The 57,671-nt window shown below is 46.8% G+C and carries 49 protein-coding genes, 1 pseudogene and 1 other annotated feature (1 of these 51 running past the window's edge); of the genes and pseudogenes, 18 read left to right on the forward strand and 32 right to left on the reverse strand.

Going from position 1 to position 57,671, the window contains the following annotated elements:
• Positions 1–381: 381 nt before the first annotated feature.
• The 3 genes from clpB to rluD all read right to left on the reverse strand — a co-directional run bounded on the left by clpB (position 382) and on the right by rluD (position 4,769).
• Positions 382–2,955: an ATP-dependent chaperone ClpB gene (gene clpB / locus PQQ36_RS11570; protein ID WP_011078571.1), complete on the reverse strand. Its 2,574-nt coding sequence runs from the start codon at positions 2,953–2,955 to the stop codon at positions 382–384.
• A 116-nt stretch (positions 2,956–3,071) separates the two neighbouring features.
• The gene (gene pgeF / locus PQQ36_RS11575; RefSeq protein WP_011078572.1) at positions 3,072–3,788 is read right to left on the reverse strand and encodes a peptidoglycan editing factor PgeF; all 717 of its coding nucleotides are present in this window, start codon (positions 3,786–3,788) and stop codon (positions 3,072–3,074) included.
• Between the two features lie 3 nt (positions 3,789–3,791).
• Positions 3,792–4,769, reverse strand: coding sequence for a 23S rRNA pseudouridine(1911/1915/1917) synthase RluD (gene rluD / locus PQQ36_RS11580; RefSeq protein WP_011078573.1), 978 nt, complete (start codon positions 4,767–4,769; stop codon positions 3,792–3,794).
• Positions 4,770–4,905: 136 nt separating this feature from the next.
• On the opposite strand from rluD, the gene PQQ36_RS11585 reads away from it, so the two are divergent.
• From PQQ36_RS11585 to yjjX, 4 genes are all read left to right on the forward strand, one after another.
• Positions 4,906–5,631 carry an outer membrane protein assembly factor BamD gene (locus tag PQQ36_RS11585; RefSeq protein ID WP_011078574.1) on the forward strand — a complete coding sequence of 242 codons (726 nt, stop codon included), beginning with the start codon at positions 4,906–4,908 and terminating at the stop codon, positions 5,629–5,631.
• A 352-nt stretch (positions 5,632–5,983) separates the two neighbouring features.
• Positions 5,984–6,307: a ribosome hibernation-promoting factor, HPF/YfiA family gene (hpf, locus tag PQQ36_RS11590; protein ID WP_011078575.1), complete on the forward strand. Its 324-nt coding sequence runs from the start codon at positions 5,984–5,986 to the stop codon at positions 6,305–6,307.
• 108 nt (positions 6,308–6,415) lie between these two features.
• Positions 6,416–6,537: a sequence feature (Phe leader region), on the forward strand.
• Between the two features lie 13 nt (positions 6,538–6,550).
• A complete protein-coding gene (pheA, locus tag PQQ36_RS11595) occupies positions 6,551–7,729 on the forward strand; it encodes a prephenate dehydratase (RefSeq protein WP_011078576.1) in 1,179 nt (392 codons plus the stop codon).
• Between the two features lie 24 nt (positions 7,730–7,753).
• A complete protein-coding gene (gene yjjX, locus PQQ36_RS11600; protein ID WP_273661239.1) occupies positions 7,754–8,290 on the forward strand; it encodes an inosine/xanthosine triphosphatase in 537 nt (178 codons plus the stop codon).
• Positions 8,291–8,320: 30 nt separating this feature from the next.
• Here yjjX and trpR read toward each other — a convergent pair whose 3' ends face one another.
• Entirely contained in the window at positions 8,321–8,629 is a 309-nt protein-coding gene (gene trpR / locus PQQ36_RS11605; protein ID WP_011078578.1) for a trp operon repressor, read from the reverse strand.
• A gap of 15 nt (positions 8,630–8,644) precedes the next feature.
• Positions 8,645–10,600: a murein transglycosylase gene (gene sltY / locus PQQ36_RS11610; protein WP_273661240.1), complete on the reverse strand. Its 1,956-nt coding sequence runs from the start codon at positions 10,598–10,600 to the stop codon at positions 8,645–8,647.
• A 316-nt stretch (positions 10,601–10,916) separates the two neighbouring features.
• On the opposite strand from sltY, the gene ettA reads away from it, so the two are divergent.
• The 3 genes from ettA to PQQ36_RS11625 all read left to right on the forward strand — a co-directional run bounded on the left by ettA (position 10,917) and on the right by PQQ36_RS11625 (position 14,108).
• Positions 10,917–12,584 (forward strand): energy-dependent translational throttle protein EttA, encoded by a 1,668-nt coding sequence (gene ettA / locus PQQ36_RS11615; protein ID WP_011078580.1) that lies wholly within the window; start codon positions 10,917–10,919, stop codon positions 12,582–12,584.
• A gap of 116 nt (positions 12,585–12,700) precedes the next feature.
• Positions 12,701–13,075, forward strand: a complete 375-nt coding sequence (locus PQQ36_RS11620) for a PilZ domain-containing protein (protein WP_011078581.1) — start codon at positions 12,701–12,703, stop codon at positions 13,073–13,075.
• 28 nt (positions 13,076–13,103) lie between these two features.
• Positions 13,104–14,108: a M23 family metallopeptidase gene (locus PQQ36_RS11625; RefSeq protein WP_118893942.1), complete on the forward strand. Its 1,005-nt coding sequence runs from the start codon at positions 13,104–13,106 to the stop codon at positions 14,106–14,108.
• A gap of 72 nt (positions 14,109–14,180) precedes the next feature.
• On the opposite strand, the gene tyrA is transcribed toward PQQ36_RS11625, so the two are convergent.
• From tyrA to nagZ, 3 genes are all read right to left on the reverse strand, one after another.
• The gene (gene tyrA, locus PQQ36_RS11630; protein WP_065090705.1) at positions 14,181–15,308 is read right to left on the reverse strand and encodes a bifunctional chorismate mutase/prephenate dehydrogenase; all 1,128 of its coding nucleotides are present in this window, start codon (positions 15,306–15,308) and stop codon (positions 14,181–14,183) included.
• Positions 15,309–15,327: 19 nt separating this feature from the next.
• Positions 15,328–16,398, reverse strand: a complete 1,071-nt coding sequence (locus PQQ36_RS11635; RefSeq protein WP_118893943.1) for a 3-deoxy-7-phosphoheptulonate synthase — start codon at positions 16,396–16,398, stop codon at positions 15,328–15,330.
• Between the two features lie 193 nt (positions 16,399–16,591).
• On the reverse strand, positions 16,592–17,578 hold the full coding sequence (nagZ, locus tag PQQ36_RS11640; RefSeq protein WP_118893944.1) for a beta-N-acetylhexosaminidase: 987 nt from the start codon (positions 17,576–17,578) through the stop codon (positions 16,592–16,594).
• Between the two features lie 51 nt (positions 17,579–17,629).
• Here nagZ and PQQ36_RS11645 point away from each other — a divergent pair, with 51 nt between their 5' ends.
• Positions 17,630–18,793 (forward strand): anhydro-N-acetylmuramic acid kinase, encoded by a 1,164-nt coding sequence (locus PQQ36_RS11645; RefSeq protein WP_273661241.1) that lies wholly within the window; start codon positions 17,630–17,632, stop codon positions 18,791–18,793.
• A gap of 41 nt (positions 18,794–18,834) precedes the next feature.
• On the opposite strand, the pseudogene PQQ36_RS11650 reads toward PQQ36_RS11645, so the two are convergent.
• Together PQQ36_RS11650 and PQQ36_RS11655 are read right to left on the reverse strand one after the other, a co-directional pair.
• A pseudogene (locus PQQ36_RS11650) lies at positions 18,835–20,635 on the reverse strand (cation:proton antiporter).
• 26 nt (positions 20,636–20,661) lie between these two features.
• Positions 20,662–21,003: a DUF2799 domain-containing protein gene (locus PQQ36_RS11655; protein ID WP_011149558.1), complete on the reverse strand. Its 342-nt coding sequence runs from the start codon at positions 21,001–21,003 to the stop codon at positions 20,662–20,664.
• A gap of 236 nt (positions 21,004–21,239) precedes the next feature.
• Between PQQ36_RS11655 and PQQ36_RS11660 the strand changes: the two genes are divergently transcribed.
• The 3 genes from PQQ36_RS11660 (at position 21,240) to btsR (ending at position 25,323) form a co-directional block, all read left to right on the forward strand.
• Complete coding sequence (locus tag PQQ36_RS11660; RefSeq protein WP_263188747.1) at positions 21,240–22,724, forward strand: carbon starvation CstA family protein; 1,485 nt, start codon at positions 21,240–21,242, stop codon at positions 22,722–22,724.
• A 168-nt stretch (positions 22,725–22,892) separates the two neighbouring features.
• Positions 22,893–24,575 (forward strand): sensor histidine kinase, encoded by a 1,683-nt coding sequence (locus PQQ36_RS11665; protein WP_263188749.1) that lies wholly within the window; start codon positions 22,893–22,895, stop codon positions 24,573–24,575.
• Between the two features lie 19 nt (positions 24,576–24,594).
• Positions 24,595–25,323, forward strand: coding sequence for a two-component system response regulator BtsR (gene btsR, locus PQQ36_RS11670; protein ID WP_011078592.1), 729 nt, complete (start codon positions 24,595–24,597; stop codon positions 25,321–25,323).
• 68 nt (positions 25,324–25,391) lie between these two features.
• On the opposite strand, the gene ispH is transcribed toward btsR, so the two are convergent.
• From ispH to murJ, 6 genes are all read right to left on the reverse strand, one after another.
• Positions 25,392–26,354 (reverse strand): 4-hydroxy-3-methylbut-2-enyl diphosphate reductase, encoded by a 963-nt coding sequence (ispH, locus tag PQQ36_RS11675; RefSeq protein WP_011078593.1) that lies wholly within the window; start codon positions 26,352–26,354, stop codon positions 25,392–25,394.
• 20 nt (positions 26,355–26,374) lie between these two features.
• The gene (gene fkpB, locus PQQ36_RS11680) at positions 26,375–26,806 is read right to left on the reverse strand and encodes an FKBP-type peptidyl-prolyl cis-trans isomerase (RefSeq protein WP_060532465.1); all 432 of its coding nucleotides are present in this window, start codon (positions 26,804–26,806) and stop codon (positions 26,375–26,377) included.
• 241 nt (positions 26,807–27,047) lie between these two features.
• Complete coding sequence (gene lspA / locus PQQ36_RS11685) at positions 27,048–27,554, reverse strand: signal peptidase II (RefSeq protein ID WP_072610785.1); 507 nt, start codon at positions 27,552–27,554, stop codon at positions 27,048–27,050.
• Between the two features lie 78 nt (positions 27,555–27,632).
• On the reverse strand, positions 27,633–30,479 hold the full coding sequence (gene ileS, locus PQQ36_RS11690; protein WP_072610784.1) for an isoleucine--tRNA ligase: 2,847 nt from the start codon (positions 30,477–30,479) through the stop codon (positions 27,633–27,635).
• A 64-nt stretch (positions 30,480–30,543) separates the two neighbouring features.
• Positions 30,544–31,479, reverse strand: coding sequence for a bifunctional riboflavin kinase/FAD synthetase (ribF, locus tag PQQ36_RS11695; protein ID WP_273661243.1), 936 nt, complete (start codon positions 31,477–31,479; stop codon positions 30,544–30,546).
• A gap of 71 nt (positions 31,480–31,550) precedes the next feature.
• Positions 31,551–33,113 (reverse strand): murein biosynthesis integral membrane protein MurJ, encoded by a 1,563-nt coding sequence (gene murJ, locus PQQ36_RS11700; RefSeq protein WP_045596271.1) that lies wholly within the window; start codon positions 33,111–33,113, stop codon positions 31,551–31,553.
• 249 nt (positions 33,114–33,362) lie between these two features.
• On the opposite strand from murJ, the gene rpsT reads away from it, so the two are divergent.
• On the forward strand, positions 33,363–33,623 hold the full coding sequence (gene rpsT / locus PQQ36_RS11705) for a 30S ribosomal protein S20 (RefSeq protein ID WP_011078599.1): 261 nt from the start codon (positions 33,363–33,365) through the stop codon (positions 33,621–33,623).
• A gap of 122 nt (positions 33,624–33,745) precedes the next feature.
• Here the strand turns inward: rpsT and PQQ36_RS11710 are convergent, their stop codons facing one another.
• Both PQQ36_RS11710 and nhaR read right to left on the reverse strand, forming a co-directional pair.
• Positions 33,746–34,042: an ArsR/SmtB family transcription factor gene (locus PQQ36_RS11710; protein ID WP_011078600.1), complete on the reverse strand. Its 297-nt coding sequence runs from the start codon at positions 34,040–34,042 to the stop codon at positions 33,746–33,748.
• 128 nt (positions 34,043–34,170) lie between these two features.
• Positions 34,171–35,061 (reverse strand): transcriptional activator NhaR, encoded by an 891-nt coding sequence (gene nhaR, locus PQQ36_RS11715; protein WP_011078601.1) that lies wholly within the window; start codon positions 35,059–35,061, stop codon positions 34,171–34,173.
• Positions 35,062–35,442: 381 nt separating this feature from the next.
• Between nhaR and PQQ36_RS11720 the strand changes: the two genes are divergently transcribed.
• Both PQQ36_RS11720 and PQQ36_RS11725 read left to right on the forward strand, forming a co-directional pair.
• A complete protein-coding gene (locus tag PQQ36_RS11720) occupies positions 35,443–36,591 on the forward strand; it encodes a Na/Pi symporter (RefSeq protein ID WP_013572391.1) in 1,149 nt (382 codons plus the stop codon).
• A gap of 119 nt (positions 36,592–36,710) precedes the next feature.
• Positions 36,711–37,859, forward strand: coding sequence for a flavohemoglobin expression-modulating QEGLA motif protein (locus tag PQQ36_RS11725; RefSeq protein WP_043877071.1), 1,149 nt, complete (start codon positions 36,711–36,713; stop codon positions 37,857–37,859).
• A 58-nt stretch (positions 37,860–37,917) separates the two neighbouring features.
• Here PQQ36_RS11725 and PQQ36_RS11730 read toward each other — a convergent pair whose 3' ends face one another.
• The 5 genes from PQQ36_RS11730 to rppH are packed head-to-tail and all read right to left on the reverse strand — an operon-like array spanning position 37,918 to position 43,199.
• On the reverse strand, positions 37,918–38,769 hold the full coding sequence (locus tag PQQ36_RS11730; protein WP_273661252.1) for a thymidylate synthase: 852 nt from the start codon (positions 38,767–38,769) through the stop codon (positions 37,918–37,920).
• A 9-nt stretch (positions 38,770–38,778) separates the two neighbouring features.
• A complete protein-coding gene (gene lgt / locus PQQ36_RS11735; protein WP_011078605.1) occupies positions 38,779–39,594 on the reverse strand; it encodes a prolipoprotein diacylglyceryl transferase in 816 nt (271 codons plus the stop codon).
• Positions 39,595–39,633: 39 nt separating this feature from the next.
• Positions 39,634–40,425 (reverse strand): sulfite exporter TauE/SafE family protein, encoded by a 792-nt coding sequence (locus tag PQQ36_RS11740; protein WP_011078606.1) that lies wholly within the window; start codon positions 40,423–40,425, stop codon positions 39,634–39,636.
• Positions 40,426–40,431: 6 nt separating this feature from the next.
• Positions 40,432–42,678 carry a phosphoenolpyruvate--protein phosphotransferase gene (gene ptsP, locus PQQ36_RS11745; protein WP_011078607.1) on the reverse strand — a complete coding sequence of 749 codons (2,247 nt, stop codon included), beginning with the start codon at positions 42,676–42,678 and terminating at the stop codon, positions 40,432–40,434.
• A gap of 2 nt (positions 42,679–42,680) precedes the next feature.
• Positions 42,681–43,199 (reverse strand): RNA pyrophosphohydrolase, encoded by a 519-nt coding sequence (gene rppH / locus PQQ36_RS11750; protein WP_011078608.1) that lies wholly within the window; start codon positions 43,197–43,199, stop codon positions 42,681–42,683.
• A 618-nt stretch (positions 43,200–43,817) separates the two neighbouring features.
• On the opposite strand from rppH, the gene mutH reads away from it, so the two are divergent.
• Positions 43,818–44,501: a DNA mismatch repair endonuclease MutH gene (gene mutH, locus PQQ36_RS11755; protein WP_011078609.1), complete on the forward strand. Its 684-nt coding sequence runs from the start codon at positions 43,818–43,820 to the stop codon at positions 44,499–44,501.
• On the opposite strand, the gene PQQ36_RS11760 is transcribed toward mutH, so the two are convergent.
• A complete protein-coding gene (locus PQQ36_RS11760; protein WP_017419727.1) occupies positions 44,488–44,799 on the reverse strand; it encodes a DUF6482 family protein in 312 nt (103 codons plus the stop codon). The two genes, mutH and PQQ36_RS11760, sit on opposite strands and share 14 nt — an antisense overlap.
• A gap of 208 nt (positions 44,800–45,007) precedes the next feature.
• On the opposite strand from PQQ36_RS11760, the gene PQQ36_RS11765 reads away from it, so the two are divergent.
• On the forward strand, positions 45,008–46,042 hold the full coding sequence (locus PQQ36_RS11765; protein WP_013572399.1) for an NADP(H)-dependent aldo-keto reductase: 1,035 nt from the start codon (positions 45,008–45,010) through the stop codon (positions 46,040–46,042).
• A gap of 39 nt (positions 46,043–46,081) precedes the next feature.
• Here PQQ36_RS11765 and PQQ36_RS11770 read toward each other — a convergent pair whose 3' ends face one another.
• The 7 genes from PQQ36_RS11770 to xerD all read right to left on the reverse strand — a co-directional run bounded on the left by PQQ36_RS11770 (position 46,082) and on the right by xerD (position 54,705).
• On the reverse strand, positions 46,082–46,333 hold the full coding sequence (locus PQQ36_RS11770; protein ID WP_011078612.1) for a hypothetical protein: 252 nt from the start codon (positions 46,331–46,333) through the stop codon (positions 46,082–46,084).
• A gap of 511 nt (positions 46,334–46,844) precedes the next feature.
• Positions 46,845–48,179 (reverse strand): cyclic-di-GMP-binding transcriptional regulator VpsR, encoded by a 1,335-nt coding sequence (gene vpsR, locus PQQ36_RS11775; protein WP_011078613.1) that lies wholly within the window; start codon positions 48,177–48,179, stop codon positions 46,845–46,847.
• Between the two features lie 198 nt (positions 48,180–48,377).
• The gene (gene lysS / locus PQQ36_RS11780) at positions 48,378–49,910 is read right to left on the reverse strand and encodes a lysine--tRNA ligase (protein ID WP_011149542.1); all 1,533 of its coding nucleotides are present in this window, start codon (positions 49,908–49,910) and stop codon (positions 48,378–48,380) included.
• A gap of 32 nt (positions 49,911–49,942) precedes the next feature.
• Positions 49,943–51,041, reverse strand: a protein-coding gene (gene prfB / locus PQQ36_RS11785) for a peptide chain release factor 2 (protein WP_096325347.1) whose coding sequence is annotated in 2 segments (ribosomal slippage) — positions 49,943–50,965 and positions 50,967–51,041 — 1,098 coding nt in all. Because the reading frame shifts where the segments join, the coding sequence is not laid out codon by codon here.
• 143 nt (positions 51,042–51,184) lie between these two features.
• Positions 51,185–52,924 carry a single-stranded-DNA-specific exonuclease RecJ gene (gene recJ, locus PQQ36_RS11790; protein WP_011149541.1) on the reverse strand — a complete coding sequence of 580 codons (1,740 nt, stop codon included), beginning with the start codon at positions 52,922–52,924 and terminating at the stop codon, positions 51,185–51,187.
• Positions 52,925–52,975: 51 nt separating this feature from the next.
• On the reverse strand, positions 52,976–53,761 hold the full coding sequence (gene dsbC, locus PQQ36_RS11795) for a bifunctional protein-disulfide isomerase/oxidoreductase DsbC (RefSeq protein ID WP_013572401.1): 786 nt from the start codon (positions 53,759–53,761) through the stop codon (positions 52,976–52,978).
• Between the two features lie 26 nt (positions 53,762–53,787).
• Entirely contained in the window at positions 53,788–54,705 is a 918-nt protein-coding gene (gene xerD / locus PQQ36_RS11800) for a site-specific tyrosine recombinase XerD (protein WP_011078618.1), read from the reverse strand.
• A 159-nt stretch (positions 54,706–54,864) separates the two neighbouring features.
• On the opposite strand from xerD, the gene fldB reads away from it, so the two are divergent.
• The gene (fldB, locus tag PQQ36_RS11805) at positions 54,865–55,383 is read left to right on the forward strand and encodes a flavodoxin FldB (protein WP_011078619.1); all 519 of its coding nucleotides are present in this window, start codon (positions 54,865–54,867) and stop codon (positions 55,381–55,383) included.
• 111 nt (positions 55,384–55,494) lie between these two features.
• Here the strand turns inward: fldB and brnQ are convergent, their stop codons facing one another.
• Positions 55,495–56,808 (reverse strand): branched-chain amino acid transport system II carrier protein, encoded by a 1,314-nt coding sequence (gene brnQ, locus PQQ36_RS11810; RefSeq protein ID WP_011078620.1) that lies wholly within the window; start codon positions 56,806–56,808, stop codon positions 55,495–55,497.
• 308 nt (positions 56,809–57,116) lie between these two features.
• Here brnQ and PQQ36_RS11815 point away from each other — a divergent pair, with 308 nt between their 5' ends.
• On the forward strand, positions 57,117–57,671 hold the 5' portion of the coding sequence (locus tag PQQ36_RS11815) for a tRNA1(Val) (adenine(37)-N6)-methyltransferase (protein ID WP_273661264.1). 165 nt of this gene lie beyond the right edge of the window; only the first 555 of its 720 coding nucleotides appear in the window; the start codon lies at positions 57,117–57,119; its stop codon lies off the right edge, out of view.

Genomic DNA, 57,671 nt, shown 5'->3' on the forward strand with positions numbered 1-57,671 from the left:
ATCTTTTGGATTATCATCAACGAGTGCCCACACAGATTGATAGGTTTATATTGTTAAAGAGCTTGCTTTTCGAGAAGTTTTTCTCTCAAAGCGGAGGTGCATTCTAGCGAGTTAATTTGAAGAGTCAAACACTTTTTCAAATTTATTTCTCAGGAACTTACCTTAACTTTTCACTTGCTGAAGCCTTACGCTGTCTGCCGTGTCAGTGGATGCGCATTATAGGTAGTTTCTTCACATGCACAAGAGCAAAATTAGAAAAAAAAGAAAAAAGCAAATCATTTGCCTACTTTTTGCTCAAGTCGTATTTAAAAACATCAAAAGAGGCGTTTCGCCTCTTTTGATTTACTATTTTCTCCCTCAAAGAAGAGAAAACCACTCTATCTATTGGTGTGCCACAATTTGGTCGTTGTTGACGATAAGCTGTATTTTCTTATCCGGTAGCACTGAACCTGCCAAAATAGATTTCGCCAGCGGGTTTTCGATACTTTGCTGAATCGCTCGTTTCAATGGTCTTGCTCCGTAAACCGGGTCAAAACCAACTTGTGCGATCAATTCGAGCGCTTTATCAGACACTTCCAACGGATAGCCATGCTCTTCCATGCGATTCGCCAAGCGGTTAAGTTGAATCGCTGCGATCGACTTAATATGGTCTTGACCAAGTGGGTGGAAGACCACTGTCTCATCAACACGGTTCAAAAACTCCGGCCTGAAGTGCTTGGTCACCACTTCCATCACCTGTTCTTTGATGCCTTGGTAATCCAACATAGCGAAGTTTTCTTGGATGCGGCTGGAGCCTAGGTTTGATGTCATGATGACCACGGTATTGCGGAAATCCACTGTTCTACCTTGTCCATCCGTCAATCGACCATCATCCAAGACTTGCAGCAGGATGTTGAACACATCAGGATGCGCCTTTTCCACCTCGTCGAGCAAAATCACTGAATAAGGCTTACGTCGAACGGCTTCCGTTAAGTAACCACCTTCTTCATAACCCACATAGCCAGGAGGTGCACCGACTAAGCGTGCCACTGAGTGTTTCTCCATAAACTCGGACATGTCGATACGCACCATGGCATCTTCACTGTCGAACATGAAATTCGCCAACGTTTTGCACAGTTCCGTTTTCCCCACACCGGTTGGACCTAAGAATAAGAACGAACCAATCGGCTTATTGGGATCGGACAAACCCGCGCGGCTGCGACGTATTGCATTCGCAACAACTTCCACCGCCTCTTTCTGCCCAATAACGCGTTTATGCAGCACCTCTTCCATGCGAAGTAGTTTTTCTTTTTCTGCTTCAAGCATTTTGGAAACAGGGATACCCGTTTGCTTGGAAAGCACTTCCGCAATTTCATTATCGGTGACTTTGTTTTTCAACAAGGTCATTTCCTGCATTTCTGCTTGCGTTGCTAGGTCAAGTTGCTTCTCAAGCTCTGGAATACGGCCATATTGAAGCTCAGACATGCGGCTAAGATCCCCCGCTCGTCTTGCAAACTCCATATCCATGCGTGCTTGCTCTAACGCCGCTTTAATATGCTGAGTGCCAGACAGCGCGGCTTTTTCCGCATTCCAAATTTCCTCTAACTCAGCAAACTCACGCTCTTTCTCATTCAACTCTTCGTTAAGTGAGCGCAGACGTTTTTCACTCGCTTCATCGTGTTCATTACTCAGCGCCTGCTGCTCTATCTTAAGTTGGATGATTTTGCGCTCCAACTTATCCAAAGCTTCGGGTTTAGAATCGATCTGCATGCGAATACTGGATGCGGCTTCGTCGATGAGGTCGATCGCTTTGTCCGGTAATTGACGATCAGAAACATAGCGATGCGACAAACTGGCCGCAGCAACGATCGCTGGATCGGTAATTTCAACATGATGATGCAGCTCATAGCGTTCTTTTAAACCACGCAAAATTGCAATGGTGTCTTCCACTGTTGGTTCATCAACCAGCACTTTTTGGAAGCGGCGCTCAAGTGCCGGATCTTTCTCGATATACTGACGATACTCATCAAGTGTCGTTGCGCCCACACAATGTAACTCACCACGTGCCAATGCGGGTTTGAGCATATTGCCCGCATCCATCGACCCTTCACCTTTACCGGCGCCAACCATGGTATGAAGCTCATCAATAAAGAGGATGATATTGCCTTCTTCTTTAGACAACTCATTCAATACCGATTTAAGTCGCTCTTCAAATTCACCACGGTACTTCGCTCCAGCCACCAACGCGCCCATATCGAGTGACAATACTCGGCGACCACGCAGACCTTCGGGCACCTCGTTATTGATGATACGTTGTGCTAAACCTTCAACAATGGCGGTTTTACCAACACCTGGCTCACCAATGATCACGGGGTTGTTTTTGGTTCGACGCTGCAATACTTGGATGGTGCGACGAATTTCATCGTCACGTCCAATCACAGGGTCAAGTTTGCCCTGTTCTGCACGTTCCGTCAGATCAATGGTAAATTTCTCTAACGCTTGGCGAAGTTCTTCCGCATTTTGATCATTCACTTTTTGACCACCGCGAATTTGCTCGATAGCTTGACTCACTTTCTGTTCAGTTAAGCCAAGTTCTTTGAAGAGCTGGCCAAGTGGTCCTCTATCTTCGATTGCTGCGAGCAAAAAGATTTCAGATGAGATGTAAGCATCTTGGCGTTTTTGTGCAATCTTATCGCACAAGTTAAACATCGCGCCCATGGCTGAGGAGAGCTGTACATCACCACCAATACCGCTCACTTTGGGCAAACGATCCAGCATTTCGCTGAGTTTTGAACGTAGGTGAGTGACATCCACATTTAAGATGGTCAGCAGTGGACGAATAGGGCTGCCGTTTTGATCAAGCAGCGCCACCATTAAGTGAACAGGTTCAATGTATTGATGATCGCGCCCTAACGCCAATGATTGTGCATCAGAGATAGCGATTTGAAATTTGCTGGTAAATCGATCAAGACGCATAGCTACCTTCCTAACCTCAACTGAAGTAAATTCTTTAATCAGTATGAAAGATGGCTACGCAAAAATCGTTTTTCAAGGGGGAATTAAAAACTAACGCTCGGTAAATTAAACTGACGTTATTCAAACCAGATAAAGCTCGCTTGACGTCCAGTGACACCTTCGCGACGGTAAGAATAGAAGCGTGAATCTTGATAGGTACACAATTCAGAAGAGTAAATCGCCTCAACCCCTATTGAAGAGAGACGAATACGCGCCAGCTGATCCATATCAGCCAACCACTTATTTGGTGTGATATGAGTAGAAAACGCATTCACTGCTTGAGGGTGTTGTTGGCAAAAAGCCTCCACCACATCCTCTCCGACTTCAAAAGCCTGAGGACCGATCGCAGGGCCAAGCCAAATCAGCACATCTTGTGAAAAGTGACGAAGTGCTTCCTCAACGATCCCGCCCGCCAAACCACGCCAACCCGCATGCACGGCGGCAACTTGCGTCCCTGAGGTATTGGTGATTAAAACGGGTAAACAATCGGCAGTCATCGCACTGCAAACGACATCAGAGGAATGAGTAAAAACCCCATCAGCATCAAGGATTACTTCGGTTGGTCCTGTTGCTTCAATCACCGTCGTAGAATGAGTTTGATTGAGCCAAATCGGTGCACTCGGCATCTGAGCCTGTTCGGCTAACCATTGACGATTTCTCATTACTATTGAAAAATCATCCCCAACATGTGTGCCTAAGTTCAAACCAGTGTAAACACCCGTCGAATAGCCACCTTGGCGAGTCGACGATAATGCTTTGACATTCTTAGGCGCAGGCCAGTTGGGGATAAGCATCAATCAGTACTCGTCTGGTAAACCATGCTCTTGTGCATCACGACGTAAAGTTTCAGTCAACTCAACCATATCGTCTGGCACCGGCGCATGGAACTCCATCTCTTCACCTGTGATCGGATGCTCAAAGCGCAGCATCACTGCATGAAGCGCTTGGCGATCAAAGTTTCGGATCATTGCCGTAACGTCTTCAGAAGCGCCCGCTGGAATTCGAGCACGCCCACCGTAAGCCGCATCACCTAATAATGGATGTTGTAGGTAAGACATATGCACACGAATCTGGTGAGTACGGCCAGTTTCAAGACGCAAACGGATACGCGTGTGCTCTCGGAAATGCTCCGCCACTCGGAAATGCGTCACAGCAGGCTTACCCATGGGGCTCACCGCCATTAAGGTACGTTTTGTTGCATGGCGGCCAATCGGTTTATCGACTTTGCCCCCCGCCGTCATTCGGCCAATGGCAATGGCTTCGTATTCACGCGTAATATTGCGTTTTTGAAGAGCACGCACCAAACGTGTTTGTGCCGGTACGGTTTTCGCCACAACCATCAGACCCGTGGTGTCTTTGTCCAAACGGTGAACAATACCTGCACGCGGCACTTCCGCCACTTCAGGACAATGGAACAACAATGCGTTTAACACTGTACCGTCTGGCGTACCAGCCCCTGGGTGGACGACAAAATCACGAGGCTTATTGATCACTAAGATATCGTCATCTTCATAGACAATATCCAGTGGAATATCTTGCGCTTCCCAGCGCACTTCATCTTCCAGCTCGGCCAAAACAGTAATCACTTCCCCACCCATTACTTTCGTTCTAGGTTTGGTGACTACGTTACCGTCCACTGTGACTTTTCCGTCAAGCAACCATTCTTTCAGGCGCGAGCGAGAAAAGTCAGCGAACAACTCTGCGATAGCTTGATCTAGGCGTTGGCCTAATTGGCTATCTTTTACGGTATTTGTTAATTCAATCTGCTGAGCCATATCGAACTTTTTTAAAAACTGTGAGACTAATGCTCACTACTGTGGAAAAATAGTGTATTGCAACATTGTATCTGTTACTGACAAGAAAGTAACGGAAGCTTAAGAAATATTTAGAATCAAGGAATCGACTCCTGACATGAAACACCATACTTTAGCAGGCCTGCTCGCGGTATCAGTGTTGTTTGGCTGTTCAAGCAGTGAACAAATTGTGCCGGATGTGCCACCAGCAGAGCTGTATGCAGAAGCACAAACCTCTCTTCAAGGAGGAAACTGGCTCACAGCGATTGAGAAACTAGAAGCGCTAGATTCCCGCTACCCTTTTGGTGCTTACTCAGAACAAGTACAACTTGATTTGATTTACGCCTATTACAAGAACGATGATTTGGCTTTGGGTCTGGCGACCATTTCGCGTTTTACGCGTTTAAATCCAACACACGAAAAAATGGACTGGGTGCTGTACATGCGTGGTCTCACCCATATGGCACAAGATCGTAACTTCATGCACGACTTGTTTAACATTGATCGTAGCGATCGCGATCCTGAGCCAGTCAAACAAGCTTTTGATGATTTCAAAAAACTGCTTGAGCGCTATCCAAACAGCCCATATGCGGAAGATTCTCAAAAACGCATGTTTGCTCTTAAAAACCGTTTAGCAGAATATGATCTAGCAACCGCCGATTACTATCTGCGTCGTGAAGCTTGGATTGCAGCCATCAATCGTTCTCAGGAGTTGCAGAAAACCTATCCAGATACCATCGCTGCGAGAAAATCACTCAAAATCCAGCTTGAGGCGTATAAACAATTAGGTTTACAAGATGCCATCGCACGCACTGAAGAGTTGATACGTCTGAATCCGCTCTAATGCCACGATGACAAGAAACACAAAACGCCGCTATACAGCGGCGTTTTTATATGAATCATAGTGACAAAGATCACAAATCGATATTGGTTACTTTTTGATACAACTCGTTATTTAAGCTGAACAACTCCCCTGAAAACCAGTTGAATTTCAGCCATCTACTCTACCCAATCTACTGTTTTCCTATCGAAGCACAAGCTTTTTTCAAAGAAAAAACGACAAGGCTTGCGAAAGATCACATTCCTCTTGAACAATAAAAAACGCCCACCAAAATGTGATTTATATCACATTCTTTTATCCTTAAAATCGTAATCTGGAGTCAACCCATGAGGGATGCAACAGAGGAAACGCATTTATGAAACTAAACATCACTGGTAAAAACATCGAAATCACCTCTGCTATCCGCAATCACATTGAGAGCAAATTTAAAAAGCTAGAAAAATGGCAAACCGACATTATTAGTTGTCAAACGACCTTTAGTGAAGAACCTGGAAAACAGATGAAGTTCGAGGCCGTGATTAAGGTTCCTAAAGGACAGCTAATTGCTTCCGCGATTCATGAAGATCTATACGCAGCCATCAACGAGGTGGAACAAAAACTAGAACGACAATTGAACAAACTGCAACATAAGCCTGATGCACGTCGAGCTGAAAAACCAGAAGTCGTAGAAGAAGAGTAATCAACAACCAGATTGAGGGAATGGCGCCAAAAGGCGCCATTTTTTTGCTTGACGCTCAATGCTGGCTTGCTTATTGTGTTCCCACATTCACAAAAGTTTACTATTTATGCAAATCCACTCTCTGTTTAGTTTTGACTTCTTTTTTCTTCGATAGCGGAGGGGCTAACTCGTTTGTGAAAGAAAAGTCAAAAACAAACAGAAAGCCTCCCACATCGGGGGGCTTTTTTATTAAGGAAATGAGCGATGACTGAACAGCCACTTTCTCTCGATGAGATTCGTTTGCGATTAAATGATTTAGATGACCAACTACTCAGCTTGCTCTCTGAGCGTCGCAAGCTCAGCATTGAAGTTGCTAAAAGCAAAGTTGAAACCTCGAAACCAGTCAGAGACGCCTCGCGTGAACAACAATTACTGGTAAAACTGATCACCAATGGCCGTGAGAAATATCAGCTCGACGCTCAGTACATCACCAAGCTGTTCCATACCATTATTGAAGATTCGGTGCTGCTACAGCAATCGTACCTGCAAAACCTGCTCAACCCTGAGCAGAGCAGAAAGCCTCTCGCTCGAGTCGCATTTCTAGGCTCTAAGGGCTCCTACTCGCATCTGGCAAGCCGTGAGTACTTTAGTCGCAAAAACACTGAACTGATCGAACTCAATTGCGATCACTTCAAAGAAGTCACCCAAACCGTGGAATCGGGCCACGCAGATTTTGGCGTTTTGCCGATTGAAAACACCAGTTCAGGCTCGATCAACGAAGTTTACGATTTACTGCAACATACCACGCTCTACATCGTTGGCGAGCTGACGCAACCCATTGAGCATTGCCTAGTGGCCACCAAAGATGTGCGTCTCGAAGAAATAAAAGTGCTTTACTCTCATCCACAGCCTCATCAGCAATGCAGCGAGTTTTTGGGCCGTCTTAAAGGCGTTACCCTCAAATCGTGCGCGAGCACTGCCGATGCGATGAAGAAAGTACAAGAGCTAAACCGTGATGATGTGGCGGCGATTGGCAACGCATCCAGTGGCAAACTTTACGGGCTGCAACCGATTCAGGGCAACATCGCCAACCAAACGGAGAACCACACACGTTTTATTGTCGTGGCACGTAAGCCAGTTGAAGTGTCCGCGCAGATCCCAGCCAAGACCACACTGATCATGTCTACCTCGCAAAAGGCGGGTTCGTTGGTGGAAACCTTGTTGGTGTTACAACGCTATGGCATCAACATGACCAAGCTAGAATCGCGTCCTATCATGGGCAACCCTTGGGAAGAAATGTTCTATGTCGATCTCGAAGCACATCTTGATTCTGAAGAGATGCAACTGGCCCTTGGAGAACTCACTAAGATCACCAAACATCTGAAAGTGCTTGGTTGCTACCCAAGTGAAAACGTTAAACCCACCCAAGTTAAACTGAGCTAAAAGTACAGAATGAGCAAAAAGATCATGGCAACTCAAAAAGTCATTATTGCTTCGCTGAACCCAGCCAAAATCACCGCAGTGGAAAGCGCGTTCACAAGCGCCTTTCCCAACGGTACCTTTGAGTTTGTGGGAGTGAATGTCCCTAGTGAAGTGGCCGATCAGCCAATGAGCGACAGCGAAACTCACCTTGGTGCTCTTAATCGAGTCAGAAATGCTAAGGCTTGCCGAGCAGACGGTGCATTTTATGTTGGTTTGGAGGCGGGCATTGATGGTAACGTCACCTTCGCTTGGACGGTGATTGAATCTCACACTCATCGTGGCGAATCTCGTTCAGCCAGTTTGATGTTGCCACCGAATGTCATTGCCAAATTGGCCAATGAAAACGAGCTGGGTGATGTGATGGATGAGGTGTTTGGCACCGAGAATATTAAACAAAAAGGTGGAGCGATCAGTTTATTGACGCAAAACCAGCTCACTCGTAGCTCGGTCTACCATCAAGCGTTAATCTTAGCCTTAATTCCTTTTACCAATCCTGAGCATTTCCCTGCCAATTTAAGCTAGGATGGGAACTCAAGAGCAAAAAAGGCGGTATCAACCGCCTTTTTTCGTCCCTTCCAATAACTGATTCAAGCGCGCTTTATCTTCATCTGACTTTAACTTCAGCTCATTGGAACCTCGAGTAATGGTCGCAATACCAACGCCCAACATTTGGCTGATTTGTCGCTGGGAAAGCTCGCCTTTCAATAACTCACGAACGATGTTCACTCTAGACACTAAAGCTTCACGTTCGTCAGGCGTCATCAGCATCGTCAATAACATATCATGCTGCTTTTGTTCGACACTGTGCTTGACCAAATCCACAATTTGTTGCCAGTCTGTATATTCTGGTTGTTGCGACATTACTCTTTACCTATCTCAGTATTTAGTCTCAAGCTCATGCTGATTTAGGAACGCACCATCTACCCCGAGAATGTCTCGATAATAGGTTTCAAACATCAGGATATTTTGTACATACCCACGCGTTTCTTTAAATGGAATGGCTTCAATGAACGCGTACGCATCCAATTTCCCGCCAGTACGTTCACGCCAGCTTTTTACTCGATGTGGACCTGCATTATAAGCGGCAAACGCAAAAATTCGATTATTATCGTACTGTTCCAATAAACCATTGAGATAATGGCTGCCAATTTCGATGTTCTTACCGACTTGGTATAAGTCATCAGAACCTTCATAGCTCAATTGATACTTCTTTGCTGTGTACTTCGCAGTGGACGGCATAATTTGCATGATACCGCGAGCCCCCACAGGAGAGGTGGCTTCTGCGTCCATACCGCTCTCTTGACGGGCAAGTGACATCAACATGATAGGATCAATATCGTGCTTCTCAGCATAGAAGTTGAACCACCAGCGATGCGCCACCGGAAAACGAATTTCCATGTTGTCCCACATTTGCGCCGCAATGCTGGCGGTCACCGTCAAATGATACCAACGCTTAGAGGCCGCATAGACCGCAAGCATGCCTTGAGTTTGTTCGTCACTGCGAGATAACAGGTATTGCCACTCGCTTTTTGCCGCGGCAATTTTGTCTAGCGCAATCAATTCTTCGATACGCGCTAATGAACGACGATAAGGTTCAACCAAGCTGCTATCCAACTTCAATGTGGAGGTAGGATAATTAATAGACTGCCCGATCTCTTTCGCTGCCGCGACACTATAAAAATTACGTTGGCCAACCAGTTTACTCAGTCGCAGCTTCCCTTGGGTTGCTTTGCCCATTTCAATTTCACTGCGCCCCAACCAATATTGCCAACGCAATGAGTTTCGATGTTCATCATCCAACTGAGCAACCCAGCTTTGCACGCCTTTCCAATCCGCCTGTTGTAACGCAAGACGAATTCGGCGCTCAATGAGGTTTTGCTTATGTGATTTTTTCAGCACTGCATCACGCCACTGAGCCAGCGCTTCCGATTCGGTATTAATCAAACGGAAAGCCAAATATTCGGCCGATTCCTGAGCCTGTACCGATGAAAACTTTTGAGCTTTGATGACCTGTGCGTACTGCTCTTGAGCACGTTTGATATCTTTACGTGCCAGTTTCTCTAGTGCTAGCTCAGTTTGCTTACGATAAAATTCATTGGCTTTATGCTGCTTGGCAAACTCCAACACCGACTCAGGACGATTGAACAGCGCTTTCATCTCTTGGGCTTGCTTTTTCGCTTGGCTACTTTTCGGCAATTTCAGCAAATAAGTCATTAACTTGCTGTTTTTCTGCTCAAACGCAAGCAACATACGTTGCAAAATCAGGTTGTCGGTTCGTCCTCCCGCCTGCTCCCAAACCGTAAACAAATGATCACACTCATCCGCAATTTCTAATCCGCTTAGCCATAATTGCTCTGCGCCTTGATAGGCCAGTTTTTTCTGCCCTTGATTGTATTGCGCGTAGTAATAAATACATTGATAACTTTCGCCTCTCGGCTCTTGCTGCTGAAATGACACCACCTCAGACCATGCTTGTTGGCGATATAAAGCATCAAGATATGGCGCGCGAATACGTTGGGAAAACGGGTAATCACGGCTTTGAGTGATAAATTGCTCCACTTCTGTTGGCGATTTTTTTGACAGCTGCGCCAGGAAAAAACGGTAATCGAGATAAGGCGTAAGAGCATAGTCGTCCAGTTGAGAACGCACTTGTACATAGGCCTCATCGTTTTTGTCATCCAACAGTTTTTGCGCTTGTTCATACAAGGCGCGCTGTTTTTCTAATGTCACCACATCCGCAGCACTGACATTCATCGCCACGCCACACAACGCTGCCATCAGCCATTTTGTGGCCGACTCTCTCCCAATATTTTTTAAACTCATTCGCGTCATATCCCCAGACGTTTTTTACCGCTCATTGCCCATAAGGGTATTAGGGCCAAATAACTCACGATATGCATCCAATTACACCGTTCTGTTATAGTGTTGTAAAGATGACAGATGTAAATAATAGTGATTTCATTTTAATGAAACACAGTTACACACTAATGCGGTCATCGTGTTGTCAATTTTATTCATTTGCAGGCCAATCTCTGTGAGCAGAATAGTGTGGAATGGCCACTGAATTTCTCCTTGGACAGTAACAAATCCTCAGCAGTTGATATAAAATACCGCCTCTATGTGGATTTAAAATTAGGAACGATCGGCAATGGCTGAATACGTATATACCATGTCGCGGGTGAGCAAAATCGTGCCACCTAAGCGTCAAATTCTTAAAGACATCTCTCTAAGCTTTTTCCCTGGTGCAAAAATCGGTGTTTTGGGCCTAAACGGTTCAGGTAAATCAACCTTATTGCGCATTATGGCAGGTCTGGATACCGATATTGATGGTGAAGCACGTCCACAACCCGGTTTGAAAGTGGGCTACCTTCCACAGGAGCCTGTTCTTGATGAAAGCAAAACCGTCCGCGAAGTGGTAGAAGAAGCCGTTGCCGATGTGGCGGGAGCATTGAAACGTCTTGATGAAGTGTACGCTGCTTATGCCGATCCTGATGCGGATTTCGATGCGCTTGCAAAAGAACAAGGCGAGCTTGAAGCTCTGATTCAAGCGAAAGATGGTCATAACTTAGATAACGCGCTTGAGCGTGCTGCGGATGCACTGCGTCTTCCAGAGTGGGATCAAAAAGTGGCGCACCTGTCCGGTGGTGAACGTCGCCGTGTGGCTATTTGTCGTCTACTGCTTGAAAAACCAGATATGCTGCTGCTTGACGAACCAACCAACCACTTGGATGCTGAATCTGTCGCTTGGCTTGAACGCTTCTTGGTGGATTACTCAGGCACTGTTGTGGCCATCACCCACGACCGTTACTTCCTAGACAACGCTGCAGGCTGGATTTTGGAACTTGACCGTGGTGAAGGTATTCCATGGCAAGGTAACTACACCTCGTGGCTAGAGCAAAAAGATGCGCGTCTACAACAAGAAGCCTCTCAAGAAAAAGCTCGTCAGAAAACCATTGAGAAAGAACTGGAATGGGTTCGTCAAAATCCAAAAGGTCGCCAAGCCAAATCTAAAGCGCGTATGGCACGCTTTGAAGAGCTACAGAACACCGATCACCAGAAACGTAACGAAACCAACGAGTTGTTCATCCCACCAGGTGAGCGCTTAGGTGATAAAGTCATCGAAGTGAAGAATTTGACTAAGTCATTTGACGGCCGTGTTCTGATCGACGATCTTTCATTCAGCATGCCTAAAGGGGCTATCGTCGGCATCATCGGTGCCAACGGTGCGGGTAAATCAACCCTATTCAAGATGCTGAGTGGTGTTGAGCAGCCTGATTCCGGTACTATCGAGATGGGCGAAACGGTGAAGTTGGCGTCAGTTGATCAGTTCCGTGATTCAATGAACGATAAAAACACCATATTCCAAGAGATCTCTGAAGGTGCGGACATCATCAAGATCAACAACTTCGAACTTCCAGCGCGAGCTTACTGCTCACGTTTTAATTTCAAAGGCGTGGATCAGCAGAAAGTAATCGGCGAACTCTCGGGTGGTGAGCGTAACCGTGTTCACTTAGCGAAGCTGCTCAAAGCCGGTGGCAACGTTCTCTTACTGGACGAACCAACCAACGACCTTGACGTTGAAACACTGCGTGCACTAGAAGAAGCGCTGCTTGAGTTCCCTGGCTGTGCTATGGTGATCTCGCACGACCGTTGGTTCCTCGACCGTATTGCGACTCACATCATTGATTACCGTGACGAAGGTCAGGTTAACTTCTACGAAGGCAACTATACTGAGTACATGGAGTGGCTGAAGAAGACTCTTGGTCCTGCGGCAGCGGAACCACACCGTATCAAATACAAGCGTATGACTAAGTAATCGATTATTGCTTGAAATTTGTGCAAAGGCCGCTAATATAGCGGCCTTTGTTTTAATTACGGTCTACTGTTCCCATTGCCATCCAGCCCGAAAACGGAAACTTTGAGAGAGTAAATATGGCTGAACGACGTCGATTTTCACGCATCATGTATCAAGTCCCTGCGATAGTGAAACAGGGGCAATATGTGTTGCATACTACGATTCAGGATCTCTCACTGCACGGGCTGTTGTTACGTACTGATTCAATGCATACGTTAAGGAACAACGACACTGTGTTGGTGGACTTCACACTTTCTGATAGTGATATTGATATCAGTCTCGAAGCAGATGTTGTGGGCTTTGATCAACAGACAATTAGACTTAAAATTACCCACATTGATATAGATAGTATCAGTCATTTAAAACGCTTGGTTGAACTAAATGTGGGTGATGACGCGCTGCTTCATCGAGAAATAGAACATTTGTCTGATCTCGGTGACGAAGCAAGTTAGATTGCCTGACGAATATAATCATGTAGCTATGTCGAAAAAAATTACTATGCAGATCCCCACTAAAAATGGGGATCAGCTTTTTTATTTGGGTAAAGGTACCGTTGCTACCCTACTGCTCTCTATCACCGCTTTTCCACTGGTACTCGGTGGCGGGTGGTATTGGTATCAGCAGCAAAGCGAACAATCCCAACAATTGCGTGCTCAACTTGATGTATTGACATCAGAAAAGCAGCAATTGATGGCCGACTACCAAGAACAGCTTGATACCAATCACTCTCTGTCGCAGACGTTAACCGAAAAAAGCAACCAAATTCAGTTGCTAGGCAAACGGGTATTTGATGTGGAATCCGTACTCGGCATTGCCGATGAAGAGATCATCGTCGATGAGAACTCTCTGGAAGAGCGCATCGATACCGCTGCTATTGACTCTGCGGTACGAGCCACCATGTTCCGTTTGATCCCAAATGATTCACCAATGTCTTACTTGCGTGTCTCTTCTTCGTTTGGACGTCGAACCAATCCTATCTCTGGTAAACGCCATACCCATACCGGTATTGATCTCACCTGTAAGCGCGGGGAAGAAATCGTGGCACCTGCCGATGGGGTGATTGAGACGGTACGCCCAAGTAAGAAAGGCTTTGGCAACTTCATCACCATGCGTCATTCCTTTGGTTTCATGAGCTCTTATGCGCATTTGCAGGGCTTCAACGTCAAAAGTGGCCAATTTGTCAGCAAGGGCGATGTGATTGCCACCTGTGGTAACTCAGGGAATTCAACTGGCCCTCACTTGCATTACGAAGTGCGTTTTTTAGGCCGAGCCCTCAATCCACAGTACACCATGGATTGGAACCAAGAGAACTTCAACTATCTGTTTGAAAAAGAGAAAACGGTCAAATGGAGTCCTTTGGTCAAGATGATTGATAACGTGGTTCGCTTACAAGTCAATCTCACTAAATCCCCCTATCGTGACATCAGTATTGACACGGTTTCCAGTGAAGAGAATAGCCTCGACCCAAGCTTGCAAACCAACTAATGCAATGGGTAAGCCGAAAATAGAAAGAGCAGCATCAGGCTGCTCTTTTTCTATTTCTAATACGCTTAAATGTTAATCACGATGCAAGTTGTCATTCGCTTGTTTGAGTAAATTTTGGCTTTCCGCCATAAACTGCTGCGAATACCCCCCAAACCAATCACTCACTTGCGTGAAACGTTCAACAAAACGCGCTTTATCGTGCTGATCTAACATCTCTAGTGCCTCGCCAAAGCGGCGATGGAAACGCTTGATCATGTCGATGTTCTCTTGCGACGAAAGAATAATGTCGCCATACAAGTTTGGATCTTGGGCAAACAGACGCCCTACCATCGCTAACTCAAGACGGTAAATGGGCGAACTCAGTTTCAGCAGTTTATCGAGACTTGGATTTTCCTGACTCAAATGCATGCCGTACGCAAAGGAAGTAAAGTGCCTTAACGCTTGAATTAACGTCATGCCGTGGTCGTGTTCGCTGGCCTCAATTTGGCACAAGCTTGCCCCCCAAATCTTAAACTGCTGCAGTAACCACTGATATTGCTCAGCACCTCGACCATCACAGTAGACAATCACTTGCTTGGCTAAACTCGGCACATCGGGACCAAACATAGGGTGCAAACCAACAACCGGCCCAGAGTGCACATCGAGCATGGTTTTCAGCGGCTTCGACTTGATCGAAGTGAGGTCACACAAGATGCAATCCGATGGCAGTTGGGTCAGCTTTTCAATCACTCCTTGGGTTAAATGAATCGGCACGGTAACCACCACCAATCCTGCCCCATCCAATATCTCATCAGCGCGGTGCCAATCCTTACTGCCTAAGATTTTGACCTGGTAACCCGAGAGGGTAAACATCCGAGAAAACAGACCACCCAACTGGCCATGACCACCAATGATCACCACAGAACGCAAGTCCGGATTGAGACATTTAAACCCAGAATCTTTCTCACTAGCATAAGATTCACGCATGGTTCGGCGCAAAATGTCCTCAATGAGCTGTGGAGGTACACCGATTTTTTCGGCTTCTGCACGACGAGAGGCCAGCATCGCCGCTTCTCTATCGGGTGCATAAATTGGTAAGCCATGTTGGCTTTTCACATGGCCAACTTGCTCTACCAATGCCAAGCGCTGAGCCAATAGCTCCAACATCTGTTTGTCTACTGCATCAATCTGTTCACGCAATGCGTTCAGTTCAACTGCCATGATTTACCTTGCTCTATCCTTATTTGAGACGGTTTTCTAAATGCGGCACTAACTCTTTGTGTGCTTTACGCAATAGTGCCTCAGTTGCCTGCCAATTGATACAGGCGTCGGTAATAGAAACACCGTACTGCATCTCAGAAAGCGGTAAATCTGAGGATTGGTTACCTTCATTAATGTGGCTTTCAATCATCAAACCAATGATCGATTTGTTGCCTTCGCGAATTTGATGAATCACATCTTCGGCGACTAAAGGCTGACGACGGTAATCTTTGCGTGAATTGGCATGGCTACAATCCACCATCAATGACGCATCCAAACCCACTTTGGCCATGTCTTGCTCACACTCCGCCACCGACACAGAATCGTAGTTGGTCTGCTTACCACCACGCAGAATCACGTGACCATTTGGGTTACCTTGAGTCGTCAGCAATGACACTTGGCCTTCACGGTTGATCCCCATAAAACGGTGGCTTGAAGAGGCCGCTTGCATTGCGTTGATCGCCGTTGACAAGCTGCCATCCGTGCCATTTTTAAAACCAATCGGCATAGACAAACCACTGGCCATTTCACGGTGAGTTTGTGATTCTGTCGTACGCGCACCAATTGCAGCCCAACTGAATGTATCAGCCAAGTATTGCGGGCTAATTGGGTCGAGTGCTTCTGTCGCCAGAGGGATCTCCATTTCAGCCAGCTCCACCAGCAATTGACGGCCAACATGCAGACCATGCTCAATATCGAAGCTACCATCCAGATGAGGGTCGTTGATGAGCCCTTTCCAACCCACAGTTGTACGAGGTTTTTCAAAGTAAACACGCATCACAATATACAGTTGATCGCTTAACTCGGCGGAGAGCGCTTTTAGGCGACGCGCGTAATCCTTTGCCGCGTCCAGATCGTGAATAGAACAAGGACCACAAACCACCAGCAGACGATGATCTTGCTTATGAATAATATTGGCGACGGTATTACGCGACTCTTGAATGAAGCGGCGGGCGTTGTCGCTCAGTGGCAGTTTCTGTTTTAGCTGTTCTGGCGTAATCAGCACTTGTTCATCGCTGATATTAATATTGCTTAGTTCACTTTTCTGCATGACACTCAACCTGTATATTATTTTTTACACCCTCATATCCCTGAGAGTCGAAATCTGTTTGAACACAAGTTAACAGGGTTGAATTAAAAATCAACCGTAAACAATAAAAAACATCAAGTGTAAAAAATAATTTACACACAATAAAAAACCAAAGCGCCTCGCTTTGGTTTTCAAGTTCGTCTTTTGTTAAGTTTTAGTGGCCCAGTATGCGTAGCATGTTTTCTCTTGCTTCTTTCCATTGCGGCGCCATTTTCAGTTCAGAAAGGCTGAAGCTGCGTTTCTTCAACAAAGATAATGCCAAGGGAACCTCGACGATAGGCAGTGCGTCCAAGGCTGCCACTTGTGCATCGCGTTTATTGCACATCAAAAGCATGTCACAGCCCGCATTCAATGCTTGTAAAGCCCTATCTGCAGGGCCTCCCATCACGGCGGCCCCTTCCATGGTGAGATCATCAGAAAAAATTAAGCCCTTGAAACCCAATTGCTGGCGTAATACCTGTTTTAACCAATATTCTGAACCACTCGCTGGTTGAGGATCGTAATGCGGGTAAATCACATGTGCAGGCATCATGGCGTCTAATAGGCCTGCATCTATTTGCGTTTTGAAGATTGCCATATCCTGCTCAACAATATCGCTTCGTTGGTCAAACGGGGTTTCAAGATGCGAATCGGCCACCACGCCGCCATGACCTGGGAAGTGTTTGCCCGTTGTTGCCATCCCCACCGATTTCATGCCCTGCATGTAGGCACTGCTATGGCACAAAATAGTCTGCGTGTCTTCACCAAATGCTCGGTTGCCAATCGCTTTACATCCAAAGCCTTGGTCTAACACGGGGGCAAAACTCAGGTCGATATCATGAGCAATCAGTTCGGCCGCCATCAGCCAACCGCCCATTTGTGCCATCGCTTCCCCATTGGCCTGTTTGGCATATTCTGCCGCGGCGGGAATCAGAGAAAAACCCTCACGGAAACGCTGAACTCGCCCTCCCTCTTGGTCGACACCAATCAGAAAAGGACGTTTGACCACTTGGCGAATGGCCGAAGTGAGCGCCAACAGCTGCTCACTATCGTGATAGTTGCGGGTAAATAAGATCAATCCGCCAACGGATGGATGCTGTAAAATTTCTTTGTCTTCTGCATTCAGTTCATAACCTGCGACATCAACCCAAAGTGGCCCCATTTTTCTCTCCAAAATCGACGGAATATCTCAAACTCATCGAGGTTATTCCGAATGAATTTGCATTACAATGGTTGGCATGATGAAAACACAATGGAATTGAGTGTGAGCACAAAAGAGTTATATATCGGTGTCATGTCCGGCACGAGTATGGATGGGGTAGATTGTGCCCTCGTGGAGTTCGACCAAGAGCAAGTCCGCTTAATTGCCCACAGTGACTACCCGATGCCAGCAGACTTACGCCAGCAACTGCTCTCCGTTTGCACTGGGCAAGCCACCAACTTAAAGCAGATTGGCGAACTTGATCACCGTCTCGGTCATCTTTTTGCCGATGCCGTGATGGATTTGCTCAGCCAAGCAGGCGTCGACGCGAGCCAGATTAGCGCTATCGGTAATCATGGCCAAACGGTATTTCATCAACCGAATGGCGAGTTTCCTTTTACCACCCAATTGGGCGACGCCAACATTATTGCCACCCGCACCAACATTGACACCGTGGCAGATTTTCGTCGCAAAGACATGGCATTGGGCGGCCAAGGCGCCCCTTTAGTTCCGGCTTTTCATCAAAGTGTATTTGCGCTGCAAGATTCCACGACCGTGGTGTTGAACATCGGCGGGATTGCCAATATCTCAGTGCTCCACCCAACTCGCCCTGTTCTTGGTTACGACACAGGACCTGGGAATATGTTGATGGATGCTTGGTGTGAAACACACACACAACAGAATTATGACAAAGACGCACGGTTTGCTCTTCAAGGAGAGGTGAATGAGGCGTTACTGAATACGCTGTTGCAAGAGCCTTATTTGCATCAAGATGCCCCAAAGAGCACAGGGCGCGAGCTTTTCAATATGGAGTGGTTGAGAGCAAAATTACAAGGGCAGAACTATCGAAGCGAAGATGTACAGCGCACCTTGTGTGAGTACACCGCCTTAACCATTAGTAAAGAAGTTGAGCGCTTTCGCTATGGTCCAACACCGCAGTTGCTGGTTTGTGGTGGCGGCGCACGCAACCCACTGTTGATGCAACGATTGCAGCAGCAGCTGCCTCACTGGCAGGTCTCAACGACCGATGCAAAAGGGGTCAGTGGTGACTACATGGAAGCCATGGCGTTTGCTTGGTTGGCCTATCGCCACCTGCACCGCTTACCAAGCAATTTACCCGAAGTGACTGGCGCGAGCCGCTTGGCGAGCCTCGGTGTACTCTACCCCAAAGCCTAGATAAAACGCGGTGACGGGTAGATGCCTGCCACCGCGTGAAATTAGGCTTCTTGCACCTTGATCAAAGAGACTATCGTCTCTCCTTCTTTTGGCGAGAAGTTCGCACTGTTGTGGCAAATTTGCACACGCCCATTGGTATCCACCACAAACAGCGGCAATACGTAATTATTCGCGTGCGTCTCACGATAATCTGCGTACGTGTAGTTTTCACTGATCTTGGTGTGACGCACTTCCGCCCCTTGATTGATCAGACTGGCTAACTTTTTATAACTGATCGCCTCATCTAAGAATGGCAGCCCTTTGTAGCCATCGGACACCGAATGTTTGTCACCCGAGCCATTGCCATTGGACTTATCGTACAAACAGAAAATCCGCTTATCACTGAAGTCGTTGAGAAAGTGCATACACGCCATAATGTTGAAGTAGCGATCAGGACTCAGCGCCACCACATGCCCGATGCCAATTAAGTTGAGGTACTCATCAGCATGGCTCGATACCGGATTCCCAAAGTAGTGTTCTAAGCCTGCCATGCGTGCTTGACGAATGTAATCCCAGTTCGAATCCGTTAACACCACGCGGCAATCGTACTTGTTGATTGCCTGCGCTAATGTACGCGCAACATCGTTCGCTCCGATGATCAAGAAACCTTTTGGAGCGGGTTCTGACACCCCTAGTGCCACCGCCATCGGGCGAGCCGTTGCACTTTGCAGCACTACAGTACCAATAATCACCATAAAGGTAAGTGGCACTAACAACGCAGCCTCAGACATGCCGAGTGATTCTAACTTGATCGCAAATAACGACGAAATGGACGCGGCGACAATGCCACGTGGCGCCACCCAAGCCAGAAAAGCCTTTTCTTTACCATTAAGCGAGCTGCGTAGCGTAGAAAGATAGATAGATAGATACCGGGCGAGAGACAAACTGAATAAACGCGAATAAGACCAAGGCGCTGATGCCGAGTGTGTAAAAGTCTTCCGGCTGGATACGCGCCGCCAACAAAATGAACAAGCCAGTAATGAAGAGAATGGTGAGATGCTCTTTAAAGTGAAGAATATGCTTGATATCCACCCCTTTGGAGTTGGCTAACCACATCCCCATCACTGTGACCGTTAATAGACCCGATTCATGCTCCAGATGATTCGAGAGCGCAAACACGCCCAGCACTAAGCTTAAAACGGCAAACGGTTGTAGGTATTCAGGCAGCCAGCCACGGCGCAGTACCACCGCGAGAAACTGACCAAACAGAACGCCTAATCCAAGACCAATGGCCAGAATCCACGCTAATACCACCAAACTGTGCGTCTCACTGCTGGAGACAATGAACTCATACACCATCACCACAAACAGAGCACCGAGCGGATCGATTAAAATCCCCTCCCAACGCAAAATATTGGAGAGACGCGTCGATGGCCTAACAGTGCGCAGCAGCGGCACAATCACCGTTGGCCCAGTGACCACTGTCAAACTACCAAACAACAACGCAAGCGGCCAATCAAACCCCAGCAGATAGTGAGTTGCGGTACTGGTTAATCCCCATGAAACCACCGCACCGAGCGTCACTATGCTCCAAACGGTGTTACTGACACCGCGTATTTCGCGAAAGTTCAGCGTTAAGCTGCCTTCAAACAGAATCACAGCGACCGCTAATGACACCATAGGAAAAAGCAAATCGCCCAAAAGCAGCTCTGGCTGAAGCCAGCCACTCACCGGCCCAACCAATAAGCCCGCCACCAATAAAAATAGAATTGCAGGCAGTTTTAACCGCCAAGCAAACCACTGACAGGCAAGCCCTATTACCCCTATACCAGCAAGCCATAATGCGGTTGTTTCGGTTTGCATATCCGTTGCCTCATCCGTTGGGTTAATTAGTTTTGGTATTCATTCCAACCACGCTGCCATTCCATACGGAATTTTTGTGCTTGCTCTGTCCCTTCACAAACACCTTCATAGTATTGACCAGAGAGTCCCATCTGATAGGCAAAATCGGGGTTACAATATTCCGCTACCCCTTCAAGGTAACCTTGTTCATAGTCACTTTTGTTAACTTCACCTAACTCCGCCAACGCTTTATAGCTGCGCTGAGTGTGTCCTGCGATACCATCTTGATAACCAATTTGCTGCCAATCGCCTTGCTGAGCGAGTTGCTCTGTTGAAGCGACGCAACCCGCCAGCAGAAACACGGCCAATCCTAGCGCACTTGTTTTCATTCCATTTCCTTAACTGATTGTTTGTGCAAATACATTATCATCAAAACAGCGAATATGCCGCTCGTGCACAAAAAATAGTTTTGTTCCAACCATTGAGCAAACGTTAAAACCACTTAATTGGCCCATCGACCATTCAACTCGATATTCGACCACTGACTTCATCACCGAATGCATCTCGCCAAACCAAGCTTTACTATCCATCCTGAGCTTAATTAATTATCCAAGGACAAATTGCTATGATGTGGTTTCTTACCTGTGTCGCAGCCCTGATTGGCGGATACTTCATCTACGGTGCTTTCGTTGAGAAGGTATTTGGTATCAATGAAAATCGCCGTACCCCTGCCCATACAAAAACCGACGGCGTTGACTATGTGCCAATGTCGACCAAAAAAGTCTACTTAGTGCAACTCCTTAACATTGCTGGCGTTGGCCCTATCTTTGGTCCAATCATGGGTGCCCTATACGGCCCTGCGGCGATGCTTTGGATTGTTGTCGGCTGTATCTTCGCTGGTGCAGTACACGATTACTTCTCTGGCATGCTTTCTGTGCGTAACGGTGGTGCTTCTGTACCGACTATCACAGGTCGCTACCTCGGCAATGGCGCGAAACACTTTATGAACATTTTTGCCATTGTCTTGCTGCTGCTTGTTGGTGTGGTCTTCGTTTCCGCGCCTGCTGGCATGATCACCAATCTGATCAATGACCAAACCAGCTTCTCTGTGAGCATGACCACCATGGTTGTGGTGATTTTTGCTTACTACATCATCGCGACCATCGTACCGGTTGATAAAATCATCGGTCGCTTCTACCCACTGTTTGGTGCGTTGCTGATTTTCATGTCTGTTGGTCTGATGACGGCGATTGCGTTCTCTTCTGAGCACACGGTGATGGGTGATTTCCAAGTCAGCGACATGTTCACTAACTTGAACCCGAATGATATGCCTCTATGGCCAGCTCTGTTCATCACTATCGCCTGTGGTGCGATCTCTGGCTTCCACGCAACACAATCACCTTTGATGGCTCGTTGTATGGAAAACGAGAAAAACGGCCGCTTTGTCTTCTACGGCGCGATGATTGGTGAAGGTGTTATCGCACTGATCTGGTGTGCTATCGCACTCTCGTTTTTCGGCACTCTTGAAGGACTCGCAGAAGCAGTGAAAAACGGTGGCCCTGGCAACGTGGTTTACAGCGCATCATTTGGTCTGCTTGGCGTATTTGGTGGCGTGATTGCCTTCCTAGGTGTGGTGATTCTACCTATCACTTCGGGTGACACGGCATTCCGCTCTAGCCGTTTGATCCTTGCTGAATACTTCAACATGGAACAAAAAACCCTACGTAACCGACTATTAATGGCCGTTCCACTGTTCGTACTGGGTGGCATTCTGACTCAAGTCGATTTCGGCATCATTTGGCGTTACTTCGGTTTTGCCAACCAAACCACCGCAGTCATGATGTTGTGGACCGCATCAGCGTACCTACTGCGTCACAACAAGCTACATTGGATCACCACAGTACCTGCTTTCTTCATGACAACGGTTTGTGTGACCTTTATCCTCAACAACAGCGCGCTGGGCTTTGGTTTGCCAATGCAACTCTCCACCATTGCTGGCGTACTCTTCGCGGCAGCGGTAACCGGTTACGTGATTAAAACATCAAAAGGCAAAGGCGAAACGAACCTTGCCGATGAGGAAAAACCTCAAGGCGTCACTGAAACCGCTTAATCAATCCACCTTTGCTTGCTAAACCCAACAGAGCCTGCCAAGTGTAGGCTCTGTTTTTATCCACTAAACTCAGGCAGACTAACGCTTTCTCACTTTCGGTGTTGTCAATAATCGTGACTCACAAACGCTGATGCCACCGACAACAAACAGTAGCCACGAAGAGGCAATATGGAACTGGTGATTTCACTGCTACAACAGATGTGTGTCTATCTTGTTTTAGCCTATATGCTCAGCAAGACCCCCATCATCTTACCACTGCTGAACATCTCATCGCGTTTGAGCCATCGTGTTCTTTGCTACTTATTGTTTTCCGCCTTCTGTATCTTGGGCACCTACTTTGGTTTACACATCAATGACGCCATAGCCAATACTCGTGCGATTGGGGCGGTGATGGGTGGCTTGTTTGGTGGGCCAATTGTGGGCTTTGCGGTGGGATTAACCGGCGGCTTACATCGCTACAGCTTAGGGGGATTCACCGATTTAGCCTGCGCGATTTCGACCACGGCTGAAGGCTTGATTGGTGGCTTGCTGCATATCTATCTGATTAAGAGAAACAAAGGCGCACAGCTGTTTAATCCCTCTGTGGTGTTTAGCATCACCTTCGTCGCCGAAATCATGCAAATGATCATTTTGTTGGTCGTGGCAAAACCATTCGATCAAGCCTATAACCTCGTCTCCACCATCGCTGCACCGATGATCATTGCCAATTCGGTCGGTGCCGCGTTGTTTATGAGCATTTTGCAAGACAGAAAAACCATCTTTGAAAAGTACTCCGCCACCTTTTCGCGTCGGGCATTGACCATTGCGGATCGCTCTGTGGGTATCTTGCACACGGGCTTTAACAGTGCCAACGCAGAAAAAATCGCCCGCATTATTTATGAAGAAACCAATGTGGGCGCGGTTGCGATCACCGACCAAGAGAAGATCCTCGCGTTTGTCGGCATTGGCGATGATCACCACAAGCCTAATACGCCCATTTCGTCGCAAAGCACCCTTGATTCGATGAGTCAAAACGCCATCATTTACCTCGATGGTAGCGAGCGTCCATATCAATGCTCTCTCGCTGCCGACTGTAAATTGGGCTCGGCACTGATCATTCCACTGCGGGCAGGTAAAGAGGTGGTGGGAACCATTAAGCTGTACGAGCCGAAGCGCAAGTTGTTTTCAACCATTAATATGTCGATGGCCGAAGGCATTGCCCAACTGCTTTCCAGCCAAATTCTCTATGGCGATTATCAGCAACAACAAACGCTGCTGACGCAATCGGAGATTAAGCTGCTGCATGCTCAAGTGAATCCGCATTTCTTATTCAACGCGCTAAACACGATTAGCGCGGTGATTCGTCGCGATCCTGATAAAGCACGCGAACTGATTCAAAATTTGTCGCACTTCTTTCGCAGCAACTTAAAACAGAACATCAACACCGTCACACTGAAAGAAGAGCTGGCGCATGTGAATGCCTACCTCAGCATTGAAAAAGCACGTTTTGCTGACCGCCTAGAGATAGAGATTGATATCACACCAGAGCTGTTGGACATCAAACTGCCCAGCTTTACCTTGCAGCCTTTGGTGGAAAACGCCATTAAGCATGGTATTTCAAATATGCTTGAGGGAGGACGGGTACGCATTTACAGCCAATCTTGTGAGCAAGGTGATGTCATCGTGGTCGAAGATAATGCAGGTAGCTATCAGCCCCCAGCAGAAAATCATTCAGGACTGGGAATGGAAATAGTCGATAAACGGCTGACGCACCATTTTGGGCGTGACTCAGCACTAAAAATCGAGGCGAAAGAGCATCAATTTACTAAAATGAGCTTTATCATTCCCCGCAGCCATCACACTTCAATTTAGCCAACAAGGTAGTAAACGGATGTTGACCGCACTGGTAATCGACGATGAACCTTTTGCTCGCGAAGAGCTTACAGACCTGCTTAGCGAAACAGGTGACATTGATGTGATTGGCGACGCCGCCAACGCGATTGTCGGCTTAAAGAAAATTAATGAGTTAAAACCGGATGTGGTGTTTCTCGATATCCAGATGCCACAAGTTACGGGCATTGAACTGCTAGGGATGATGGATCCCGACACCATGCCTTACGTTGTCTTCGTCACCGCTTACGATCAATACGCTATCCAAGCTTTTGAAGACAATGCGTTTGATTACCTACTCAAGCCCGTTGATCCAGAACGCTTACGCAAAACGGTTAAACGCCTGAGTAAAGCCGCCAGTCATTCCGCCTTGAGCCAGCACATCGCCAGTTTAGCCCCAGAGACCCTCGATCAAATTCCCTGCATTGGTCACAACCGCATTGTGATCATGGCGACAGAGAGCGTTGAATGCGCCTACAGCGACATCAGTGGTGTGCATGTGCGCTCAGCCAGCCAAACCGCCAGTACTCAGCTCACCTTAAAAGTGCTGGAAGAAAAAACCTCATTGGTGCGCTGCCACCGCCAATACCTGATCAGTATTAAAGCCATCAGCGAGATCAAACTGCTGGAAAATGGTTTAGCGGAAATCATCACTAAAACTGGATTTGAAGTGCCCGTCAGTCGCCGCTACCTGAAATTGCTCAAAGAGATGCTGGGACTCAGCCATTAAAAATGGCGATACTGAGATCGCCATTACTAAGACCTGTTGACCTTAGGTATTAAAATCAGGGTGACTCGTTAGTCAATCTGCTTAATTTGCAGCTCTTTAGGCACTTCAAAGAACATGTTCTCTTCACGGCCTAGCACTTCTTCAACCGATTGAGCACCCAACTCTTTAATGCGAGTTAGGATTTGATTGACCAGTTCTTCTGGTGCAGAGGCCCCTGCCGTTACGCCCACTTTGACTTTGCCATCAAACCATTGTGGCTCAATGTCTTGCGGACAATCTGTTAAGTAAGCAGGTGTGCCTAGTTTTTCCGCCAACTCTTTTAGTCGGGTCGAGTTTGAGGAGTTCTTTGAACCAACTACCACTACCACGTCGACATCTTTCGCCAATTCACGCACCGCATCCTGGCGGTTTTGTGTCGCATAGCAGATATCGTCTTTGCGTGGGCCTTGGATCTCTGGGAAAACACGACGCAACTCATCAATCACGTCCGCGGTTTCATCCACCGATAAAGTCGTTTGGCTTACGTAGTGCAAGTTGCTCGGATCTTTAACAATGGCTTTCAAGCCAAGTACATCTTCCGGTTTTTCTACAAGGTACATGCCACCCTGCAAGCTGGCATATTGACCCATGGTACCTTCTACCTCTGGGTGGCCCGCATGACCGATCAGCACCACTTCCATATGCTTACGGCTGGCTCTCGCCACTTCCATATGTACTTTCGTCACCAATGGGCATGTCGCATCAAACACAGTTAGCGCACGCTCTTTGGCTTCCTGACGCACCGCTTGAGACACGCCATGAGCAGAGAAAATAACAATATTGTCGTCTGGCACTTCATGCAACTCTTCGACAAAGATCGCGCCGCGCTGCTTTAAGCCTTCCACCACAAAACGGTTGTGCACCACTTCATGGCGTACGTAGATAGGCGGTTGATACAGTTCCAGTGCACGCTCAACAATACTGATGGCACGGTCGACACCCGCACAGAATCCACGTGGGTTCGCTAACAAGATTTTCATTTCATTGCTCATGGTAGTTTTCTTTTCGCTGGCTATTCTACTGACAAAATTTCAACTTCAAAAGTCACATCTTGGCCTGCAAGTGGGTGATTGAAATCCACCGTCACTGAATCACCAGCAATTTCAGTAATGATGCCTGGGATCTCCATGCCATCTGGCCCGCTGAACGCCATAATGGTGCCGACTTCCACTTGCGCTTCGCCAACAAATTTCGTGCGGTCCATATGGTGAATATGGTCTGGGTTAGGCATGCCAAAAGCGTCCGCTGCTTTTAGCTCAATCGCTTTGTTTTCCCCTACGGTGAGACCAAGCAAACACTGCTCAAAATTCTCACTTAAACTGCCATCGCCCATAACAAACTTCGCGGGTTTGCCCATATTGTGCGTACTGTCTGCGACAGAACCGTCATTCATTTTTATCGTAAAATGCAGTGTGACTGCGGAATTATTATTGATTGTACTCACGTTACTGCTTCCTTGAGGTCATTATTGTTTTTGTTGGTGTATACCCTAAATAGTGGGAGTTGCGGCTAGGCGACAAGATAATTCATCCCTATGAGCATAATGCGCTATGTGATTAGGGCGGCTGGCGTACCGGGAAATTATCGCAGTCAACAACGCTGCAGCTTCAAATATGACGGGTATACTAAAAAGCGTCGCCAGAATCAACCGACGACGCTTAGGGTTATTCGCGATCTCGCAAAGATTACTTCTCTTCTTCCTTTTTCCGGAAGCCATCGAGAATGATCATCGCCGCGCCAAGACAAATTGCCGTGTCGGCTAAGTTGAACGCAGGCCAATGGTAAGTACCCCAGTAAAAATCGAGGTAATCCACCACAAAGCCATGCACCATGCGATCAAACACGTTGCCAATCGCACCACCAATGATCATGGCATAAGCGACATTATTCCATTTTTCTGCCGCTGGTAGCTTGCTCATCCAGTAGGTCAATAGACCCGTGACCACAAAAGCAATACTGGTAAATAACCAGCGCTGCCAACCGGCTTGCTCGCTCAAAAAGCTAAATGCGGCACCGTAGTTATGCACATAGAGCAGGTTAAAGAAAGGCAAAACCTCAATGCGATTTGCCCAGCCATACCCCATGTTTTCCATCACAATGAATTTAATACCGATATCGGCTAAAAACACCACCAGTGCCAGCCACAACCAACGTACACCCGTTTGTTTGAATATCTGCGCTTTACCGCTCATCTTTCTTCCTAAAAATAACCCCAGTCGATACTGGGGCTATAAAATTTAAAAAAAGTTCAATCGTATTAAAGAGACCGATTAAGCGAACTTACGCGCTTCGCCTTCACCATCCACGTTCGACACACAACGGCCACAAATCTTCTCGTGACCTTCAATGGTGCCTACGTCTGGAGTGTGGTGCCAACAACGGTCACACTTCTCAGCTTCCGTTGCACGAACTTCGACGAACAGACCTTCGATGTCGGTGGCTTGCGCAGCATCTGATTTCTCGCTCAGTGGTTTCACTGTTGCGGCAGACGTGAGCAGAACAAAGCGCAGTTCATCTTCCAGCTTGTTGATTTTCGCCGCTAGGGCATCGTCAGCAAATAGAGTCAATTCTGCTTGTAGAGAACCACCAATGGTTTTATCACTACGTGCCGCTTCCAGCAGTTTGTTCACCGCACCACGCACTTTCTGCATTTCAGACCAGAATGCGTTGTTCAGTTCTTCACCTTCAGCAAGACCAAACAGACCATCGAACCACTCACCGGTGAAGACGAACTTGTCACGGCTTTCTCCACCAGGAAGAGAAGCTGGCATTTGGTTCCAGATTTCGTCGGCAGTGAACGACATAATCGGTGCCATCCAACGAACCAAGGCTTCTACGATGTAGTACAGCGCGGTTTGACAGCTACGTTGCGCGTGACCACCCAGTTTGGCGGTGTACTGACGGTCTTTGATCACATCAAGATAGAATGAACCCATCTCGATAGAGCAGAAGTGCATCAAGCGCTGTGTGACTGCGTGCGTGTTGTACTCATCGTACGCTTTAACAATTTCATTTTGCGCCGCTAGTGCACGACCAACTGCCCAACGGTCAAGCGCGACCATCTCTTCAACTGGCACGATATCCGTTTCAGGATTGAAGCCGTTCAAGTTAGCAAGGAAGAAGCGCGCTGTGTTACGAATACGGCGGTAAGCGTCGGCTGAACGTTTTAAGATTTCGTCAGAAACCGCAACTTCACCCGTGTAGTCTGTAGAAGCAACCCATAGACGCAGGATGTCTGCACCCAGTTTGTTGGTGACATCTTTTGGTGCAACCACGTTACCGATCGATTTCGACATTTTACGACCATGGCCGTCAACCACGAAACCGTGCGTCAACACTTGCTTATAAGGCGCTTTGCCTTTCATCGCAATAGAAGAGATCAATGAAGATTGGAACCAACCACGGTGTTGGTCTGAACCTTCAAGGTACATATCTGCTTCCGCACCGTTGAACTCTTCACGTTTGTCTACCACTGCGTAGTGTGTCACACCAGAGTCAAACCAAACATCTAGGGTATCCAGGACTTTCTCATATTGAGCTGCGTCATCACCAAGCAATTCCGCTGCATCGATATCCCACCATGCTTGAATGCCTTTTTGCTCCACCACTTGAGCGACTTTTTCAATCAACTCAGACGTGTTTGGATGCAACTCTGCGGTTTCTTTGTGTACGAAAAGGGCAATTGGCACACCCCAAGTACGTTGACGTGAGATACACCATTCAGGACGACCTTCGATCATCCCTTCGATACGGCTTTGACCCCACTCAGGCATCCACTGAACACCTTTGATAGACTCAAGCGCTTTAGCACGTAGGCCTGCTTGGTCCATAGAGACGAACCATTGAGGAGTTGCACGGAAGATGATCGGCGTTTTATGGCGCCAGCAATGTGGGTAGCTGTGCTCGTAAGCGTGGTGATGCAATAGCGCGCCTTTTTCTTTTAGCGTTTCTACTACAGCGTCATTCGCTTTAAATACGTGCTGACCAGCAAATAGTTCTGTGTCTGGTAGGTAAACACCGTTTGAACCCACTGGGTTTGCCACTTCTAGGTTGTACTTTTGGCCAACTGCAAAGTCTTCCTGACCGTGACCAGGCGCAGTGTGAACCACACCAGTACCTGAGTCAGTCGTCACGTGATCACCAAGGATCGCCGGAACAGTGAAATCGTAGAATGGGTGTTGGAACTGAGTAAGCTCAAGCTCTGCACCTTTGGCAAAACCAAGGTTATGGAAGTGCTCGATACCCGCACGATCCATCACGTCTTTCGCCAATTCCGCCGCAACGATAATACGCTCAGGGTTGTCACCCTCAACTTGGATAAGCACGTACTCAAGATCATCACGCAGACACACTGCGCGGTTTGCAGGAAGTGTCCAAGGCGTGGTTGTCCAGATGACGATGGAAACGTCACCTTGACCTTGATGGCCTTCATTCAAAGAGAATTTCGCTAATAGCTCGGCTTCATCCGCAGCTTTAAAGCGCACATCAATAGAAGGAGACACTTTGTTCTTGTACTCAACTTCCGCTTCTGCCAATGCAGAACCACAATCGGTACACCAGTGAACAGGTTTGAAACCTTTCAATAAGTGGCCGTTATCAGCGATCTGACCAAGCGCACGGATGATGTTAGCTTCCGTCGTGAAGTCCATGGTGCGGTAAGGTTTATCCCACTCACCCATGATGCCAAGACGTTTAAAGCTCTCTTTTTGACCTTCTACTTGGCCTGCTGCGTATTCACGACATTTTTCACGGAACTCAGCAGCAGTCACTTTTTGACCTGGCTTACCCACTTTTTTCTCTACCATCAATTCAATTGGCAGACCGTGGCAGTCCCAACCTGGAACGTAAGGTGCGTCAAAACCTGAAAGTGTTTTGGATTTAATAATAATGTCTTTAAGAATCTTGTTTAGTGCGTGACCAATGTGAATATCACCGTTTGCATATGGAGGACCATCGTGCAACACAAATGATTTCTTGCCTTTTTTCGCTTTACGGATTTCACCGTAAAGGTCTTCTTGATACCAACGCTTTAGCATTTCTGGCTCACGTTTAGCCAGATCGCCGCGCATCGGAAACCCTGTTTCAGGTAAGTTCAGGGTATCTTTATACTCACTCATCGATTCTTAATTCCGTTATATTGGGCGAAAGTTAGACATTATGTTGTTCGGTGGAATAAACCGTTCAACGCTTTAGCTGACGCAGCCACACCCTTGCTGCCTCAGCATCCAATTCAATTTGCTGTTTGAGTGCGTCAAAAGACTCAAACTTCTTTTCATCACGCAGTTTATGCAAAAGTACCACTTCTAACTGCTTGCCATACAAGTTGGCTTGAAAGTCGAATAAATGTACCTCTAACTGCTGACGAACGCCGTTAACCGTCGGTCTTTGGCCAATATTGACCACACCACCAATCGGTTTGTTATCCAAGCCTAACGCTTGAACGACATACACGCCAGAGACGGGAGAAACACAGCGTTTTAGCGGAATATTGGCGGTAGGAAAACCTATCGTCCTGCCTAATTTACGGCCATGTGAAACACGTCCGCTAATGCTGTAATCCCGCCCTAACATTTGAGCGGCAACCGCTAGCTGATCGTGAGCAAGCGCTTCACGAATGGCGGTACTACTGACTCTTAACTGCGCTAAACAGAAGCTTTGGGTATTCACTACGGTGAAACCGTATTTTTTGCCCGCTTCTTGCAGCATGGCAAAATTGCCTTGTCTTGCTTTACCAAAACAAAAGTCATCGCCAACAACGAGAAACTTAACACCCAAACGCTCAACCAACAAGTCGCGAATAAAGGCATCCGCATCTAAGGAAGCGAAATGACGATTAAAGTTGACGCACAACAATCGGTCGATCTCAAGCTTACCCAATTGGACAAACTTATCGCGTAAACGCGTTAAGCGCGCAGGGGCTTTCTCTTTGGCAAACAGCTCTAAAGGCTGAGGTTCAAATGTCATCACGACAGAAGGTAACGACATTTCCCTAGCTCGCAGAGAGACCTGACGCAACACTTCTTGGTGCCCTAAATGCACACCATCAAAGTTACCTATGGTCAATACACAGCCGCGATGCTGTGGTTTTATATTGTGTATACCTCGTATCAGTTCCATTTGGATACAGCGAAATGCCTCTGTTTTCGTTTTATACAGTGTCAAACTGGCGGATTATATACCAATCCACCTTACTCTGTCCCAGCTTTTAGGTCTTTTACCCGAATCCCGAGCAAAAAGGCACAAGCAACGTACGCCAATGCGCCAAAGCCGATCAACATCGTCAACATTGCTGCACGATGGGCGGTGGTCCACTCAAGCCAAACACTCATCTCATCAAGTTGCCACAAAATCGCCGCCACCATCACCGCACCAGAAAGCACTAAACGACTGATAAATAAAAACGTACGTCGAGAGATTTTATAAACACCAGCGATATGCAAACCTCGATACAACAGTGCCATGTTAACAAAGGCAGACAAAGCGGTCGCAATAGCCAAACCAACATAACCATAGAACCAAGCAAAAATGGCGTTAAACACCATGTTGGTCACCATAGCAACAATGCCATATTTCACTGGCGTTTTAGTGTCTTGACGAGAATAGTAGCCAGGCGCGAGTACCTTAATCAGCATAAAATTCAACAACCCAGAAGCGTACGCCAAAAGAGACAGAGAGGCTTGATGCACATCTTGTGGGGTAAACTCACCACGCATAAACAGCACCATCAGCATTGGCTTGGCCAATACCATCAAACCGAGCATTGCTGGAATGCCTAGTAAGGTGACCATGCGAACCCCCCAATCCATGGTATGGGCAAAACCCTCGCTGTGTGCATCAACATGTTTGCGAGAAAGCGCAGGAAGGATCACCGTTGCAATGGCAATACCAAATAGACCCAGAGGGAACTCGAGCAAGCGATCAGAATAGTAAAGCCATGAAATCGAACCGGTTTGCAGGAAGCTGGCGATAAAGGTATCAAACAATAAGTTAATTTGACTGACCGATACCCCAAATAAAGCGGGGATCATCAAGGTACGGATTTTGACCACGCCCGGATCGCGCCAACCCCACTTCGGTTTGACTAAAACCCCCGCTTTAATAAGGAAGGGCATTTGAAAAAGAAACTGTACTAAACCACCCAGAAACACCCCTATCGCCAAACCCACTTCAGGTTGAGCCATGATCGGTGATATGTACCATGCACTGAGAATGATCATCACGTTGAGAAAAACGGGTGTAAATGAGGACACCGCGAATTTGCCCATGGTATTGAGAATCGCACCAGACAAGGCAACAAAGGTAATAAACCAAAGATAGGGAAAGGTGATTTTGAGCATAAAGCTGGCAAGCTCAAATTTTTCCGCGGCTGGCCCACCATGTAACCAGTCAATAAACCATCCCGCGCCAAATAATGCCGTGACAACGCCAGAACCGAGCACCCCTAAAATCGTCACGACGGAAACGATCACTCCGAGCGTCCCTGATGCTTTAGCGATGAGATCCCGTGTTTTGTTTAGATCGCCACTGGCGTGGTATTCCGTCAGTACTGGCACAAAGGCTTGAGAGAACGCTCCCTCAGCAAAAAGTCTTCTTAAGAAATTCGGAATTTTGTTGGCAAAGAAAAATACGTCGGCACTGGCACCTGCGCCCATTAAATTGGCGACAACCACATCGCGCACTAAGCCTAAAACACGAGAAACCAACGTCATAGCGCTGACGATCATGCCGGACTTGAGTAGTCGTTTACTCACTGTAACCTCGAAATATCACCGTAGCTTAACTTTTATCCGTCTTTTGTTAGGACAGACGCGGATATTTATTAGCATTGGTCTAAAAATGCTGATAGAATCCCCGCCATCTTAACCGCGATGCCCTTTCTTACCAAAACTTGTTTTGGTCGCGATGGGTTTTTGCACAAATCATTTGACAATCGGGCATAAATGAGGGATATTCCTCGCCCTTAAATTGTCACCGAACTAAAGTTTTTGGGAGTTAGACCCTTGGCAAATAACAAATCTGCTAAGAAGCGCGCTATCCAAGCTGAGAAACGTCGTCAGCACAATGCTAGCCGTCGTTCAATGATGCGCACTTACATGAAAAAAACTGTTGCTGCAATCGCTGCTGGCGATAAAGAAGCTGCAACTGCTGCATTCGCTGTAGTTACACCGATCCTAGACCGCATGGCGACTAAAGGCCTTATTCACAAGAATAAAGCAGCTCGTCACAAGTCTCGTTTCGCTGCACAAATCAAAGCTCTTTAATAGAGTCTCGATTCAGTGAAAAAAGCCGGCTTTATGCCGGTTTTTTTATTGCTATCAAATTACCCATATAAAAAAGCTGGCTTGTAAGCCAGCTTTTCTTTTCTACACGGCACGCAAAAGCATTATTCTTCGCAATAAAGACTGTGCAGCAGTTTAATCATTGCTTTTACTTCTTCACTTTTCAGAGTGTAGTAAACCGTTTGTGCTTCTTTACGCGTGGTCACCAAACCATCACGACGCAACCATGCCAGATGCTGAGACAATGCAGACTGACTTAATTGCAATTTGGCACAAAGTTCCCCGACCGATAGCTCTTGATTGTGTAGCATGCATAAGATTTGCAGGCGTCTTTCATTGGCCATGGCTTTGAGTAATACGACAGCTTTAGCAGAATTCTGCTCCATATCTTTTAAGTTCATGTGTTGGTCCTCTAGCTACAACTCACATGTCCCAACGGTTGTTGCAGATAGTTGTGTTAAACAATTTTATAATTTAGGTTTATATTTTTGTAGATAGTAATCTATTTGGGGTATTCAAGGGAACGGTTTCATTCAAACAATTGGCTAAAATCTGCGTCACATACATTCTTTACTGCGGGATGTTGAATCATACGCTCAGCAAAGATCACGTAATACTCTTCTTTGAGATCGTCAACATGGCCAATGAGTTGTAAAGTCAGATCTTCTTCGATTTCTGAGATATAGACGGTCGGGGCAAGGAAAATGACGTCATCATGGTAGCGAGCAAAGGCTTTCATTAGGGCCACATCATCAAATTCCCCTAAGACATCAGGTTGAATCCCTTGGCGATCAAACCACTGTAAAACCTTACGCCCCATCGCTGTTCGGCTCCCAGGAATCAACAGTTTTTTCTGCTCCAAAATTGCGGGAAATTCAGCATTATCTATTTTGGTGGAAGAGAAGAAACTCATGCTCGACTCACCCAGTTTCTTACTATATAGGCCGGGACTTTGTGTCGAGTCGACAGGACAATCAGACAGAATCATGTCGAGCTTGTGTTGTGCCAAACGTTCCAGCAGCAATTCGTGCGTCGATTCGTAACAACATAAGTGGATTTTTTTGTCTTGAGGTACAGTGGTTTTCAGCACCTTACTCACTAGCCGTTTTGACAACGCATCAGCAACACCGACTTCAAATAGAATATTGGCATGCTGGCTATAGTTGACGATATCGAGCATTTCGTAACTTAAACCGAACATACGGTCAGCGTATTTGAATACCAATTGCCCAAGCTCAGTGGGTTCAACGGTACGGCCGTTTCGCTTTGTCAGCTTGCCTTTCATGCGATCTTCTAGCGCTTTGATCTGTCCAGTCACCGTTTGTGGCGTGAGAAACAGCGCGTCTGCCGCTTTAGTAACGGAACCTTGCTTACAAACCATCCAGAAATAGTAGAGGTGATTATAATTGAGATGTGACATAACCCTTCCTTAAAAGAAACCACTGCCGTCCCTGAGAACGTGACAAATATGACAGACGTCGCCAATTATATCGGAAAAACCGAATTTAAAACGCAATAACATTAAAAAAAACAGAACCAATCAATTTCATATTGTCATATTTTGTGACATACCACCCACTAATTGAACAAAAAAACAACCGCTTGAGATGAAGTGAAAAACAACTAAAAATCAAAAACTTAATGATGAGTTATTTTTATTTCAGCGAATTAATCCGAGCTCAACGGTGAAAATATCCAGATGACACCGAATTGTCATATTACTGAAATATTTCATCTCTAGTATCGGCCTCAGTTTCAACAACAGACCAAACTGAGATTTAGACGGTCAATGGAGAAAATTATGATGAACCAAGCTACTACGGCAGCAACGCCAATTTCGAGCACAACTCGTTGGCTTCGCTGGGCTAACTTGGCATTCATGTTATACCTGCTACTTTTAGCAGTATCTATGGTAGGTAGTGGTTTTAAACTGGCTACTGGCGATCAAGCTAAAGTACTTTTTGAGTTTGCCTCACACCCTGTTGCGGGCCTAATGATTGGCCTTGTGGCGACAGCTCTTATTCAATCTTCCAGTACTGTGACCTCGATTATCGTCGGTTTGGTCGCTGGTGGCTTACCAGTAGAAACTGCAATCCCTATGGTTATGGGTGCAAACATTGGCACCACAGTAACAAACACCTTGGTTTCTCTTGGCCATGTACGCTGTAAAGAAGAATTCAAGCGCGCTTTTGCAAGTGCGACAATTCACGATTTCTTCAACCTACTTGCGGTTGCCATCTTCCTTCCTTTGGAAATGATGTTCGGCATTCTAGAGAAAGTGTCTCACTGGCTTGTGTCACCACTATTGAACACGGGTGATATGAGCATGAAAGGGTTTGACTTCATCAAGCCAATTACCAAACCTGTCGTAAGTGCAGTGAAAGGCCCACTAAGCACATTTGGTGATACTTTTGCAGGTGTTGCACTGATTGTACTGGGTATTGCTACCATCTTCGTTGCTATCACGGTGATGGGTAAATTGATGAAGAGCCTAATGGTTGGCCGCGCTCGTGACATCCTGAAGAACGCAATTGGCCGCGGTCCTATCCACGGTATCGTGTCAGGTTCTATCGTAACGGTGTTGGTTCAGTCTTCATCAACAACAACCAGCTTAATGGTTCCACTCGTTGGTACTGGTGTACTGAAAGTACGTGATGTTTACCCATTCACTCTGGGTGCGAACATTGGTACTTGTATTACCGCACTGCTTGCAGCTACGGCAGTTTCTGGTGAGTTTGCTGTGTTTGCACTACAGATTGCTCTCGTCCACTTAACCTTTAACGTGTTAGCAACTCTGTTCATCTTTGGTATTCCGTTCTTACGCGAAATCCCAATTAAAGGTGCAGAATTCATTTCAGAGATGGCGATTAAGAACAAAGCGGTGGTTGCTGGGTACCTACTTGCAGTATTCATCTTCATCCCAGGGTCGATTCTGGCACTAACGGCATAGAACATTGAAATACCGGAAAAGGAGAGCAAATTGCTCTCCTTTTTTGTTGCTGAAGCAAAGGTTTTCATTGGCAAAAATCGTTGGCTGATACACACTGAAGAAAAACAGCGGTGTACGCAATGATGGAACATAAAGAGAACCAACAACGGTTAGAAGCGGCAAGAAAGATTGACGACCAACTTTCTCTACTTGTTGAAAACATAGATATTTTGAGCAGTGTCACGCCGCAAAACTACAAGGAAGAGCGGCAGCGCTTTTTTGATAATCGCTTTTCCATTGAACCCAGCTTTACCTACAAAGATCAAACGTTTGATGTTCATCAAGCTAAGCGAAATCTTTACTCTCTTCCCATTGAAAACATCGACAGCGTGAAGCTACGTGCTCTGTACGCGGAAGTGATCCAGTCTTATGCTGACAAACTCGATCAACTTTGTTCCATCGGTAATGCGGAGTTTCTCTATAACTCACTGCGTTATTATGGTGAACCGAGCAGCAAAGATATCCGTAATGCCAATTTCTTATTGCATCTTCCCATTGAAGAAGAAGCCTCCCAGCGCCACGATTGCCATGAAATCGCCGCCTTTATGCAGCAGTTCTGTCAGGATCATGGCTATACAGGGGAGATTGAGATCAACAACAGCATGATTGCTAATGCGCTGGTCTCGGGAACCAAAGTGAAAATTAATGCTTCGGCCAGCATCACCACGAAAGAGATGCACGCTCTTGCCCATCATGAACTCGGTGTTCACTTGCTTACGACGTTGAACGGGCGAGCCCAGCCGTTGAAATTACTCAGCTTGGGTTGCCCAGTAAATACGACCACACAAGAAGGATTGGCTATTCTCTGTGAGTTTCTCTCTGGGCATTTTAGTCTCAAACGCCTTAGAACCTTGGCTCTTCGCGTTATTGCTGTCGAATCGATGATCAAAGATCGAGATTTTCGCAATACCTTTTTACTGCTCAAAGAGCAGTATAAAACGGATGACATGACAGCATTTACGATTACGGCTCGCGTCTATCGTGGCGGTGGTTATACCAAGGATTATCTCTATCTACGCGGCTTTAGAGAAATCCTCAATGCCTATGATCAGCTCGGCGACGATTTTAATTTGTTGCTCGCGGGCAAAACAGAAATACGCTATTTCTCCACCATCAAGTCGCTGGTCGCAGATGGCCTCATTCAGCCACCAAAATTCATTAGCCCAGCCATCGCCAAACCCGCCCCAGCGGATCCTATCTATAAATTTGTCGCCAATGCGCTCAAATAGCACAAACGCTTCAGGTAACAAAAAAGGGCTCTAGGAGCCCTTTTCAACCATCGTGATGTTATACCGAGAATGGGTACTGGATTGGGTCATGATGTTCATACCCTTCTACCCAGAAATCATCCAAAGTGACCCAAGTTTCCAAATCTTCCAAAGATTTGATCTCAGGGTTGATGTAGAACGTTGGCGCTTGTAACGGTTCTCGCTTGAGTTGCACATCACGCATCAGTGCTAACTGATCTTCATAGATATGTGCATTAACAATTTTATGGAATGCTTGGCCCGGTTTCTTGCCCGTAATCTGCGCCATGATCGCCAAGAACACATACACCTGGACCATGTTGAAATTCAGCCCCAGCGGTACGTCACACGAACGTTGTGTGCTATTGAGGTATAACGTATCACCCAGCAATGAGAAGTGATGACTGTACATACAAGGGCGCAAACAGCCCATATGAAATTCACCTGGGTTGTAGAAATTGAGGATCTCCCCGCGATCGTCTACTCCGCGCGTCAGGTCATCGACAATTTTACGCAATTGGTCGATATGGCCACCATCAGGCTTCGCCCAAGCTCGACCTTGTACGCCATAGACACGGCCCATGTCATCTTCGCCTTTGCGATATGGGTTATTCAACCAAGCATCATTGAGATTGGCGTTCGCATCCCAGGTTTTCGTACCTAACTTGCGAAAATCTTCCGCATTGTCATAGCCTCGAATGTAGCCAAGCAACTCTGCAACCGCCGCCTTCCAGAAACTCTTACGCGTGGTAACCAAAGGAAAGTGATTGTTGGCAACATCGTAGGTTAAATCCGCGTTGATCACAGTAAGGCAGCGCTTACCGGTACGTTCATTTTCAACCCAGTGCCCTTCATCAACGATGCGACGGCACAATTCTAAATATTGTTTCACTTCAATTCCTTACTTCACGGTTACTTTGTCTTGATAGTGGCCACGTTTATAAGCCCAAGCCATCAGCGCCAATCCACCAATAATCATCGGTGACGACAAGATCTGTCCCATTGAAATGAAACCACCAAACAGACCCAGTTGCGCATCCGGCTCACGCACGTATTCAACGAGGAAACGGAATGTACCATAACCAGCAAGGAATAAACCAGATACGGATCCTAAAGGTCTTGGTTTGCGGATAAACCAGTTGAGGATAAAGAACAGCACCACCCCTTCTAATGCCATCTCATACAATTGCGAAGGGTGGCGTGGTAGTGGTCCGCCGGTTGGGAACACCATCGCCCAAGGCACATCGGTCACTCTGCCCCAAAGCTCGCCGTTCATAAAGTTGCCTAAGCGCCCTACCCCTAAGCCAAATGGCACTAACGGAGCAACGAAGTCCGCCACGCCAAAAAAGGTTCGGCCATTTTTCTTCGCGTACCAGAGCATAGCCGTAATGACACCCAGCAAGCCGCCATGGAAAGACATGCCACCTGTCCAGACTTTAAAGAGGTAAATCGGATCGGCGAGGAAGAGATCGAAGTTATAGAACAGCACATACCCAATGCGACCACCCAGCACAACGCCTAGGAATCCAGCGAACAGCAAATCCGAAACTTGCTCTCGCGTCCAGCCACTGCCCGGTTTGTCTGCTCGGCGATTGGCGAGCCACATCGCAAACAAAAAACCAAATAGATACATCAACCCGTACCAACGAACTGAGATGGGTCCTATCGAGAAAAAGACGGGGTCGATATTAGGAAAAGGCAGGTAACCCTGAGACATAATGAAGTACTCTTAATCATCAACTTTGAAATAACGCGGCTAGACTAACATGCTGAGCGCGACAAACATTAAAAATAACGCAAAGATTTTTTTCAGCTTTGCCGTTGGAAGCGTGGTGGCCCAGCGAGCACCAATTCGAGTGGTTAGCATTGAGGTTCCTGCAATCGCCAGCAGGGCTGGTAGATAAACATAGCCCACACTGTAATCAGGTAATGAAGCGACGCTGTAGCCATGCAGGATGAATCCCGTCATCCCCGCAATCGCAATCACACAACCGCATACCGATGAGGATCCAACAGCTTTGCGCATTTCAACGCCGTGTCGGTTAAGAAACGGAACCGATAAAGAACCACCACCGATCCCTGCTAAACTCGATACCACTCCGATACCTGTACCATACAGCATGGTGACTGGGCTGCTTGGCATTGCGCGGGTTGTCGTCACTCGAATCGAGCGGAACATTTGCAGTGCCAAGAATAAAACGATAACCCCAAACACTCTCGGCAAATATTGGGTTGGGATCCATTCAGCGATATTCGCCCCGACAAATCCACCAATCACCACTCCCGGCATCAGCCACTTCACGACAAAGATATCCACGTTGCCCAATTTGAGATGATTTAACGCTGAAGAGCCCGAAGTGACAATAATACTGGCTAAAGACGTTGCTAATGCCATGTGCATGCTCAATTCAGTGGGAATTCCAGCCCACGGCAATAAGTAAAGCAACGCAGGCACCACAATCAAACCACCACCGATGCCTAATAACCCTGCCATCACGCCAACAAACGCACCCAGCACCAACAACACACTTAATAATTCAAACGTCACAGCAACCTACTTCTTACCTGCACGGATAAAACCGGCAAAATCATGATTAATAAAATAATCCCGCATCAACTGGTGAATATCCTTGCCATAAGAAAGCGACAAAGCTTGTTGAGACAAGGCTTGTAAATCGCTCAATTGGCTATGGCGAATCAAATATTTGATCCGCGCGACGTTTGAGGTGTTCATGCTCAAACTACGGTAACCCAAACCAAGTAGCAGTAATGCGCCAAATGGGTCTCCCGCTAACTCGCCACAAATACAAACGGGTAAGTGGTATTGTCCACACTGCTGATAAATCTGCTGCAGGGCTTGCAATACCGCTGGATGCAACGATTCATAGACATCAGAAACTCGTGCATTGTTCCGATCCACAGCCAATAAATATTGCGTTAAGTCGTTTGTCCCCACCGAGACAAAATCCACGCGCTGAGCAATTGATGGAATCAAATAGACCATCGAAGGGACTTCAATCATCACGCCAATTTGTGGCATCACCACGCGTTCATCCAGCAACACGACCTCATGATAAGCTTGCTGAATCAAACGAATGGCGTCATCAAGCTCTCCGACACCAGAAATCATCGGCAAGAGAATACTCAAATTGCCATGCTCAGCACTGGCTCGTAACATGGCTCGTAACTGGATAAGGAAGATGTCTGGATGATCTAGGGTAAAACGGATCCCACGCCAGCCTAAAAAGGGGTTATCCTCTTCAATAGGCAGGTAAGGCAGCGGTTTATCGCCGCCAATATCTAAGGTGCGCATCACCACTCGCTGCTGAGGATAACTACTTAAAATAGCGCGATATTGCTGATATTGCTCATCCTCAGAAGGAAAACGATGTTGCAAGAGAAAAGCAATTTCAGTGCGATATAATCCCACACCATCCACACCCGCGTTGATCGCGATATTACTGTCGGCGCTCAAGCCCGCGTTGAGTAATACCTCGACATCGACGTTATCCTGAGTTTTCGCGGGCAGAGCAAGCTCCTTGTTCACCATCGCGAACAATTCACTCTCTTCCGTTACAAGGCTGCGGTACTCACGCAAAATCTGGCGATTAGGCTGAATATAAATCTCGCCGGAGTAGCCATCGACGATCCCCTGCTTGCCATGCACCTCTTCCAGATTCAGGTTCGCCCCCATGACAGCAGGCACTCCTAGCGCTCTGGATAAAATCGCAGCGTGGGAGTTCGCCGCGCCTTCTAATGCCACCACTGCCAACAGGTATTTTTTCGGCACAGACGCCAAAAGTGAGGCGGTGAGTTCATTGGCAACCAAAATTACCGGTCGCTCAATTCTTGGCTGCTCTTGCTCACTGTTGTGTAAAAAGAACAGTAAACGCTGACCTAACTCACGAATGTCATGCGCTCGCTCTCTCAGGTAAACATCCGACATTCGTGCAAAGCGACTGGAATAGCTTTCGACCACTTGACGCAATGCCCAGTCCGCGCGATCTCCGCGCTCCACATGCTTTTTCAAGTCTGTACGTAACATAGGATCGTTCAGCAAGTGCGTGAAGAGATCGAATATGGCCAGCGCATCTTTATTGATTTCACTGTCGAACTTTTTGCGCATACGGCGAAAATCCGCCAACGCGGCTTCAATCGCAACAGCTAACCACTCTTGCTCTCGCTCTTTATCGAGTGTCGAGGCTGGGCACACCTCCGACAATATCGGCTGTGAATTGTCATACCAAAACTCGCCAATTGCGACCCCACTTGAAGCGGCAATGCCCTGCACCGCAGCAGGTTTAGACGCCAATGACCAATGGCCAAGACTTTGTGCATGCGCAATGATGACGGCTAACTGAGCGGATAGAGTGACAAGGAAGGATTCTTCCATCTCGCTGAAAAGTCGTGGGGTTTTCTGCTGGATTACCAGCACGCCCAATACTTTTTTACGATGGATAATCGGCGCACCTAAAAACGAGTGATACGTTTCTTCGCCTAACTGAGGAAAATATTTAAAAGCGGGATGCTTCGAGGCTTCGGCTAAGTTAAGAGGCTCGGCGCTGCGTTTCACTAAGCCAACCAAGCCCTCTTCAAACTGGATGTGAATACTGTCGCCATGAAAAGTCAGGCCTTGCGTTGCCATTAGCTCTAGCCGTTGCCTTTCTTCATTCGCCAGATAAATCGTGCAACACTCTGTGCTCAATGCTGTGCAAGTTTCTCGTACCAATGTATTCAATGCTTGGTGAACATCCTCGACACGAGAAACCTTTTCAACTATCTCCCTGAGTTGACTCAGCATGGTTATCCTCTTCGTTTAACTTTTTTACCTTTCAATTTACGTTCGCGAAAAGGCATGGCTAACGATGCAAATTCCTTCATCGCTCGGCGATAAACGTCTCGCTTAAATGAAACCACCTGACGCACAGGATACCAATAGCTAACCCAACGCCAACCATCAAATTCAGGAGAGCTACCTTTTTGCATATTGATCTTGGATTCATCGCACTCAAGACGCAAAAGGAACCATTTCTGCTTTTGGCCGATACAAACAGGCTTAGAGTCCCAACGAACCAGTCTCTTTGGTAGCTTATATCTTAACCAATGACGACTGCTCGCAATGATCTTAACGTCTTTGTGCGTTAGACCGACTTCTTCATACAACTCTCGAAACATTGCTTGTTCCGGAGTCTCACCATCATCAATCCCCCCTTGAGGAAATTGCCAAGAGTGTTGCCCGTATCGCTTAGCCCAGAAGACCTGACCATGGTTATTACAAATCACTATACCAACATTTAGCCGGTAACCATCGCCATCTATCACTGGCTAACCTCTAAGATAAGTTTTTTATTACAGTGATTTTTCCACATATCCCCAACAGTAGCAAACTTACTGATGTGATATAGCTAAGATTTATCGTGTTTCAGACCCAATTGAATAACTTTTCAGCACAAAAACAGTTATCAACACAAGTTTGAGACACAGACCACATTTATTCACCTTTTCTGTGAATAACTTTGTGAAGAATAACTTCTTTTCGTCAATGATAGTTTCATCATCACTCTCTCATAAACATTACCCCTTTCCAAAAATAAAAAATATCCTTTGATATTCAATCAATTAAAAATACAAACAAGATCTTTCAGCAAACTAACTCTTGATGATCTTTTGACCGCAAACAGATCGGTCAAAGATCATACAACGCCTATTTTATCCACACTCAAAGTTTTAAAAATGACTAACATCACTAAAAATCAAGCAAAATATCGCTTACCATATACTGTTTATTGATCCATGATTTTACTTTTCACCTTTAAGAACGCCCCTTTCTGTGGATAACTTATTAATAGATCAAAACACCAGCAATGATGATCCTTGAGCGTATCGCTTCGATCCGATTCTTTGTTACCATATCGCTTTCCCTTTATTACGGTCTTGGTTATGAAACCCATTCCACAAACAGAAGCAGAACTGCTCCAACGAGCGAATCAAATTGCAGGTTGTAGCTTCGCCGAGTTGGCAGAAGAAGCTAATATGGACGTTCCTCTGGATCTCAAACGTGACAAAGGTTGGGTGGGGCAACTGCTTGAGTGGCACTTGGGCGCTCCTGCTGGCAGTAAACCACAGCAAGATTTTTCCGAACTGGGTATTGAGTTAAAAAGCATTCCCGTCAGTTATAGCGGCAAACCGCTTGAAACGACGTTTGTCTGCGTAGCACCACTGACGGGAGTGCATGGATTAACGTGGGAAACCAGTCACGTGCGCAATAAACTCTCTCGCGTGTTATGGATTCCGGTTGAAGGAGAGCGAGAAATCCCACTGGCCGAGCGTCATGTCGGCACACCACTGCTTTGGTCTCCCAATGACGAGGAAGAAATATTACTCAAAAATGACTGGGAAGAATTGATGGAGATGATCGTGTTTGGTCAATTTGATCAAATTTCTGCCCGACATGGCGTGGCTCTTCATCTCAGACCAAAAGCCGCGAATAGCAAAGCACTCACCGAAGCGTATAACATCAACGGAAAACCGATTAAAACACTGCCACGTGGATTTTATTTACGAACTCAGTTTACCGCTCAGATTTTGCAAAATGCCTTCAACTCATTGCTCAATGAGGAGTGAGTTGCAGTTCAATATCATAGTAAGAAGCCAATCGGTCGCTACCAACTTCTTCGTAGACGTTATGTAAACGAAGATACGCTTTCTCCACCCCCAATTTCAGTAATTCTTCTTTCACTAAATCCAAAGACGAGAAATGCATCAATTCCTCCCCTTGTTTAATAGGCTCAAGATGATGTTTGTACTCTATGGCCAACAGATACTCATTGGCATCAGAGCAACCTATTACGAACATTTTAGGCGGCACATAATGATCATGATGTTTACTGTGTAGCCAAAGATCCAATTGATGTTTCTGCATAGCTTACCTCAATCCGATTTCGCGATTTGTCCATTAGGCTGTAAGTGTAGTCCATGATCAATATGGTAGGGCAAGAGAGAAGCTCGCTTAAGTTGATGAAATTATCAATTATGATATTGCATCTTCACCTCTTCTCCTGAGCGTTAAGTCGGCATAAGATGTTGAACAATAGGTAACCGACAATAAATCCAATTAACAAGGAAGTGCCATGCAATACACTAAGCTGCCCCATTCCACGCTTGAGATCAGCAAACTTTGCCTTGGAACCATGACCTTTGGTGAACAAAACTCTCAACAAGACGCTTTCGAACAACTCGATTATGCGGTCGCTCAAGGTATTAATTTTATTGATACAGCAGAAATGTATCCGGTACCACCAAAAGCACAAAGCCAGGGGTTAACGGAGCAGTTTATCGGTAATTGGCTAAGCAAAAGTGGCAAACGTGAAAAAGTCCTCATCGCCACAAAAATAGCCGGCCCTCGCAATGTTCCCTATATTCGAGACAACATGAGTTTAAACCGACGCCATATTCATACGGCGATCGATGACAGCCTAACGCGCCTACAAACCGATTATGTCGATCTCTATCAATTACATTGGCCTCAGCGTCAAACCAACTGCTTTGGTCAACTCAACTACCCTTATCCCGATGCGCAAGAAGAAGTGACGCTCATTGAAACGCTAGAAGCACTGAATGAACTCGTTAAAGCAGGAAAGGTACGTTATATAGGCGTGTCTAATGAAACCCCTTGGGGCGTAATGACCTTGCTGCGTTTAGCCGAAAAACACGACTTACCAAGAATTGTTTCGATTCAAAATCCATACAATTTACTCAATCGTAGCTTTGAAGTTGGCTTGTCCGAGATTAGCCACTATGAAGGCGTTCAGCTGCTTGCCTACTCTCCGATGGCGTTTGGCACGTTAAGCGGTAAGTACCTCGATGGCGCTCGCCCAAAAGGCGCTCGCTGTACTCTCTTTGAGCGTTTTCAGCGCTACTTTACCCCGCAAGGGCTAGAAGCAACCAAAGCGTATGTTTCACTCGCCAGAGATTACGGCTTGGATCCCGCGCAAATGGCGCTGGCTTTTGTTAATCAACGCCCATTTGTCGCCAGTAATATCATTGGAGCAACGACTCTCGATCAGCTTAAAGCCAATATCGAGAGTCTCAATGTCAAGTTAGAAGATGAGGTGTTAAATAAAATACAGCAGATTGGTACCATCTACTCCAATCCATGCCCATAACATTGCGGGCTGTAACCACCAAGGTTACAGCCCTTTCGATTACGTCGGTATTCGCGCACTAAGCACACGGCGAATATGACGGATTCGACGCGCGACTTTGACTTCGTCCGGAGTGGTGTTTGGGTTCGCTCGACCACCTTCATCTAAACCAATGTCTCTTAGTAAGAAGGCGTTGTTCCAAGGAATTTCATAACTACTACGACGAACACGTTTCGCCCATTCACGTTCTTCACGTTTTAAATCGGCTTGAACCAAAATAGTGGCTAATTTCAAATAAATAGAGTGACGCATTATTTTTCTCCAAATAAAAATGATTGCTGAGAAAAATGACGTGCTTTCGGGTAGATCAACTCGTAGAGAGAGACACAAACTAAGCTGCCATTTTCCGCAGCTCAGTTAAATAACAATGAGGGTGCGGATTAACTAACCATTGATAGCGTTATCAGCGCCGATGCTGATAACCACACTCATCTCAGATGAATGAGCATCACGAAGAGCACAAACGGGTTGATTTGCATTCAATCTCAACATGTTAGCCCCCTTCAATGGTTTATTAATCCTAAAGTTTTGATGTGGTATAACTCGAAAGTTACGGTTAAATTGTAAGCGAAAACGGTTGCTAATCAATCACTTTTTCTCCAATGCAGCAATTACAAAACATCCTACTAAATGTCAGTTGCATATTGATTGGTTATAACATATTCACCTTAGCAATATGAGGTTGTTAGATGATTATCTGAATGTAAAAAGGCCATTCAATAGAATGGCCTCAAGCTTTGGGTGATTTAAACAGGATATTCCGCTACACCGTTTGTTCGGAAATCAAATTGTGTTTGTTTAGCAGTCGATACATCGTCGCACGTGAAACCCCCAATTCTTTGGCGGCATTAGAGACCTGACCAGAATGAGATTCCAGTACCAGCAATAGCGCATCGCGCTCACTTTTCTCACGGATATTTTTTAAGCTGCGTTTACTATCGCCACGTTTAGGAAGATCCAATTGCGGCACATCGATGATCACGCTATCTGACATCAAGACAGCACGCTTAATTTGATTCATCAGCTCGCGTACATTGCCAGGCCAGTAATAACGCATCAAAGCTCTCAGCGCTTCTTCAGAATAGCCTTTTGCCTGCGCGTTATACTCTTTTGAGTACTCTTGCAGGTAGTAACGAGCCAACAAGGTGATGTCACTGGCACGCTCTTTGAGACTTGGCACATTAATCCGCAGCACATTGATGTAGTGGTAAAGCTCTTCACTAAAATCCCCATCGATCAATGCTTTTTCAATATCGGAAGCATTCGCCGTCAAAATGCGGACATTGACCTTCTTCATACCATCGCTGGTTTCTATCGTTCCTTCTTGCAAGAAACGAAGAAGGTGCAGTTGCTGAGTTTTGGAAATGGTTAGAATGTCATTAAACAGCACCGTGCCACCATCAGCCTGCTCTAGTATTGACGGCCCTGCATTTGCGTCAGCCCCAATGCCAAAAACATCCGCTTGAAAACGTTGCTCGCTCATTGCACGACATTTGACAGAAAAGAATGGCTTCATCGCACGCGATGAGATTTTATGAATGGCTCGAGCGACCGTTTCTTTTCCTGAGCCATTTTCCCCATTGATCAGAATGCTCACATCGGTAGGACCAATGCGTTTAATTTGATCGCGTAGGCGCTTCAAAGGAACCGATTCCCCAATCAGTCCCATATCTTGATTATTGCCAAACGTCGGCCAAACCTTCTTCTCAAGCTTTAACATGCCCAATTGATGGCCTATCGTACTAAGCAGTTGCGCATCAGGGATAGGTGCGGTGAAAAAGTCGATACAAAAGTTAACGATAAACTGGCAAATCGTGTCAGAGCTGAGTTGCTGTTCACGAATAAAGGCGAGCCAGCGCACGTGCTTGTGTGTACTCACAAGATTAGCGATGCCATTGAGACTGAACTCATCATGGCTAAGGTCAACAATGCCGATGCATGGCCCAATATCTTCTAACAGCGCGTCCACTTTGCGTAAATCCGCACATTGATGGCACTTCCAGCCCACCTGCTCCAAAACGGACAACCAAGGCTCATAAGTACCACCAACCACTACCAATGACCCCGGTACAGAATCCATCTTAAACTGAGTAGCCATATACAACCCTTTCACTATTTCGATCGTTAGTTACATTATCGAGACTAATGATTCATAAGTCTGTTTCAAATATGAGACAGTTAATTAATTCTAGACTCAATTACTAATACTTGGAATGCAGGTAGCATTTAGTGATGTAAAAGGAATTCTGCTCGATAAAAAAAACCACCCGAAGGTGGTTTTTCAATCTATTTGCTCTTACGCCTGAGGACGCATCGCTGGGAATAGAATAACGTCACGAATCGTGTGCGTGTTGGTCAGTAGCATCACTAGACGGTCGATGCCGATACCTTGACCAGCAGTCGGTGGTAGGCCGTGCTCTAGTGCTGTGATGTAGTCTGCATCGTAGAACATGGCTTCGTCATCACCCGACTCTTTCGCTTCAACCTGTGCTTTGAAACGTGCGTCTTGGTCTTCTGCATCGTTAAGCTCAGAGAAACCGTTCGCCACTTCACGGCCACCGATGAAGAACTCAAAGCGGTCTGTGAAGAACGGGTTGTCATCGCTACGACGAGCCAGTGGAGAGATATCTGCTGGGTAGCCAGTGATGAACGTTGGCTGCATTAGCTTAGGTTCTGCTGTTTCACCAAAGATCTCTTCAAGAAGCTGACCACATGTCCAGAAAGGTTCGACTTCTACGTGAACCGATTTCGCGATAGAAACCATTAGGTCACGGTTTTGAATGTCTTCTTCCGTTAGCGCTTGGATTTGCGCGTGGTCTGGGTTGTAGTGCTTGATTGCTTCAAACATGCTCATGCGAGTGTATGTGCCACCAAACTCAACAGTATGCTCACCGTAAGGCATTGACGTTGAACCTAGAACTTCTAAAGCCACCGAGCTTAGTAGCTCTTCAGTTAGGTCCATCAGATCTTTGTAGTCTGCGTACGCCATGTAGAATTCCATCATCGTGAATTCAGGGTTGTGACGTGGAGAAAGACCTTCGTTACGGAAGTTACGGTTGATTTCGAATACGCGATCAAAACCACCAACAACTAGACGCTTCAGGTATAGCTCTGGCGCAATACGTAGGTACATTGGCATGTCTAACGCATTGTGATGCGTGATGAATGGACGCGCACTCGCACCGCCAGGGATCACGTGCATCATTGGCGTTTCAACTTCCATGAACTGTTTAGAGATCATGAAATTACGGATTGCCGACATCACTTTTGAACGTACTACAAACGCATTACGAGAATCTTCATTCACGATGAGGTCAACATAACGCTGACGGTAACGCATTTCTTGGTCAGTGAGACCGTGGAACTTCTCTGGCAGTGGACGAAGTGCTTTAGTTAGCAACTCGTACTCTTCCATGTTTACGTATAGGTCGCCTTTGCCAGATTTGTGCAGCGCACCTTTCACACCGATGATGTCACCGATATCAAGACCTTGGTATTTGTCTTTCAATACTTTTTGTACATCTTTGTCCGCGTAAGCCTGGATACGACCAGAAGTTTCTTGGATCACCAAGAATGGACCACGTTTCGCCATAACACGACCCGCAATAGCAACAACGTGGTTAAGTGCTTCTAGCTCTTCCTTACTCTTTTCACCGAACTCTTTTTGAAGGTCGCCAGCTAGGCTGTCACGACGGAAGTCGTTTGGGTGGCCATTTGCTTTGCAGCTCTTTCGGATTTGATCCAATTTTGCGCGGCGTTCAGCAATGAGCTTATTCTCTTCTTGTGCAGAGGCTTCTTGTACAGTTTCGTTTTGAACAGCATCAGTCATTTTCGATGTATCCTGTTTAGTCGGTGAAAAGCTTAAAGGCCTGATTTCAGGCTAGCTTCAATAAATTTGTCCAGATCACCGTCAAGAACCGCTTGAGTATTACGGTTTTCGACGCCCGTACGGAGGTCTTTAATGCGTGAATCATCCAATACGTAAGAACGGATCTGGCTACCCCAGCCAATGTCAGACTTAGCGTCTTCATTAGCTTGTTTTTCCGCATTTTGCTTTTGCAACTCAAGTTCAAACAGCTTAGCGCGAAGCTGCTTCATCGCTTGATCTTTGTTTTTGTGTTGAGAACGGTCGTTCTGACACTGAACCACGGTATTCGTTGGTACGTGGGTAATACGTACCGCAGATTCGGTGGTGTTTACGTGCTGACCACCCGCACCAGACGCACGATACACGTCAATACGGAGATCGGCAGGGTTAATGTCGATGTCGATGTTTTCATCAATCTCTGGGTAAACAAACGCAGAAGCAAAAGAAGTGTGACGACGACCGCCTGAGTCAAACGGAGATTTACGCACTAAACGGTGAACACCCGTTTCGGTACGCAACCAACCATAAGCATAATCACCGATAATACGTACGGTGACCGACTTAAGGCCAGCAACATCTCCTTCGGAGACTTCGATCACTTCGGTTTTGAAGCCTTTCGCTTCAGCCCAACGAAGATACATGCGAAGCATCATGCTCGTCCAGTCTTGCGCTTCTGTACCGCCAGAACCTGCTTGCAGATCAATATAGCAATCTGAAGAATCGTGTGCGCCAGAGAACATGCGACGGAACTCTAAGCCCGCGAGCTTCTCTTCTAAGGCTTCAAGTTCTGGACCGATTTCATCAAAGGTCTCTTGATCTTCAGCTTCAATGGCCAGCTCAAGCAAACCTTCAACGTCATCCACACCTTGATCAAGTTGATCAATGGTTTCAACAACCGCTTCCAGTGACGCACGTTCACGACCGAGAGCTTGCGCTCGATCAGGCTCGTTCCAAACGTCCGGTTGTTCAAGTTCTGCGTTAACTTCTTCTAGACGCTCTTTCTTAGCGTCATAGTCAAAGATACCCCCTCAGGACATTTGTGCGCTCAGACACGTCCTGTAGACGGTTTTTAATGGGATTGATTTCAAACATGTTGGCTCAACATTTTAGAGTAGAATTTAACCGAGGAATTCTACTCAAAAATGTGACAGAGATACAGGAAAAATTGGGAGGAAATTTGTCGAATCCTGAAGAGAAAAAAGGAGCGAGATTCGTTCTCACTCCTTTAATGGCGGTTATCGAGCCTCGATGTGTTCAATCATCAATTGCAACGATTGATTGTTGCGAAACTCATTGATATCCAGTTTGTAGGCAAGGCGAACGGTTTTCACCGAGGCATCTGGCCAGCGACGTAAATCGACGTTGAAGGCGATCCCGTCAATCATGATGTTGGTTGGATAGCCTTTGAATAAAGGCTCAAGCATCAATTTTAGATGTTTTTCGCCGACCAATTTCTGGTGCAGCACTTTAAATTCGCCATCAAAAATGGGCTCTGGAAATGCCTGCCCCCAAGGCCCCGCAGATCGCAGCAGCTCCGCTGTATGCATGGAAAACTCTTCAGGCTTGAGTTCGCCATCAGAAAGCACAATACCTTTCAGTGCGGCTTCATCCAATTCGCGTTTCACCAGTTGATCAAACAGCTGACTAAATCGTTCAAAATCGCACTCTTTGATGGTCAAGCCAGCCGCCATCGCGTGACCACCAAATTTGAGGATCAAGCCGGGATTTTGTGTATCAATCAAATCCAGCGCATCGCGCATGTGTAGGCCAGGAATAGAGCGACAAGATCCTTTGATATACCCATCGCCACCATCGGCAAATGCAATCACCGGACGATGATATTTCTCTTTGATTCTCGACGCTAGAATGCCAATCACGCCCTGATGCCAATCACGCTGGAAAAGAGCCAAACCATAAGGCAACTCGCTGTTTTCGCCAAACTGCAGACGTTCACAAAACGCCATTGCCTCTTGCTTCATGCCCTCTTCAATTTCTTTACGAGTTTGATTGAGCCCGTCCAGTTCATGCGCCATACGACGCGCCGCGTGGATGTTGTTGCACATCAGCAATTCAACCCCAAACGACATGTCATCCAAACGTCCTGCGGCATTGATGCGCGGGCCCAGTGCAAAACCGAAATCTGCCGCCACCAAACGACGAGCATCGCGCTTGGCCACTTCAATCAAGGCTTGAATACCCGGACGCGCTTTCCCGGCGCGAATGCGCTGTAGACCTTGGTGCACCAAAATGCGGTTGTTCTCATCCAGCGGAACAACATCCGCAACGGTGCCTAAGGCCACCAAATCCACCAGCTCCATCAGCTTCGGCTCTGCCATACCTTGCTCGGCAAACCAACCGCATTGACGCATGTGGACACACAAGGCCATCATCAGATAAAAAGCCACGCCAACCCCAGCCAGTGCTTTGGAAGGAAACGCGCAGGTCTGTAAGTTTGGATTGACCATCGCATCTACCTCAGGCAACACTTGCCCGGGCAAATGGTGATCGGTCACCAACACTTTTAAGCCATGCTCTTTGGCATAACGCACCCCTTCAATGGAGGAGACGCCGTTATCCACGGTCATGATCACTTCAGCGCCCAAGGCGATAGCCTGCTCGACCACTTCAGGGCTCAAACCATAGCCATCTTCAAAGCGGTTTGGTACTAAGTAGTCGACATTGTTGCTGCCAAGCATGCGCAGTGCAAGGACCGAGAGTGCCGAGCTGGTCGCGCCATCAGCATCAAAATCCCCGACCACAATAATGCGCTTCTGCTCACGTATAGCCTCAAAAAGCAGCGCAACGGCAAGTTCAATTCCGTGCAGTTTTTGGTATGAATGCAACCCTTTGACGGCGGTTTCCAACTGGCTTATGTCTTGAATACCACGGTTGAGATAGATGCGTTTGAGGATATCCGGCACACTGTCGGGCAAGAGGGAAAGATCGGGTTCTGGTCGTCGTTGTATTTCTATCATTAATTGAATAGAGCCCGCGGGTCAAACGCGCAGGCTCTGCTCCTTGAAGGTTTATGGTTGCTGTAAACGTTCTAGCAGTTTTTCTGGTGGCAAGTAACCAGCAACCAGCTCACCATTTGGCAAGAAAATCGCAGGCGTGCCTGTAATACCGAGTTGCTGACCAAGTTGGTAATGTTGAGCCACGGTCTGCTTGCACTGCTGTAAATCATTTTTCGCTGGGGCAAATTTGCGGTTCACTTTAGCATCATGCATCGCTTCTTGCGGATTAGCGGCACACCAGATGCCCGCCATTTGTTCTGCCACAGGGCCCGTGCCACCTTGGCGTGGGTATGCCATGTAACGCACGGTGATACCTAAGTCATTGTAGCCCTGCATCTGGCTGTGTAGACGAACGCAGTAACCGCAAGTAATGTCGGTAAACACCGTCACCACGTATTTTTCATCTTTGGCTTTGTACTCGATCGCGCTGTCAGCAAATTCGGCAATTTTCTTGGCGTTGAGCGGCGCTTGGCGTTCTGCGATTACGTCCTTGTATTGACCATTTTCGTCAATGGAATACAAGGTTCCTGCGATAAAGTGGCTACCGTCATTAGACGCAAATAACACCCCGCCACTGGTTTGAATTTCGACTAAACCCGCCACATCCGAAGGTTGAATATCCATGATGTTCAGGCCCAGCTTGGAAAAACGAGCTTTGAGAGCCTCGCTATCAAAATGCGTGCTCGCCGCCACTTGTGCCGCTGGCTGAGCTGTTTCGACCGCTTGGCTTTCTTCAGCACCGCAGGCCGTCACAAAGAGAGGAAGAGTTAAAAGAGTTAATCGGCGTAATACGCTCATTAAAATCACCTTGTCGTTATTCCGCTTTAAGCACGCGGATGATGTTGGCTATGAATCTGTTTTAGTCGTTCTGTTGCCACGTGAGTATAAATTTGCGTGGTCGATAAGTCACTATGACCAAGCAGCATCTGTACGACCCTGAGATCGGCCCCATAGTTCAATAAATGGGTGGCGAAAGCGTGCCTCAAAACGTGTGGTGACAAATGATCAGTATCGATACCTGCAATCACCGCATAGAATTTGATGCGATGCCAAAAGGTTTGTCTGGTCATTTGTCTGGCACGCTTACTTGGAAACACCACATCCGAAGAGGTTTCACCCAATAACGCCGGACGACCTTGTTTGATAAAGGTTTCGATCCAGTCGATGGCATTTTCCCCCATGGGCACTAAGCGCTCTTTGCCACCTTTACCCGTCACCCGCACCACACCTTGACGCAAGCTGATGTTTTCCATGGTTAAACTCACCAGCTCGGTAACACGCAATCCCGTGGCATACAGTAGCTCAAGCATGGCTTTGTCACGCAGTTCCACCGGATCATTCGGATCGGGCGCATCCAATAACGCATCGACCTGCTCTTCACTGATGTCTTTTGGCAAACGTTGCGGTAATTTAGGGCTGACCAATAGGGCACTAGGATCATCGGCGCGCACTTTTTCTCGATGGAGATATTGAAACAGACGACGAATCGCTGACAACATCCGTGCTCTTGAAGTCTGCTTGTAGTCTTGATCCACCAAATAGCTTTGGTATTGCTGAAGCCCAGACAGACTGATGAAATCGAGCCGATAATGATTCGCCTCCATCCACTGCAATAACTTCATCAGATCGTTGCGGTAAGAGGCCAACGTATTCTCTGCGAGGCCTCGCTCCATCCACATCGCATCGAGAAATTGCTCTACGTAGCCAAAATCTTGCATATTAACCGATGCCGTTTGTTGCATGGACACACCTTAAATCACTGTAAATCAACAGTGCTGAGAGTAAGACAGCCACAGATTTAATGCTATAAAAAATCCATTCGGACGCGATATTCGCTGCAATCCTCCGCAGAATCGAGGTAGAATTCGCCATCGCATGGCAAAACAGTACTGATAACGCAGATGAAAATCGGACTTTTTTACGGCTCAACCACCTGTTACACCGAAATGGCGGCAGAAAAAATGCGCGCCATTTTGGGGGATGACTTGGTTGAGATCCATAATGTCAAAGAGTGCGACCTCGCACAAATGGCAGACTATGACCTGCTGCTTCTTGGCATTTCCACTTGGGATTTTGGCGAAATTCAAGAAGATTGGGCTGCCATTTGGCACGATCTCGCCTCCTCTCCAGTGCAAGGTAAAACCATCGCACTTTTCGGTCTTGGTGACCAAGAAGGTTATGGTGAATGGTATCTCGACGCGATGGGATTGCTGCACGATGAGCTTAAAGCGGTAGGTGCGGAGTTCATCGGCTATTGGCCAAATCAAGGCTACCAGTTTGAAGCCTCCAAAGCCCTCACTGAAGATGGCAGCCACTTTGTTGGCTTGGCGCTCGATGAAGATTCCCAATACGAATTGAGCGACGAGCGCATTGAAACTTGGATTGAGCAAGTTCTAACGGAATTTCACGACAAGCTGTAACGCTTAAGGCGAATTTTCTGAATCTCGCCGGTTTGTGAATCAGCAGTCAGCAAAAAGCCCGTCACATTGGACGGGCTTTTTATTGTCTTACGTTTTCTTAAAGTGCTGCGATTAAGCGGCTTCTTCAGCCAGTTCTTGACGAACAGAGCGGCTGACAAAGAACATACACACAATCGCCGTCATGGTTGGTAGCAACCACGCCATGCCCACTTCAAATAGCGGCAGTACTTTGAATGCAGACACATCCACGCCCGCCACTTTTGCTGCATCAATCAAGGCAAACAGCAGTGAAACAAGGATAACCACGCGGTACGCCACTTGTGGGTTTGGCAATTTCTTACGCACGAAAGTCAGTGCCACCAACGCAATGGCCACTGGGTATAGTGCAAACAGGACCGGCACAGACAGAGCGATAAGCTGTGCAAGACCAACATTCGCCACCACAGCACAAGCAACGCCATTGATCACAACCCACGCTTTGTATGAAAGCGGAGTCAGTGAGCTGAAGTAATCTGAACACGCTGAGATCAGACCAATCGCAGTGGTTAAACAGGCAAGCAGTACAATTACAGACAACACGATTTGACCATAAGGACCAAACAGCGCTTGAACATATAGGCTGAGAACCACGCCACCGTTGTCCGCACCAGAGGCCACCGCCGCGCTCGTTGCGCCAAGGTAGAACAATGAGATGTAAACAAATGCCAGACCGGCTGCAGCAATGAAACCTGCGTAAATCAGGTATTTAGTCGTTGCAGAACGCTCCGTAATACCACGGCTGCGCAGCGCATCAACGATCAGCATACCGAACATCAGTGAACCAAACGTATCCATGGTGTTGTAACCTTCAAGGAAACCTTTGGTGAGTGGCTGTGTTAGATACTCACCTTGCGCAGCAAGCATTTCGCCCTGAGGATCAATAAATACCGCAAGCGCCAAAATAATCAGACCAACAAACAACGCCGGTGTTAATACCTTACCAATGATGTCAATCAGTTTGCCTTGCGACCAAGAAAAGAACATCGCCACCGCAAAGAAAAGGATCGAGAAAATGGTCAAATGCGACTGAAGCGCATCAACAAAGAAAGGCTTCACCGCCATTTCGTAGGCTACTAGGCCAGTACGTGGCGCGGCAAACGCAGGACCGATGATGATAAAAATCAATACCGCCATCAATGTTGCTGCTTGTTTAGGAAGATCTTTGGTTAAGTGATCCCAAGATCCACCAGCAACGGCAATGGCAATAATGGTGATCAAAGGAAGACCTACTGCCGTCACAAGGAAGCCTGACATCGCAGGGAACAGATGCTCACCCGCAAGTTGACCTGCTAGAGGAGGGAAAATAATGTTGCCCGCTCCCAAGAAAAACGCAAACAGCATAAAGCCGACTGCGATAATATCGGTTAGTTTTAAAGTCTGATTCACAGATAACCCTTAGAATAATTCTGAATGATGTTGTGTATGCATTCGCCGCTCTTGCGACCGACGATTGTGCTAATTTTAGGGGCGCATAATGACGAAATGACCACCAATTGGCAACCTTTAAGCCCGAAAACACTATATTAATTTATATAAGTGACAATATCACAGTGAATGTGACTGAGATCTAATTTGTATTTAGACAGATAACCTACACAATGCCGCATCAAAGCGATAACAGATAGAGAAATAATTCAAACAAATCGTTAACAATGGTTTTTCTATCTAGAAATAGAGAAAATGAAGAGATAAACATGAAGAGTGGCACATTAAAAACTAAAGGGTTCAAATTTAAACAGTTTTCAATCGCCAGCAGCAACTCTGGTATGCCTGTCAGTACTGATGGTGTATTACTTGGTGCTTGGGCCGACTTCCATCACAGCCAAAACCTACTCGATATTGGTACAGGGACAGGATTGCTTAGCTTGATGTGCGCTCAGCGATACGTACATCTTTCGATCACAGCCGTCGATATTGACGCGCATGCCATGGAAGCCGCACAAGAAAACTTCAGCCACAGCCCTTGGCACTCAAGGCTTCACTTGCAACACGGTGACGTACTCAAGCTCAATTTTACACATCGTTTTGATGGCATTATTTGTAACCCGCCTTATTTTAATAGCGGCGAACAAGCCCAAGCGACGCAGCGCGCTACCGCCAGACACACCGATACTCTAGCTCACGATGCGCTGTTATTGCGCTGCAGAGAATTACTCACCCCGAATGGCAAAGCTAACTTTGTGTTGCCACTGACCGAGGGAGAACAATTTCTGCAACTCGCTCAACAGCAAGGTTGGCACCTGCACCGG

Source organism: Vibrio sp. CCUG 15886 (assembly GCF_028570825.1).
GTDB classification, from domain to species: Bacteria; Pseudomonadota; Gammaproteobacteria; order Enterobacterales; family Vibrionaceae; genus Vibrio; species Vibrio vulnificus_B.

Coding starts and splice junctions, on each gene's coding strand:
- ptsP (WP_011078607.1), bottom strand. CDS start 42,678: ATGCTGAGTCAACTCAGGGAGATAGTTGAAAAGGTTTCTCGTGTCGAG.
- PQQ36_RS11710 (WP_011078600.1), bottom strand. CDS start 34,042: ATGAACTTAAAAGATATGGAGCAGAATTCTGCTAAAGCTGTCGTATTA.
- vpsR (WP_011078613.1), bottom strand. CDS start 48,179: ATGGCTACTCAGTTTAAGATGGATTCTGTACCGGGGTCATTGGTAGTG.
- PQQ36_RS11585 (WP_011078574.1), top strand. CDS start 4,906: ATGAAACACCATACTTTAGCAGGCCTGCTCGCGGTATCAGTGTTGTTT.
- lgt (WP_011078605.1), bottom strand. CDS start 39,594: ATGTCTCAGGGTTACCTGCCTTTTCCTAATATCGACCCCGTCTTTTTC.
- PQQ36_RS11720 (WP_013572391.1), top strand. CDS start 35,443: ATGATGAACCAAGCTACTACGGCAGCAACGCCAATTTCGAGCACAACT.
- PQQ36_RS11725 (WP_043877071.1), top strand. CDS start 36,711: ATGATGGAACATAAAGAGAACCAACAACGGTTAGAAGCGGCAAGAAAG.
- ileS (WP_072610784.1), bottom strand. CDS start 30,479: ATGAGTGAGTATAAAGATACCCTGAACTTACCTGAAACAGGGTTTCCG.
- nhaR (WP_011078601.1), bottom strand. CDS start 35,061: ATGTCACATCTCAATTATAATCACCTCTACTATTTCTGGATGGTTTGT.
- PQQ36_RS11660 (WP_263188747.1), top strand. CDS start 21,240: ATGATGTGGTTTCTTACCTGTGTCGCAGCCCTGATTGGCGGATACTTC.
- hpf (WP_011078575.1), top strand. CDS start 5,984: ATGAAACTAAACATCACTGGTAAAAACATCGAAATCACCTCTGCTATC.
- nagZ (WP_118893944.1), bottom strand. CDS start 17,578: ATGGGGCCACTTTGGGTTGATGTCGCAGGTTATGAACTGAATGCAGAA.
- PQQ36_RS11765 (WP_013572399.1), top strand. CDS start 45,008: ATGCAATACACTAAGCTGCCCCATTCCACGCTTGAGATCAGCAAACTT.
- clpB (WP_011078571.1), bottom strand. CDS start 2,955: ATGCGTCTTGATCGATTTACCAGCAAATTTCAAATCGCTATCTCTGAT.
- pgeF (WP_011078572.1), bottom strand. CDS start 3,788: ATGCTTATCCCCAACTGGCCTGCGCCTAAGAATGTCAAAGCATTATCG.
- recJ (WP_011149541.1), bottom strand. CDS start 52,924: ATGATAGAAATACAACGACGACCAGAACCCGATCTTTCCCTCTTGCCC.
- PQQ36_RS11770 (WP_011078612.1), bottom strand. CDS start 46,333: ATGCGTCACTCTATTTATTTGAAATTAGCCACTATTTTGGTTCAAGCC.
- PQQ36_RS11620 (WP_011078581.1), top strand. CDS start 12,701: ATGGCTGAACGACGTCGATTTTCACGCATCATGTATCAAGTCCCTGCG.
- mutH (WP_011078609.1), top strand. CDS start 43,818: ATGAAACCCATTCCACAAACAGAAGCAGAACTGCTCCAACGAGCGAAT.
- xerD (WP_011078618.1), bottom strand. CDS start 54,705: ATGCAACAAACGGCATCGGTTAATATGCAAGATTTTGGCTACGTAGAG.
- rluD (WP_011078573.1), bottom strand. CDS start 4,769: ATGGCTCAGCAGATTGAATTAACAAATACCGTAAAAGATAGCCAATTA.
- PQQ36_RS11665 (WP_263188749.1), top strand. CDS start 22,893: ATGGAACTGGTGATTTCACTGCTACAACAGATGTGTGTCTATCTTGTT.
- PQQ36_RS11655 (WP_011149558.1), bottom strand. CDS start 21,003: ATGAAAACAAGTGCGCTAGGATTGGCCGTGTTTCTGCTGGCGGGTTGC.
- fldB (WP_011078619.1), top strand. CDS start 54,865: ATGAAAATCGGACTTTTTTACGGCTCAACCACCTGTTACACCGAAATG.
- ribF (WP_273661243.1), bottom strand. CDS start 31,479: ATGGAACTGATACGAGGTATACACAATATAAAACCACAGCATCGCGGC.
- btsR (WP_011078592.1), top strand. CDS start 24,595: ATGTTGACCGCACTGGTAATCGACGATGAACCTTTTGCTCGCGAAGAG.
- trpR (WP_011078578.1), bottom strand. CDS start 8,629: ATGTCGCAACAACCAGAATATACAGACTGGCAACAAATTGTGGATTTG.
- ispH (WP_011078593.1), bottom strand. CDS start 26,354: ATGAGCAATGAAATGAAAATCTTGTTAGCGAACCCACGTGGATTCTGT.
- PQQ36_RS11760 (WP_017419727.1), bottom strand. CDS start 44,799: ATGCAGAAACATCAATTGGATCTTTGGCTACACAGTAAACATCATGAT.
- ettA (WP_011078580.1), top strand. CDS start 10,917: ATGGCTGAATACGTATATACCATGTCGCGGGTGAGCAAAATCGTGCCA.
- PQQ36_RS11635 (WP_118893943.1), bottom strand. CDS start 16,398: ATGCAGAAAAGTGAACTAAGCAATATTAATATCAGCGATGAACAAGTG.
- lspA (WP_072610785.1), bottom strand. CDS start 27,554: ATGAGCGGTAAAGCGCAGATATTCAAACAAACGGGTGTACGTTGGTTG.
- yjjX (WP_273661239.1), top strand. CDS start 7,754: ATGGCAACTCAAAAAGTCATTATTGCTTCGCTGAACCCAGCCAAAATC.
- PQQ36_RS11645 (WP_273661241.1), top strand. CDS start 17,630: ATGAATTTGCATTACAATGGTTGGCATGATGAAAACACAATGGAATTG.
- lysS (WP_011149542.1), bottom strand. CDS start 49,910: ATGACTGATGCTGTTCAAAACGAAACTGTACAAGAAGCCTCTGCACAA.
- PQQ36_RS11625 (WP_118893942.1), top strand. CDS start 13,104: ATGTCGAAAAAAATTACTATGCAGATCCCCACTAAAAATGGGGATCAG.
- pheA (WP_011078576.1), top strand. CDS start 6,551: ATGACTGAACAGCCACTTTCTCTCGATGAGATTCGTTTGCGATTAAAT.
- dsbC (WP_013572401.1), bottom strand. CDS start 53,761: ATGAGCGTATTACGCCGATTAACTCTTTTAACTCTTCCTCTCTTTGTG.
- tyrA (WP_065090705.1), bottom strand. CDS start 15,308: ATGGCAGTTGAACTGAACGCATTGCGTGAACAGATTGATGCAGTAGAC.
- sltY (WP_273661240.1), bottom strand. CDS start 10,600: ATGACGCGAATGAGTTTAAAAAATATTGGGAGAGAGTCGGCCACAAAA.